This window comes from Methylobacterium sp. BTF04 (assembly GCF_010692745.1).
In the GTDB taxonomy this organism is placed as follows: Bacteria; Pseudomonadota; Alphaproteobacteria; order Rhizobiales; family Beijerinckiaceae; genus Methylobacterium.
Window position 1 is genome coordinate 171,506 of record NZ_JAAHTB010000003.1, and the last position, 43,631, is coordinate 215,136.

The following is a 43,631-nucleotide window of genomic DNA, read 5'->3' on the forward strand; positions in this document are numbered from 1 at the left end:
CTACGCCCCCGAGATGGCCTATTTCGAGTGCCTGCACGAAGTGAAGCTCATCGTCGACCTCATCTACGAGGGCGGCATCGCCAACATGAACTACTCGATCTCCAACACCGCCGAGTACGGCGAATACGTCACCGGCCCGCGCATCGTCACGAGCGAGACCAAGGCCGAGATGAAGCGCGTGCTGGACGACATCCAGTCGGGCAAGTTCACCCGCGACTGGATGCTCGAGAACAAGGTCGGCCAGACCTCGTTCAAGGCCACCCGCGCCAAGCTCGCCCGTCACCCGATCGAGGAAGTCGGCGCCAAGCTGCGCGGCATGATGCCGTGGATCTCCGAGAAGGCCCTCGTCGACAAGTCCAAGAACTGACGAGACTCCAAGAACTATGTGCCGTTTCGCGGCCGGGCTTCGCTCGGCCGCGCCGCGCCTCTGGAGCCGGCCTCGCGCGAGTGGGGCCGGCTTCGTCATGTCCGGCGTATTCCATGGGCATTTGACCCGACCTGCCGGGCTGAATGCTCAAGCCGGTTGTCGTGCGGCGCTTTTCCCGCGATCATCCGCGCCAACGGCTGCCCGCCCGAGAGCGGCCGAACCGCGGAGGACACCCATTGGCATCGCTCTATCACGACGCGCATCGCGCGCTGCAGCAAGAGTTCAACACCGTCAAACTCGCCGAGCGTCTCGATAACGGCTGGATCCACGACGAGGTCGGCCCGGACGAGGCGGCCTTCATCGGCAGCCGCGACATGTTCTTCTTGTCCACCGTCGATCCCGACGGCATGCCCACCGTGTCCTACAAGGGCGGCAGCCCCGGCTTCGTGAAGGTGCTCGATTCCCACACGCTGGTCTTCCCCGGCTTCGACGGCAACGGCATGTGGTATTCGATGGGCAACATCGAGAGTCAGGCCAAGGTCGGCCTGCTGTTCATCGATTTCGAGACCCCGCACCGGGTCCGCGTCCAGGGCCACGCCCGGATGCTGCGCGACGACCCGCTGATGGCCGAGTACACGGAGGCCAAGTACCTCGTGAAAGTCGAGGTCACGAAGGCCTGGGTCAATTGTCCGCGCTACATCCACAAGTACCAGAAGGTGGCGCAGAACAAGTACGTCCCGACCCCCGACAAGGAGACCCCCCTCGCCCTGTGGAAGCGCCTCGACATGGTCGGCGACGTGATCTCTGACGAGGACAAGGCCCGCGTCGCCAAGGAAGGCCAGATCGCGCTGCCGGACTACGAGGCCCAGGTGGCGCGCGGCGAGAGCTGAGTCGCGGATCCCGCTTCCCGCCTGCCATGCAGGCGGGAAGCGGGCCTTTTGCTCAGACCATCCGCAACCGCGGCCCACGCCGGACGAAGCCGACGATGTCCTTGACCGCGTCCAGCGTCGGGGCCGCGATGGCTTCGGCGCGCTCGGCGCCTTCGGCCAGCACCGCGTCGATCGCGGCGGGGTCGGAGGCGAAGCGTTTCATCTCGGCGCCCAGGGGCGCCAGGGTCTCGACGGCGAGTTCCACCAGCGCGCACTTGAACTGCGAGAACTGCGCGCCGCCATAGTCGCGCAGCACCTCCTCGCGGGTCACGTCCTTGAGGGCGGCGAAGATGCCCACCAGATTGTCGGCCTCGGGGCGCCCGACAAGCCCGGCCACCTCGGAGGGCAGGGCCTCCGGATCGGTCTTAGCCTTGCGCACCTTGTTGGCGATGGCATCGGCATCGTCGGTGAGGTTGATGCGCGAATTGTCGGACGCGTCCGACTTCGACATCTTCTTGGTGCCGTCGCGCAGCGACATCACCCGGGCCGCCGGGCCGCCGATCAGCGGCTCGGTGATCGGGAAGAAGCCATTGCCCGCATCGTGGCCATGCGCGGTGATGGAGCCGGCGAAGTCGTTGTTGAACTTCTGCGCGATGTCGCGGGTCAGTTCGAGGTGCTGCTTCTGGTCCTCGCCCACCGGCACGTGGGTGGCGCGGTAGGCCAGGATGTCGGCGGCCATCAGCACCGGATAGGCGTAGAGCCCGATGGAGGCGTTCTCGCGGTCCTTGCCGGCCTTGTCCTTGAACTGGGTCATCCGATTGAGCCAGCCGAGGCGGGCGACGCAGTTGAAGATCCAGGCGAGCTCGGCGTGCTGCGGCACCTGCGACTGGTTGAAGACGATGGAGCGTTTCGGGTCGATGCCGGCGGCCAGGAACGCGGCCGTGACCTCGCGGATCTGGCCCTTCAGCGCCGCCGGATCCTGCCACAGGGTGATCGCGTGCATGTCGACGACGCAGTAGAGGCATTGCGCATCGCGCGCCTGCATCTCCACGAAGCGCTTGATGGCACCGAGATAATTGCCGAGATGCAGGTTGCCCGTGGGCTGTACGCCCGAGAACACCAACTCCTTGAACGCGGTCATCGCGCGTAGTCCTTCACGTGCCGAAATGGCGTGGACGGTGTTTTGGAAATCCGACCCCACGCTCGCGCGCGGCGCCCGTCTGCGCCGCGGCGCAAGGGCCGGTTTCTGGACGTCGCATGGGGGGCGGTCAAGCGGCTCCGCTTCCGCCCATCCGCGCCTGGCCCGTGGGGCAGAGGTCGAGGAGCAAGCACGTCGCGCAAGCGGGCGCGCGAGGGTGGCAGATCGCCTGCCCGTGCAGCATCAGGATCTCGTGGTTGTCGTAGAGCGCCTGCGCGCTCCAATCGGCGGGGAGCTGGGCCCGAAGGATCGGGTGCGACGGGCCGACATCGACCTTCGGCCCGATCAACCCGGTGCGCTGGGCCACCCGGTGGTGGTGGCTGTCCACCGGCAGCGCCGGCATCCGCAGGAGGCTGAACGACAGCACCGCCGCGCTGGTCTTCGGCCCGATTCCGGGAATCGCTTCGAGCCAGGCGCGGGCCTCCTCCACCGACAAATCCTTGAGGAAGTCGAGGGAGAGCGCGCCCTGGTGCTCGGCGATGGCGCGCAGGACCGCCTGGATGCGCGGCGCCTTCAGCTCGGGCCAGGTGACGCCGGCGATGGTCGCCTCGATCTCGGCGACGGGGGCGTCGCGCATGGCCGCCCAATCGGGATAGCGAGCCCGCAGCGCCTTGAAGGCCCGGCCCGAATCGGCGTTGCGGGTCCGGTGCGAGAGCAGGGACGAGACCAGCTCGCTCAGCGGGTCGAGGCTGTGGAAATACGGAATCGGGCAGCCGTAGACCGGGCAGAGCCGCGCATGGATCTCCAGCGCTTTGTCGTGCAGTGCCGAATCGGCGGGATGGTGGGAAGGGCGGGTCCGCCGGGGGCGGGGGCCGGCGAGATCGTGTCCGGATGCGAGGGCCATGGAGCGGGAATCCGCCCCGATCCCCGGAGGTTCCCGCGCCAGGGAATCGACCCCGTCCCGGTCCCTCACGCTCATCTTATTCAATCTCGGTCTTGCACTGTGCTGAATAACGTGAGACCAATTCACTCGTCAGCAATGGCGATACGGGAGAGCCCAGATCGATTCAGGTCGATCATGGCGCCGACGGAGCAACCACCCCCGGAAACTCTCAGGCACAATCACCGTATCGTTTCGACAATCTGGAGAGAGGCGCCTAACAGCGTCCACCGAAGGAGAAATCCCATAGGCCGCGTGCCGATGGGAGAAGCTCTCAGGTAACCGCGACAGATGGGGGCAGCCGGACAACTCGCTCGAGTGTCCGGGGCCGTACCGTCGTGGGATGCTCCGATGCCGTCTGATGCGCTTCATACCCCGCTTCACGCCCTTCACCTGTGCCTCGGCGCCAGCATGTTGCCGTTCGCCGGCTATGCCATGCCGGTGCAGTACCCGGTCGGGCTGCTCAAGGAGCACCTCCACACCCGGGCCCAGGCCGGGCTGTTCGACGTGTCGCATATGGGCCAGATCCGGCTGACGGCCCGCTCCGGCGACCGCGCCGACGCCGCCCGCGCCCTGGAGACGCTGCTGCCCATCGACGTGCTCGGGCTCGCACCCGGTCGTCAGCGCTACGGGATGCTGTTGAACGCATCCGGCGGAATCCTCGACGACCTGATGGTCGCCCAGTGCGGCGACAGCCTCATCCTGGTGGTCAATGCGGCCAACAAGGCCGCCGACGCGGCATACCTGCGCGCCCATCTCACCGAAACCTGCGAGATCGCGGTGTTGCCGCGCGCCCTGCTGGCGCTCCAGGGGCCAGGTGCGGAAGCCGCCCTTGCGCGTCTCGCGCCGGAGGTGGTCGCCATGCGGTTCATGGACGTGCGGGTGCTCGACCTCCTCGGCGCATCGGCCCTCGTCACCCGCTCGGGCTATACCGGCGAAGACGGGTTCGAGATCTCGGTACCGGAGGATCGGGCCGAGGCCCTGGCCGAGGCCCTGCTCACCGACGACACGGTGTGGCCCATCGGCTTGGGCGCCCGCGATTCCCTGCGCCTCGAGGCGGGTCTCTGCCTGCATGGCGCGGATATCGACGCGACCACCGATCCGGTGGAGGCCGGGCTGACCTGGGCGATTCCCGCCATCCGCCGCCGGGGCGGGGCGCGGGCCGGAGGGTTTCCGGGCGCCGGACACATCCTCGACGCCATCGCGACGGGCCCGTCGCGCAAGCGGGTCGGCCTGCGCCCCGAAAGCGCCGCCCCCGTGCGCGGTGGGGCTACGCTGTTCGCCGACGCAACCGGCGAGCCCATCGGCCACGTCACCTCCGGTGGTTTCGGCCCGAGCCTGCAGGCGCCCATCGCCATGGGCTACCTGCCCGTCGCGCTCGCCAAAGCCGGCACCCGCGTGTTCGCGGAGGTGCGCGGCAAGCGCCTGCCGCTGGTGGTCTCGGCCCTGCCCTTCGTGCCGGCCGGGTTCAAGCGCGCCTGAGCCGCCGGCCGCGCCGACCCCACAGCCGTCCGCCTCCCCCGTCCCCCGGACCTGTCGATCAGGAGAGACCCATGCTGAAATTCACCGCCGAGCACGAATGGCTGGCCTGCGAGGGCGATGTCGCCACGGTGGGCATCACCACCCATGCGGCCGAGCAACTCGGCGACCTCGTCTTCATCGAGTTGCCGAAGGTCGGCGCCCGCCTCGTCAAGGGCGAGGCCGCCGCCGTGGTCGAATCGGTCAAGGCGGCCTCCGACGTCTACGCGCCGGTCTCCGGCGAGGTCACGGAGGTCAACGACGCCGCCGTGGCCGATCCGGCCAGCGTCGGCAGTGATCCGCAGGGGGCCGGCTGGCTCTATCGCATCCGCCTCGACGATGCGTCCGCCCTCGACGGCCTGATGGACGCGGCGGCCTACGCGGATTTCGCGAAGTAGCGCCGATCGCCCCTCTCCCGCGGAGGGGGGAGGGAGCCCCGGGGAGGGGGCAAACGTCCCGACACTGGCGCCCGCCCGCTCCCGCAAACGGGAGAGGGCAGGTGCTGCACGCGCCCATCACCCCAGACCCGTGAGGCCGAGCCCATGAATACCGATCGCTACGACCCCTACGATTTCGCCAATCGCCGGCACATCGGCCCGACCACGCAGGAGATCGAGGCGATGCTCGGCGTGGTGGGGGCGGACAGCCTGCACGCCCTCATCGACGAGACCCTGCCGCCCGACATCCGCCAGGCCGAGCGCCTCGATTTCGGGACCGCGCTCACCGAACGGCGGGTGCTGGAGCACATGCGCGGCATCGCCGACAAGAACCGGCTCCTGGTCTCGCTGATCGGCCAGGGCTATCACGGCACCACGATGCCGCCGGCGATCCAGCGCAACATCTTCGAGAACCCGGCCTGGTACACCGCCTATTCGCCCTACCAGCCCGAGATCAGCCAGGGCCGGCTCGAGGCGCTCCTCAACTTCCAGACCCTGGTCTGCGACCTCACCGGCCTCGACATCGCCAATGCGTCGCTGCTCGACGAGGCCACCGCGGCGGCCGAGGCGATGGGCATGGCCCACCGCATCGCCACGAACGGCCGCACCGCCTTCTTCGTCGATGCCGAATGCCTGCCCCAGACCATCGCGGTGTTGCGCACCCGCGCCGCGCCGCTGGGCTGGACCCTCGTCGTCGGCGATCCCGCCCGCGATCTCGATCCGGCCGCGGTGTTCGGCGCGCTCTTCCAGTATCCGGGGGTCTGCGGCGCGATCCACGACGTTTCGCCGCTGATCGCCGCCCTGCACGCGGCCGGCGCCGTCGCCGTGATGGCGGCCGATCCCCTGGCGCTGACCCTGCTGAAGGCCCCCGGCGAGATGGGCGCCGACATCGCCGTCGGCTCAATGCAGCGCTACGGCGTGCCGATGGGCTATGGCGGCCCGCACGCCGCCTACATGGCGACCCGGGAGGCGCACAAGCGCACCCTGCCGGGCCGGTTGGTGGGCGTCTCCGTCGACGCGCGCGGCAACCGCGCCTATCGCCTCGCCCTGCAGACCCGCGAGCAGCATATCCGCCGCGAGAAGGCGACCTCGAACATCTGCACCAGCCAGGTGCTGCTCGCGGTGATCGCCGGGATGTACGCGGTGTTCCACGGTCCGCGCGGATTGCGGGCCATCGCCGCCCGCGTCCATCGCGACGCGGTCCGCCTCGCGGGGGGCCTGGAGACCCTGGGCTTCGCGGTGGAATCCACCCACTTCTTCGACACGGTCACCGTCAAGGTCGGGGCGTTCCAGGGGCTGATCCTGGCCAACGCCGTCGCCAACGGCGTCAACCTGCGCAAGATCGGCTCCGACCGCATCGGCATCACGGTGGACGAGCGCACCCGGCCCGACATCGTCCAGGCGGTGTGGCGCGCCTTCGGCGGCGAGCACCTCGCCTACGACGACGCCTGGCCGGAGGCGCGCCTGCCCGCCGACCTCGTGCGCACCTCCGCCTACCTCACCCACCCGATCTTCCACATGAACCGGGCCGAGAGCGAGATGACGCGCTACATGCGCCGCCTCGCCGACCGCGACCTGGCGCTCGACCGGGCGATGATCCCCCTCGGCTCGTGCACGATGAAGCTCAACGCCACCGCCGAGATGCTGCCGATCTCCTGGCCGGAGTTTTCCGAGATCCACCCGTTCGTGCCGGCGGATCAGGCGGCCGGGTACCAGGAGCTCATCGGCGACCTGTCGCGGAAGCTGTGCGCCATCACCGGCTACGCGGCGATCTCGATGCAGCCGAATTCCGGCGCGCAGGGAGAATATGCGGGCCTGCTGGCGATCCGCGCCTACCACCTGTCGCGGGGCGACGCGCACCGGACGGTGTGCCTGATCCCGTCCTCGGCCCACGGCACCAACCCGGCCTCGGCGCAGATGTGCGGCATGAGCGTCGTGGTGGTGGGCGCCGATTCCAACGGCAATGTCGACCTCGACGACTTCCGCCGGAAAGCCGAACGGCATTCCGACACGCTCGCGGCCTGCATGATCACCTATCCGTCGACCCACGGAGTGTTCGAGGTGCGGGTGCGCGAGATCTGCGACATCGTCCACGCCCATGGCGGACAGGTCTATCTCGACGGGGCCAACCTCAACGCGCTGGTCGGCCTCGCCCGGCCCGGGGACATCGGCGCCGACGTCAGCCACCTCAACCTGCACAAGACCTTCTGCATCCCGCATGGCGGCGGCGGCCCCGGCATGGGGCCGATCGGGGTCAAGGCCCACCTCATCCCGTTCCTGCCCGGCCACCCGGAGACAGGAGGAGACGGGGCGGTCTCGGCCGCCCCCTACGGATCGGCGTCGATCCTGCCGATCTCGTGGAGCTATTGCCTGCTGATGGGCGGGCGCGGGCTGACGCAGGCCACCCGCATCGCCATCCTCAACGCCAACTACATCGCCAGCCGCCTCGCGGGGGCCTATCCGGTGCTGTATTCCGGCGCCAACGGCCGGGTGGCGCACGAATGCATCATCGACGTGCGCCCGTTCCAGAAATCGGCCGGAATCAGCGTCGACGACATCGCCAAGCGCCTGATCGATTGCGGCTTCCACCCGCCGACCATGAGCTGGCCGGTGGCCGGCACCCTGATGATCGAGCCCACGGAATCCGAGACCAAGGGCGAGATCGACCGCTTCTGCGACGCGATGCTGGCGATCCGCGCGGAAATCCGCGCCATCGAGGAAGGCCGGATGGACCGGGCCGACAACCCGCTCAAGCACGCGCCCCACACGGTGCAGGATCTGATCGGCCCCTGGGAGCGGCCCTATTCGCGCGAGGCGGCGTGCTTCCCCACGGGATCGCGCGGCATCGACAAGTACTGGCCCCCGATCAACCGCGTCGACAACGCCTACGGCGACCGCAACCTCGTCTGTTCGTGCCCACCGGTGGATTCGTACAGCGAGGCGGCGGAGTAGGGCGCGTCCGCTCCCTCCAGGTGAGTCTTTAGCTTGTGGCAAGGGAGGAGCCTCGTCGGCTCCCTCCTGCTCGCTGGCGACGGAACACCGCTGAAGCGCTGGCGCCGAAAGCGCGGCTCATAGGGTTCGGTGGCGGTTAGGCAAGAAGACATGGCTCCTCGTCCTGGAACGCCGCCGGAATGCATCAACCGCCGGGCAACTCTGCCTGCTCTGAGGCGAAAAAAGCCCTATTTCGTCAGCGCGTAGATGTTCACGTCGAGCTTCTCGTCGGCCTTGTCGTTCAGGTCGGTGACGTATTCCTCGATGAACTTGTCCTGCACCACCACGTCCTTGGCATCGAGATAGGCGGTGAGCGTCTCGTAGGTGCCGTCGATCTCGTCGTAGGAGCCCTTGTGCGGGAATCGCAGCGCCTTGCCGCTCGGCGTGGTTCCGAAGCGCAGGCCGTCGCTCTCGGGAGGCTTGGGGTCCGGCATCGCCGCGATGGGGATCATCGCCTCGTACTGGAAGCCGTCGTCGTCGGTCTTGGCGAACACCGCGATCGGGCGTCCGGTGGGCACGATGCCGGCCTTGGCGAGATCCGCCTCGATGCGCTGGAAGGCGGCCTTCAGGCTCGGCACCGCCTCTTCCCACTTGGAGCGCCCGGCGAGGATCGCGGCGGGCTTGGCCGGCAGCGAGACCGGGTCGACGTCGTTGGCGTCCCCCGGCGTCTCCACCAGGGTCTTTCGCGCCGCCATCGGCGTCACCGCCGGCGCGGTGCCGGCTTGAGCCGGAACCGGGATCGCGGGCGTCGCGCCCTTGGGATCGGGCACGGTGGTGGTCGGCAGCGGGCTCGTCACCGCCGGTGAGGTCGCCTCCTGAGCCCGGGAGAGCGACGCGACCGAGAGCAGGAGACACCCGGCGAGCAAGGTGGGACGAAGGCGGGTCAAGGCAACGCTCCGAAGGATCGCGCGACACCGCCGGACGGGGGCCGGGCCGGCGCAGATCCCCAACCTAGTGACGAAGCGGGCGGCCTGCGAGACGTCGCAGGCGCCTCCGCGCACGAACGTGAGCAGGCGCGGCGCTTCTGCAACGCACACCGCAACGCACCGCTGCAATGCACCCGCGCGCGGGGCCCCGTGCGCGGGTGCCGGCTTTCCCCTATATGCGGTCCGGCCGGCCTCCCGACCGGCCGGCGGATCAGTCGAGACAGGCACGAACGCATTCACCTCATGAACGCACTCGCTCATCGACGCTTCCTGAAGATGCACGGCGCCGGCAATGCCATCGTGGTGCTGGACCTGCGCGGCTCCGCGCTCAAGGTCGGCGCGGCCGAGGCGCGCGCCATCGCCCTGCATCCGCGCTCGACCTTCGACCAGCTCATGGTGATCCACGATGCGCGGGTCGCCGGCACCGACGCGGTCTTGCGCATCTACAACACCGACGGGTCGGAATCCGGGGCCTGTGGCAACGGCACCCGCTGCGTCGCCTACGCCATGCTCGACGACCCCGCCATGGCGCGTCCCGCCGAGAGCGGCCGCCTGACCCTGGAGACCAGGGCGGGGCTCATCGGGGTCAAGCGCATCTCGGAGCGCTCGTTCACCGTCGATATGGGGCGGCCCAAGCTCGCCTGGGACGAAATCCCCCTGGCCGAGCCATTCCAGGACACCCGCCGGATCGAGCTCCAGATCGGCCCCATCGACGATCCGGTGCTGCACTCGCCGGGCGTGGTCAGCATGGGCAACCCGCACGCGATCTTCTTCGTCGAGCGCGACCCCGACGGCTACGACCTCGCCCGCATCGGCCCGATGCTGGAGAACCATCCGATCTTCCCCGAGCGCGCCAACATCTCGCTGGCGCAGGTCACCGGCCCCGACCGGATCAAGCTGCGCGTCTGGGAACGCGGTGCCGGGCTGACGCTGGCCTGCGGCACCGCCGCCTGCGCCGCCATGGTCGCGGCCTCGCGTCTGCGGATGATCGGGCGTGGCGCCACCGTCAGCCTGCCCGGCGGCGACCTCGTCATCGAATGGCGGGCCGACGACCACGTGCTGATGACCGGCCCGGTGGCGCTCGAATGGGAGGACACCCTCGCGCCAGAGATTTTCGCGGGCCTCGACTGACATGGGGCGCGACTAGGAATGGCCGTCGAGACCCTGACCTTCGGCTGCCGGCTCAACACCGTCGAGTCGGAGACGATGCGCGGCCACGCCGCCGGGGCGCCGCACGACCTCGTCATCGTCAACACCTGCGCGGTGACGGCGGAGGCCGGGCGCCAGGCCCGCAAGGCGATTCGGAAACTCGCGCGCGAGCGGCCGAACGCGGAGATCGTGGTCACCGGCTGCGGCGCGCAGGTGGAGACCGCCGATTACGCCGCCATGCCGGAGGTCGCCCGCCTCGTCGGCAACGCGGCGAAGGGCAGGGCGGAGACCTGGGCCCCCACCGCCACCGCGCGGGACCGCGTCGGCATCGACGACATCATGGCGGTGCGCCACGCCGCGCCGAGCCGGGTCGTGGCCATTGCCGGGCACACCCGCGCCTTCGTGCCGGTTCAGAACGGCTGCGACCATCGCTGCACCTTCTGCGTCATCCCGTTCGGGCGCGGCAACTCGCGCTCGGTGGCGGTTCCGGACGTGGTCGATCAGGTCCGCCGCATCGTCGACGCGGGCGGATGCGAGGTGGTGCTCACCGGCGTGGATCTGACCGCCTATGGTCGCGATCTCGGCACGGTGTCGAGCCTCGGACGGCTGGTCCAGGCCATTCTGGCCGGCGTGCCCGCTTTACCTCGCCTGCGCCTGTCCTCCATCGATTCCATCGAGGTGGACGACGCCCTGATGAAGGTGATCGCCGGCGAGGCGCGGCTGATGCCGCATTTCCACCTGTCGCTCCAGGCCGGCGACGACCTGGTGCTCAAGCGCATGAAGCGCCGCCACGCCCGGGCCGACGCGATCCGGTTCTGCGCCGATATCCGCAGCCGACGCGCCGGCGTGGTGTTCGGTGCCGACCTGATCGCGGGGTTTCCCACCGAGACCGAGGCGCAGTTCGCCCGCTCCCTCGACCTCGTGGCCGAATGCGGTCTGACCCACCTCCACGTCTTCCCGTACTCGCCCCGCCCCGGCACGCCCGCCGCGCGGATGCCCATGGTCCCGGGCGACGTGGTGCGCGAGCGTGCCGCCCGCCTGCGCGCGGCCGGAGCGGCGGCGCTGGACGCCCATCTCGCCGGCGAGGTCGGGCAGCGCCACCGGGTCCTGACCGAGCGCGGCGGCATCGGCCGCACGGAGGCGTTCACGCCGGTGCGCCTGGAGCCCGATGCCCCGGCCGGCGTGTTTCGCGATGTGACCATTGTCGGCCATGACGGCCGGGCGCTGATCGCCGGCTAGTCGATGACCTCGGGCGCGGGCGCCCACCCGCACGCGTCCAAGCCGGCCCGCATATGCGCCGGTGCCGGCGCCTCCACCCGGATCGGCGGCTTCTTCGGGTAGAGCGGGAGCGTGAGCGCGCGGGCGTGGAGCTGCAGCCCCGGCCCGCCGGTGCGTGGGGCCGAGCCGTAGATCGGGTCGCCCACGATGGAAAATCCCATGGCGGAGCAATGGACCCGCAACTGGTGCGTCCGCCCGGTGACGGGGGTGAGCGCGAGCCAGCTCAGACCGGCACCGCGGCCGAGGACCTGCCAATGGGTCAGCGCGGGATCGCCGGCGGGGTCCGGCTTCATCCACCAGCTGCGCGGATCGGCCGAGCGGCGGCCGAGGGCGAGGTCGATGCTGCCGGCATCGGCGTCGGGGCCGCCCTCCACCAGCGCCCAGTAGGTCTTGCCGACGCTGCCGCTGGTGGCGAAAAGTTTGTTGAGGCGAGCCAGCGCCTTGGCGTGGCGCCCGAGCGCGAGGCATCCGGAGGTGTCGCGGTCGAGGCGATGCGCCGCTTCCGGACGTCGGGGCAGACCGAAGCGCAGGGCGTCGAGGTGGTCGGTGAGCGTTTCCCCGCCTTTCGGGCCGGGATGGACCGGCAGACCCGCAGGCTTGTCGATGACGAGCACCAGGGCATCGCGGTAGAGGAGGCGCGCGCCTATGTCTGTTACGAGGGCATCGGCTGAAGGCATGGCCTTGCGCTACTCATGCGCGGCCGAGGGAGCAAGCGGGAATGAGCGAAGACAAGAAGCCGGGCTGGTTGTTGCGCCGGATGTTCGGGAAGAAGGACGAGGTCCAGACCACCGAACGACCGATGGAACAGGCGCCGGAGCCGGCCCGCGAGTCCGCCGCCTCACCCGCCGAAGGCCAGCCCGATTTCACCACGGGCGCCGACGACGTCGCCCACATCCCGGTTCCGGCCAGCGAACCGTCCACCGACGATCCGAACCGGAACGCGGTGCCCGATGCCATCGAGGGGGCCGACCTCCAGCCCATCGCCGACGCGCCCCCGCCGGCCGGTCACGATGCGGAAGCGGCCGACACCTTCGCGCAGACGGTCGCACCCGAGCTCGAGCCCGAGCCCACCTCGGAAACCGATCCGGTCCTCGAGCCCGACGTCACGACGCAGATTTTCATGCCCGAGCCCGAGGCGGAGTCGGAGGGGCAGAAACGCGGCTGGTGGAGCCGGCTGACGGGGGGCATGAAGCGCACCTCGTCGGCGCTCACCGAACGGGTCACCGGCCTGTTCACCAAGCGCAAGCTCGATGCCGACACCCTGGAGGAGCTCGAGGACGCACTGATCCAGGCCGATTTCGGCATCGAGACCGCCATGCGGATCTCCGAGGCCGTCGGCAAGGGCCGCTACGAGAAGGGGATCTCCCCCGATGCGGTCCGCGAGATCCTGGCCGCGGAGGTCGAGCGCGCCCTCATCCCCGTGGCGATCCCGCTGACCATCGACACGACGAAGAAGCCGTTCGTGATCCTGATGATCGGCGTCAACGGGGCGGGCAAGACCACCACCATCGGCAAGCTCGCCCTGAAACTGAAGGGCGAGGGGCATTCGCTGATGCTGGCGGCGGGCGACACCTTCCGGGCCGCGGCCATCGAGCAGCTCAAGGTCTGGGGCACGCGCACCCAGACACCGGTGATCGCCGGCGCGCAAGGATCGGACGCGGCCGGCCTCGCCTTCGACGCCTACACGGCGGCCAAGGCGCAAGGCACCGACGTGCTCCTCATCGACACCGCCGGGCGGCTCCAGAACAAGACCGGGTTGATGGCGGAGCTGGAGAAGATATTGCGGGTGATCCGCAAGATCGATCCGGAGGCGCCCCATTCGGTCCTCCTCGTCCTCGATGCCACGGTGGGCCAGAACGCCCTCAGCCAGGTCGAGCTGTTCTCCAAGGCCGCCCAGGTCACCGGTCTCGTCATGACCAAGCTCGACGGCACCGCCCGCGGCGGCATCCTGGTGGCGCTGGCCGCCAAGTTCGGCCTGCCGGTCCACTTCATCGGCGTCGGCGAGGGCGTGGACGATCTCGAGCCGTTCGCGGCCCGCGATTTCGCCCGCGCGATCGCAGGCTTGGACGCGGAATAGCGGCGCGACCCCGACCGGGCGCGAGCCCTCACCGAAACGCCCGGCGCAGACAGCACCCGCGACGCGGCGCGGCCGGCCCTATATGACGGACACCATGCAGATCGAAGCCATCCCCCCGCGCCGCCATCTTCCGCCCCTGCTCAAGCTCGCCCTCGAGCTCGGGCCGCTGGTGATCTTCTTTTTCGGCAACGCCTATGCCGAGCGCTTCGGCGTGGCGCCCGACCAGAAGCTGTTCGTGGCCACCGGGATCTTCATCGCCGCGACGCTGATCGCCCTCACCATCCACTTCGTCATGGTGCGGCGCCTGCCGATCATGCCGCTGGTCTCGGGCGTGGTGGTGGTGGTGTTCGGCGGCCTGACCCTGGCGCTGCAGGACAAGACCTTCATCATGATGAAGCCCACCATCGTGAACACCCTGTTCGGCCTCGTCCTGCTCGGAGGCCTCGCCTTCGGCAAGTCGCTGCTGTCGGTGGTCCTCGACAGCATGTTCGCGCTGACCGAGGCCGGGTGGCGCAAGCTGACCTTCCGCTGGGGCGTGTTCTTCCTCGTGCTCGCGGTGCTGAACGAGGTGGTGTGGCGGACGCAGACGGAGGATTTCTGGGTCAGCTTCAAGGTCTTCGGCATCATGCCGCTGACCATCCTGTTCGCCCTGGCGCAGACCCCGCTGCTGATGCGCCACGAGCGCAAGGATGCGGGTCAGGCCTGAAAACGATGCGGGTCAGGCCTGAGACGGCAGTCCCAGCACGCGCTCGTACTCGGCTTCCGGCACCCCGTAGGCCTCGCCGGCGATCTCGAGCAGGATCGACCGATCGCGGATGCTGATGCCGCCGCGCCGGGTCTTGAGCGCCCCCGCATTCTCGAGAACCCGCAAGGCGGTGGTGACGCCGGCCCGGCGCACGCCGAGCATCACCGACAGGAGTTCGTGGGTGAGCGGCAGATCCTCGCGGTCGGCCCGGTCGTGGCACATCAGGAGCCAGCGGGAGAGGCGCTCCTCGATGGTGAAGCGGCTGTTGCAGAGGCTGCCCTGCGCCACCTGGATCGTGAATACCTGGGCATACCGCAACAGGTGATCGTGCAGGGAGCGGCCGCCCGAGATAGCCTGACGGAACGCATCCGCTTCGATGCAGAGCGCCCGGCACGGAATCTGGACGACGGTGAGATTGGGCGACCGGTCGACACCGTGCAGGAGCGCGAGCCCGGTCATCCCCTCCGGGCCGATGATGCCGGCCTCGGCCTGTGTCCCGACGACGGTGCGGGCCACCACCGAAAACATGCCGGATTCCGGCAGGCACACCGTCGTGATCGGCTCACCGGGCTTTTCAAGAACCTCGCCTTGCTCGAAAGAACATCGCACGAGGTTTGGTAGAATTCGTTCAAAATCGCCAGCCGACAGCACGCGGAGGAGACGATTACGGACGCTGGATTGTAGAATGAACGCGGTCACAACTCTGCCGATCTACAGGCGAGAGCGCACTCGGCTTCGTCACCCGCGGCCCATTTTTAGAGAAGGGCGATGATTATTCTTGTATCACGTCGATTAAGGTATGTGAAGATAGTACTTACAAACAGATAAGAACGGTTTCGCTCTTAGCTGTGCGGTATCGTATTTTATGATCTAACCAACTAATACCGGCACGATAATCATTAAGAATTAACAATTATTAATTCGTTATTGATGTGGAACGACTTACGTATATTCGATAATATATTTTCAGCGTATCATTTTATTATTTATGCTGTTTTATCGAATAGGCCAGATTTATTTCAAATATCCGCACTATTTCATCGTTTTCGCGTGAAGCCGGCAGGCCATCCGAGGGCTCAATAGCGCTCCGAGACAGCGCAGACGACTACAGGGAACAGGCAGGCACGAACCATCGTTCGACTTCCAAGCCACGTCCTCGGCATGCGTGCTTGGGAACGAGCCTGGGATGACCATCATGCCCCGCTATTTTTTCAACATTCGTGACCGCACCGGTCTAATCGACGACCCGGACGGCGACGAGGTAGCGAGCGTCGCCGCAGTGCAGGTGCTGGCCAAGGCGATCGTCGACGACATCCTCGGCAATCCGGGAACCTACGGGGACCCGCAAGCCTGGCAGCGTCGCAGCTTCGAGATCACGGACGAGACGGGGGATATCGTCCTCGTCGTCCCGTTCGACGATCGGGTCGCCGACGATTGAAGCGCGGCGGCGGGCCGCCTACTGGGTCGCGGCGGGTGCCTTGCCGGCAGCGCGGACCTTGTCGAGCACCTGCGCGTAATTCTCCGGCGTGACGATGCCCACGAGCTTGTCGCGGATGGTCCCGTCCGGCCCGACGATGAAGGTCTCCGGTACGCCGTAGACCCCGAAATCGATCCCGGTGCGCCCGGTGGAATCCATTCCCACCGCCTGGAACGGAACCCCGTTGCGGGTCAGGAAACGGCGGCCGTTCTCCAGCGTGTCCTTGTAGTCGACCCCCACCAGCCGCACGCCGGGCTCGCGCCCCAACCGCATCAGCTGCGGATGCTCGATCTGGCACGGGGCGCACCAAGACGCCCAGAAGTTGACCACCGTGACGTGGCCGAGGAGATCGGCATGCGACAGGCCGGGCACCGGCTTGCCCTCCGCCTGGAGGCCCGGAAGGGCATCGAGGGCGAATGTGGGGGCCGGCCGGCCGATGAGCGCGGAGGGGATCGCCGAGGGGTCCGCGCCCGAGCGCAGGCGTGCGAAGAAGATCACGGCGAGCAGCGCGAAGGTGACGACGGGCACGATCACCAGGAGCGAGCGGCGCACCGGCTCGGGGGCGGCAGGCGCGGGGCCCGTGCTCACGACCGCTCTCCCGCGCCGTCGCCGAACGCGGCGAGGGCGCGTTTCTGAGCCCGGTTGTCGCGCAGCGCACGCACGATGAGCCCGCCGATCACCAGCGCGGTGAAGGCGTAGGACCCAACGATGAAGCCCGCATGGGGGCTGAGATCGAAACCGAGGCTCATGGGATCCGCAGGGTCATAGGGTCCGGAAGTGCATGGGGTCCGGAAGTTTATGGGGTCCGGAAGTTTATGGGGTCCGGAAGTTTATGGGGTCCGGGAGTTTATGGGGTCCGGGAGTTTATGGGGTCCGAAAGTTCACGGGGTCGTCTGGAAGCCCTGGTTCGTCCGGCCGGCGGATACGGGCCGGATCGGCACGGCGCCGGTATCGAGGCGCTCGGCCTCGCGGATCGTCAGCGCGCGCACCCGGCGGCGCAGGATTTCCGTGCGCATGGCGTAGAGATGGAGCGTGATGCCGAGCAGGGTGAAGGCGAGGATCATCTCGAGGAGCGGATAGAGCATGCTCGGATCGATGGACGAGCCGCCCATCCGCATGATCGAGGCCGGCTGATGCAGGGTCGACCACCAGTTCACTGAAAACTTGATGATCGGCAGGTTCACCGCCCCGACCAGGGTCAGGATGGCGATGGCCCGCGCGGCCCGGTTCGGATCCTCGATGGTGCGCCACAGGGCGATGATGCCGCAATAGATCAGGAACAGCACCAGCATGGAGGTCAGGCGCGCATCCCAGACCCAGTAGGTGCCCCACATCGGCTTGCCCCAGAGCGAACCGGTGACGAGGCAGATCAGGGTGAAGGCGGCCCCGATCGGCGCCGCCGCGCGCTGGGCCACGTCGGCCAGCGGATGGCGCCAGACCAGGGTGCCGATCGCCGAAAGCGCCATGGCGCCGTAGAAGAACACCCCGAGCCAGGCCGCCGGCACATGGATGTACATGATCCGCACGGTCTCGCCCTGCTGGTAGTCGGGCGGCACGACGAACCAGGTCAGATACAGGCCGAACGCGACGAGCAGCCCCGACATCCCGGCGAGCCAGGGCATCAGAGGGGCGGTCCATCGCAGGAAATGGCCGGGATGGGCGAGGCGAGTCCACATGGCTGTGGCATCTAGCCCAGGGTGCGGTGCAGCAGCAATGCGGGGGTTACGCGCAGGGCCGGCCGGAGCGATCATTTCTTCGCGGGCGCTGGCCCGGCGCCGACGCCCCGTGGCGTTCCTAGACCGGGACGGCGTTTTGGATCGCGACCTGCTCGCGCATTGGCCCGTCGATCTGAGCCGGAGCTTCCTGATCGGCGACCGGGAGAGCGACCTCCAGGCCGGCAGGGGCGCCGGCCTTTCCGTCCACCTGTGCGGCGAGGGCGGGCTCGCGGACGTCCTGCCGACGATCCTCGCCGAGGCGCCGTCTCAGCACGCGTGACGGTCGGCGAACCGTCTCATTGGAGGCCGGGCAGATGGATCGATCGCGGGTCAGAGCGCTGGTTCGGCCGTGGGCGGTTCGGTCTCACGGACCGCGCTCGGCGGATTCACCGCCACGAGCTGCCCCTCGGGATCGTAGACCGCGCCGAGCACCGTCTCGTAATGGTTGCGCACCACGCCGTGGCATTCGCAGGCGCCCTCCTCGAGGGCGGCCCGGCTCAGGATGGTGATGCGACCGCGGCCGACCGCGATCAGGCCCTGGCGCTGGAGGGTCCGCAGGATGCGGGTGAGATAGGTCCGCTGCACGCCGAGCATCGCGGCCAGCAATTCGTGGGTGATCGGCAGGGTGTCGCTGCCGGTCCGATCCTGAAGGGTCAGGAGCCAGCGCAGGCAGCGCTCCTCGATCGGGTGGAGGGCGTTGCACGCCACCGATTGCAGCACCTGCGCCAGCAGGCAATCGCCGTAGCGGGTGAACAGGTTGCGCAGGGTCGCCGACTGGCGCTTGGCCTCCTGGAGCCGAAGCGCATCCATGCGCAGGACGGTGCCTCCCATCTGCACCACCGCGCTGGTGGAGGCGGGCAGGAACCCGTTGCTGACGACGCCGCCCAATGCGCCCTCGCGTCCGATCGTGGCGGTTTCGGCGCTGCGCCCGTCGCGCATCGACACGATCAGCGTCGCGACGGTCTGGTGGCAGGGGAAGGCGATGGACGAGACCAGCGTGCCGGTGGTGAACAACGTCTCGCCGCGCTGGTGGACGGACGGTTCGAGATGCGGCGCGAGCAGCGCCCGGTCCTGCGCCCCCAGCGCCTTCAGGAGGAGATTGCCTTCGAACAGCGGTTCGCCGGCCGGGGGCATCGGATACGCTGTGTTCACGATCTGTGTCTCCGACCTCTCGCGCACAGCAATCGATCCAATCTGTCCCTCAGGATACAGACGCAAACCGATTTTGTCGCTGTGAGGGGAAGCCGTCGGTTCTTGCGCGTCGCAAAGCCGGATCGGGCAAGCGCGGATATCGGTCCAGCGGCAGCGGCCAGCCCGCGATGGAGCCGTCGACCGCCTGCGGACGCGTTGAGGTGCGGCGGCGTCTACGCCTGGCCGGCCTCGTCGCCCTCGCCGATGCAGTCGAGGGCGCGCTCGACGGCGGTGACCGCGTCGAGGAGGTTCTGGACGGTGCGCTCGACCTCGCGGGCCGGGCGCCCCATGGCGGCGGCCCGCGCGCTCGTCGCCTGCAGGTGCTCCAGGAGCGCGAACAGGTCGTCGGCGACGGCCACGACGTCGGACACCGAAGCCCGAGGGGCCGGGGTGCGTCGGAGGAAGGGGACTACGTTGCTCATTGCGACGATGTTTTGCGCAACCACCGGGAAAGCGCCAGCCGCAACGCCCCCTGATTCGCCCTGGACCCCCGACTCCCGTGGGATGTGGTGAGCGTTTTCGTGGCGCAGCGACATCACTCCGGCGCGAACCGGCGACGGTTCGTTATCCTTAGACAGACGTTGCGGGTGGGCGCTTGACGGGAAAGGACGGGCGGCGGCACGACGGTACGACGCAAAAGAACAGGATCCCGAACCGCCATGCGCCTCGCCCTCATCGTCCTCTCCGCCGCCCTCGTCTCCGGTCTCGGCGCCTGCAACAGCGACAGCCCGAGCGGCCGCGGCGGCGTCTCGGACGCCTTCGACACCAGCAATTACCGCCAGTCGAACGACACCAACGGCACCCAGACCCGCCGCGACGTGAACCGCCAGTACACCCAGCCCTCGATGCCTTCGATCATCAATCGGGGCAACTGAAGACGGGGGATCTCAAGTCTCGATGAGGGTCTTTCTTTGAGACTGGGCCGCCCCGTGATTCCGGGGCGGCGGCCGACGCGTCCAGTGTGGCCGGTTCAATTCTTGCCCAAGGCGTCCGCGAACGCCGTCATCCGGTTGCGGGCATAGGTCGGCAGCCCGGCGCTGATCGAGGTGCCGGTGTTGAACGACGAATTGCCCATCAGCACCTGGGCCGGCAGCAGGTTCTTGAGCACCGGCACGCGGGCATATTCCTGCTTGCGGTCGAGGACGTCGGCCTTGATCGCCAGGGCCATGTAGGTGGTCACCACGGTCTTGCCCGGATCGCCCGGCATCGGCTGGAACACCGCCAGGAACTTGCCGAAGCGCAGGATCTGGTTGACCCAGAAGATCGTCTGCTCGAGGCCGCCGGTCACCGGTGCGTCGATCTTGGTGAGGCCCGACAGGGCGGCGGCTTCGGCGGGCGGCAAGGTGCGCAACTCGCTCTGGAACGAGACGAATTCGGCGACCTTCTTGGCGGCCCCGTCCTCGAGCTTGTTGGCGAGCTTCACCCCGAGCGGCAGCTTGCCCTCGAGGTCGTAGCGCGACTCGATGCAGGTGGTGCCGAGATCGCACCACGGCCGGTCCGGCCGCTTGGCGAAGGCGGCGGCCGGGTCCTTGGTCGGCGTCACGTCGGCGGGGCTCAACGCCTTGTGCTTGATCACCGGATCCATCTTCGCGACGAAGCCGAGCGTCGCATAGGCCGCGAGATCGATGGACTCGGCGGGCCGCGCCACGACGAACCGGCCCTGCGCCACGTAGACCTTGAGGGTCTCGTGCCGGCGCTTGGTGACGCCGTTGAGCGTCTGCAGGTAATCGGGCTCGGCATAGGCCGGGTAGGGGGCGAGAGCCGCCTGCTCGGCCGGACGGGTCTTGCCCCAATCGAGATAGGCCACGAGGCCGTTCTCGGGCTTGGCCGGATCGTCGCGATGGTCGGTGAACAGGATCGTGCCGGGCTTGAGGCTCGCGAGCCCCGCCGCCTCGATCGACGGCACGTCCTTGATCCGCTCGGCGGCAGGCGGCTGCTGCTTCATGCCCTCCTGGGCCAGGCTCTCCTGCGCCAGAACGGTCGATCCCCCCAGGACAAGGGCGAGGAGAAGGGTCGCAGGACGATGCGTCTGCACGGGGGTGCCTCGGTGTTGTGGACGGGAGGAAGCGGCGGGCCGCGTCAGTAGCGGGAATCTTCGCCGAACAGGTAGTCGGGGTCGCGGCGGCGCGGGCGCGGCGGCTCCTCGTCGCCGAAGGGCGAGCGCTGGGTGCCGGGCCACGGCTGGTAGGCCTCCCCTTGCGCGCGACGGCCGCGGGGTTCGGACCGACTGCCGAACGGATCGAGGAGATCGGCTTCGGATTGGCGCCGGCCGCTGAGGCTCCCGAACAGGTCGCCCGCCGTGTCGGCGCCGTCCTCCGATCCGAGATCGCCGTCCTCGGCATCGGGCCGCATGGCGGTGCGGGTCTCGCGCGGCAGCAGCTTGTACTGGGTGTCGGCCATGCGGCCGTCCTTGACCCGGAAATGTTCGAGGAAGCCGCCGCCCTCGACGCGTTCGCCGCTGCGCGGGTCGATGCTGACATCGGCCAGATTCTGCCGCGCCTCGGGGGAGGGCGGTGCCAGCGGGGTGCGCGGGATGCCGTTGGCCCAGGCCGATTGCAGGATCGACCCGGCGATCGGCACCGCGAGGTGGCCGCCGGTCTGGCCGTGCCCCAAGGTCTTGCGGGTGCCGTCGGCATTGTCGTAGCCGACCCAGACCACGATGGTGATCTCGTTGGTGAAGCCGGCGAACCACGCGTCGTTCTCGTTCTCGGAGGTCCCGGTCTTGCCGGCGATGGCGGACGAGAACCGGCTCAGGGCCGCTGCGGTGCCGTGGTTGGTCACCCCCTGCAGCATGGTCTTCAACTGGTAGAACGCCACCCGGTCGGCCGAGCCGATCCGCGTCGGCTCGCGGGCCGCATGGGTGTAGAGGGTCTTGCCGTCGCGCTCCACGCCTTCGAGGGCATAGGGCGCGGGCCGGGCGCCCTCGTTGGCGATGGCGGCGTAGAAAGCGGCGAGATCCACCATCCGGACCGGCTGGGCGCCGAGCACGAACGGATAGTAGCGCTCGCATTCCGCATAGATCTGCGCCTCGAGCGCCAGATCGCAGACCTTCTGCAGGCTCGCCGGCGCCTTGTCGCTGATCCCGCCCTGGAGCAGGCGCGCGGTGACGAGGTTCTTCGAGAATTCGAGGCCGCGCCGCAGGGTCGTCGCCCCCGAGCCGCCGCCCTCGTAGTTCTTCGGCGACCACGAATCGCCGACCCCGCCGATGGGCGGCAGGGTGACGGCGGCATCCATCACCAGGGTGTTGGGCTGGAGCCCGGCATTGAGGGCCGCGAGGTAGGTCAGCGGCTTCAGGGTCGAGCCGGGCTGGCGCACGGTCTGCGTCACCCGGTTGAGCTGGCTCAGCGGATACGAGAACCCGCCCGCCATGGCGAGGATGCGCCCGGTGCGATTCTCCAGCACCAGAGCCGCGCCCTGGACGCTCGGGCGCACCCGCAGATCGGCCCGCGGCGTCTTCGCGGTCGCGTCGCGCAGCTTCACCCGGACCACGTCGTAGGGCACGAGCTTGCCCCGGGCCGGACCCGGCTCCAGGCTGACCATGCGCCCATCGGCGAGGCCGGCCTTGATGGCGCCGCCGCGCCCGGTCTCGAGCACCACGGCGACGGGCCAATGCACGTCGTAGAGCACCGGCCGGGCGCTCTCCAGCGCCCGCCGCCAGGCCGGCTTCGGACCTTCGGGCTTCGCGCCGGCCACCGTCTGCGCCGCAGCAGCGGTCTTCTTCGCCTCGGCGGCGGCTTTTCGCGCCTCGGCCTTCGATCGGGCAGGTGTCGGCTTCACGGGGTCAGCCGGCTTCGGTGGCTCCGCCGGCTTGGCCTCCCCCCCGACCAGCAGCGGCACGGCCAGCGCCGAGCCCTCGGCGGCGGGCGCGGCGCCTTCGAGCTTGCGCACGGCGTCGGCCAGGTTGAATTCCGGTCCCTCGTAGCGCTGGCGCCCGGTGGAACGCTCGTAATTCGCCAAGCCATCCTGGAGCGCCGTCTCGGTGGCGGTCTGCAGGCCGGCATTGAGGGTCGACCGCACAGTGTGGGAGGCGGAGGTCAGCGAGTCGATCCCCGCGAAGGTGCGTACCTCGCGGGTGAGGTGGTCGACGAAGTAGAAGCCGGAATCGCGCCGCGCCGTCTCGATCGGGCTGAGCCCCAGCGGCGCGTTGGCGGCCTGGACGAGCTGCGCCTCGGTGATGACGCCCTCCTCCTTCATCCGGGCGAGCACATAGGCCCGGCGTTCCCGCGCCCGGTCCGGGTACTTGTCGGGATTGTAGAAGTTCGGCCCCTTGGGCATGCCGGCGAGCAGGGCCGCCTCCGGCACGGAGAGCTGGCCCACCGACTTTCCGAAATAGCTGCGCGCGGCCATCTCGATGCCGTAGGCGCCGCGGCCGAGATAGATCCCGTTGAGGTAGAGTTCGAGGATCTGCGGCTTGCCGAGGATGCGCTCCAGGCGGCTCGCGACGATCATCTCGCGCATCTTGCGCTCGTAGGTGACGTCGTCGCCCACCGAGAGGTTCTTGACCACCTGCTGCGTGATGGTGGACCCGCCCGCCGGACGGCCGGGGGAGGCGAGATTGCCGATGAAGGCGCGAATGACGCCGCGCTCGTCGATGCCGTGGTGGGTCTCGAAGCGCTTGTCCTCGGCCGCCACGAACGCCTTCTGGACCATCACCGGCACGTCGCCGATGGGCACGCTGAGGCGGCGGCCATTGGCCTCGAACGCCTCGGCGTAGCGCTTGCCCGCGCCGTCGAGGATGAGGGAGGCGCCCGGCAGCTTGCGCTCCTTCAGGGCCTCGGCGGAGGGCAGATCGGCCACCGCCTTGTTGTAGAACGCGATGACCTCGGCCGCGTCGAAGGGCGAATCCTTCGGGTCCTCGCCCTTGCAGAACTGGCGGTAGCTGGTGTTGAGCTCGGCGATGTCGAGCCCGTGCAGAATCTTAGGCGCGCTCGCTCCGGCGATGGCGCTGGGGTCTTCCATGGCGGTGGAGATCAGCTCGTCGAGGTTGATGTCCTCGATATCGAAGGACTTGCGCATGTGGGCGCAGCCATCGCGCAAAATCTGCACGACCTGGGCCTTGTCGGCCACCGGATCGAACTGCGTCTTCACCGCATCGGGCCGCGTCGTGACCTGGCTGAGCGTCAGCGCGGTCGCGAACAGCTTGATCAGAATGATGTTCATGCGGGCCGGGACACCGGGGACGAGGGACGCGACGACAGGACGTCAGGGCACGCCCGGCGGGACCGGGCCTGCGAACCCCAGGATGCGATGCACAACGCGGCTGATTTAAGGACGAGGCGCCCGCGCACCACCGAGTCCGGCCACCGGCATCGCACGCGACGGACCGCCATCAGTTCTTGGCGGCGATCGTGAACGGCTGGTCGAAGCTGAAGCTCTTGGGGCCGCCCTTGTCGCGCAGGGTGTAGGCGGCGACGTAATCGCCCGGCGGCAGGCCGTCGAGCGCGAGCGTCACGTTCACGAAGACCTCGCGGTTCTTGAAGCGGCTCGAGAACGAGAAGGTCTGGAAGGAATCCTGCTTGGCCAGCACCTCGCCCGAAGGCGATTTCACCGCGAAATCCATGGTGATCCCGAAGCGGTAACCGTCCCCGTCCGGCACCCAGGCATAGCCCATGGGCTCGATATAGGTGATGAGCTTCTCGCCGGGGGCGAAGACGGAATTGGGCCGCTCCTCGTAGCCGCCATAGAGGCTCGCCGGCTTGCCGACGAACAGCGCATGGCGCCGGGTCAGCGCCATGGTCTCCCAGGCGTCGTCCACCGCGCGCTCCAGCAGGACGATGTCCTGAACCGTCGCGGCGGGCTTCGCATAGGCCCGGGCTCCGGCCTGGATCGCGGAATCGCCCTTGCCGAAGGACCATCCCTCGGCCGAGGCGGGCACCGCCGACAGGACGATGAGAGAGGCGACGAGCCTCGAAATGGCCGACAGCTGCGACATGGCTTGCCCCGAACTCCGCCCACCGGCGGGGCGCACGCGCTCTGCCCTTACGTGTTGCGGCCGAGCAGCACCAGCCAGTCGACACCGATCACGCACACCATCGTGTCCACGGGGATGATCCCCTCGGTCGTTTCCGCAGCATGCGCTGCGATGCCCCTACGACCGCAAGGCTCTCGGACTCGACGTTTTTGAAGAGAGACGTGCCGACGTTGCGGCCGAACGATGCGCAACGCGGCTGGCTTGAGGAGAGCATGAGGCATATTTTTATCTCACTGATGGAGACCGTGCTTGGTAATATTCGACACTAAAAGCGAGTGCAGTGGGCGGCAATGAGAGTGAGAAACCGGTTTAACACTTTTCACTATTCATAAATCGCTATCAATAAAAATCTGGGCTTACGCTGCATTCTTAGCAGACGATCCGCAGGGCGCATTTATCTCAGTCCGATTGCCAATTGCGTTCGTTCATGCGGTCGGTATCGCGAGCGCTGGCGCGTCGAGGCCAGCTTCTGCCGCCTGAAAGACTTCGGACGCATCGCCACCCGCTACGACGCCTCGGCCACAGCCCTCGCCGCCGTCATCGCCGTCTGGTGCTGATCAAGTCCAGACCCCGAGGCTTCACTGAATAAACCGGCGTCTCCTTTGGCGAGGCCCATTGCCCCCCCGACCGGATCGATGAAGCACTTGCGTTATAGGAATTAATCAGTTGCCGTTTATGGAAAATCCGCCGATATTGTTCTAGAAGATAACGATTTAGCCACGCCCGCTCGTTCTTAATTCTATCGGTGACGCCATGATCAGACTGGCCTTCGAATTGAACAACGATACAGTGAGCGTGCTCAAGGCCGACAAAGAATATGTAGCGTTCTCGGGCGACGGCGAGAACCGCAACAACCCCAGCTCCGGCAGCATCGCTAACAGCGGCCCGATTCCCGTGGGCTCTTACTACATAGTCGACCGCGAAAGTGGAGGCATGATGGGAAAGCTCAAGGATAAGACGCTTCACAGAGACCAGTGGTTCGTACTGTATAGAGACGACGACAGCATTGATGACGAGACATTCGTATCTTCTGTCAAGCGTGGTCAGTTTCGGCTGCACCCTCTTGGACCTCGGCGCATGAGCACCGGCTGCATCGTCCTTCAATTTCCCGAAAGATTTCCCGACCTTCGCGGCTACCTACTCTCGCAGCCAGCCGAAAAAATCCCGAACACGGGTATCCGAACCTACGGAATGGTGGACGTCAACGGCCCGAAGATTGACATACTAGATCCCCGGTACCGGCGAGGCGGCGGATCTGGCATGGGGTAACACCGAGGTTAAACGCCGGATTTATCCAGCCCGATATTCTGTGAAAATACTAGAAATCAGTAATCATCAATCTAATAATTGCTCATCATGAATTTCAGGTTTCAAAATTGATCAACTAGAACTGCGTTTCTCCGCCTGCTCGAAGGATGACGAAAATGCCCTCATTCACTCTCGATATGTCAAGTCCAATGCCTTCCGGAAGCACCGGAACCAACGGAGGGCCTGGGGTGGGTGATCACATCAATCCTGACCAATGGTACATTCAATATGGAATGGACTTAAGTGGGGCTGTCAGCACGAGAGTTTATGCCGCGTTTGATTCTCACGTCACAATATATCACCCACACGATCCAAAAAAAGACACGGGAAAAGTCTACGGTGCGCAAATATTCGCCAGATCAGATAACGATATGGTTGGCGTATTTTATCAACATATCACTTCTGTTCCCGCGGGCATTAAAATCGGCGCTAATATTAAAAAAGGGGACCTTCTTGGGGAGGTGTTTATCGTCAAAGACAGTGGAATGCAGCCGCATTTGCATTGGGCATTGGTGGAAATTATTGGCGGGGCACCTGGCGGAAGGTATGTTGGAGTAAATTTACATATAAAACTTCTGGCAAAAGCTAATACGTCCGAGACTTTCCCCGTAACCTTTAATCAGGACGGAACTCCGCCCACTATGACTTGATCGGGGGATACAGCATGACAAGAAACGGTCTTTCAATGCGCCGTATGGTAGTCCGTCTGGACGGATTTGCTGATGATAAATCCGAGGGCAAGTAAGATGAAGGCTGAGAAGCTCGCCTCTGTCTTTTCGCAACGCAAGGCGACGCGCTTGAAGCCTTTGAGTTTTCCGAAGGTCTGCTCGATGTGGGCACTGGCTCTGTAGAGCGCCTTTGGGAAAGAAGACGGGCTTCGTCTTGGCGTTGGCCTTGTAGGGAATGAATCGTCCAATCCGCGTCCGTCATCCGTATCAGCATGGGCGAGCCTCCCCAAAACTGCCACCCTATGAATGATCGATCGGCAGCCGCGGGAAGCCCGCAGAGATCAATCCGTCCACACGACCTGGGCCGGGCGGCGCCCCTACTTGTTGCGGCCGAGCAGCACCAGCCAGCCGACTCCGATCACGCACACCATCGCGCCGACGGTGATGAAGGCCGGGGTGCCGAGATCCATGAAGCGGGGGGCGAGCTGCGTCGCGAAGGCGGCGACGATCAGGGCCACGGCGATGCGGGCGGCGGCGCGCTCGATGCCGCGGGTGAGCTTCTCGATCCCCTTGAGCTCGATCTCGACGGTGACGCGGCCCTGCTTCAGGCGCACCAGCATCAGGTGGATCAGCGTCGGCAGTTCGGAGGCCGCGCCGAACAGGCCGGCGCCCACCGCCTCGACCTTGCGGGTGAGACCCTTGATCGAGAATTGCGACTGAAGCTTGCGCTTCACGGTCGGGCCCGCCGCCGTGAACAGGTCGAAGTTCGGGTCGAGCTGGCGCATCACGCCATCGGCGGTGACCAGGCCCTTGAACAGGATGGCGAGGTCGGTGGGCATGGCGAGATCGTTCTCGCGGGCCATAGTCATGAAATCGGTGAGCAGCGCGCCGAAATCGAGCGAGGCGCCGGTGTGGCGCGCGATGAAGGCCTGCGACGAGGCCTCCAGCTTGGTCAGGTCCGGGTTGCTCGATCCGGTCCAGTCGAGCAGCACCGCCATCAGCCCGTCGGAATCCTCCTTGAGCATCGCGCCGATCAGCATCAGCAGCTGCATGCGGCGGCGCTCGGACAGGCGCCCGATGATTCCGAAATCGATGAAGCCGATCCGGTCGTCGGTCATGATCAGCATGTTGCCGGGATGCGGATCGGCGTGGAACACGCCCTCGATCAGCGCCATCTGCAGGAAGGCGTCGGTGCCCTTCTGGGCCAGAACCACCTTGTCGATGCCGGCGGCATCCAGGCGGGCGTGATCGTTGGGCGGGATGCCGTGCACAAATTCCTGCACGAGCACGCGCTCGGAGGTCCATTCCCAGTGGATCTTGGGGATCACGATGTCGGCGCGGTCGGCGAAGATCGCCGCGATGGTCTCGCAGTTGCGCGCCTCGTTGATGAGGTCGAGCTCGCCATAAAGCCCGGAGGCCAGGTGGCGCATCTGCTCCTGGGGCTGGTAGCGGCCGAATTCCGGCCACTCGTTGACGACGATGCGGGTGGCGTGGCCGAGCAGCCGCAAGTCGGCTTCGATGATCTTGCGCAGGCCCGGGCGCAGCACCTTCACCACCACGTCCTCGCCGGTATGCAGGCGGGCGCGGTAGACCTGGGCGATGGAGGCGGCGGCCAGCGGAACGATGTCGAATTCCGCGAACACCTCGTCGGGGGGCGCGCCGAGATCGGCTTCGAGCTGCGGACGGATGCGCTCCCAGGGGATCGGCGAGACCTGGCTGTGGAGCTTCTCCAGCTCCTCGGTCCATTCCGGGGTGAGCAAATCCGGCCGGCTCGCCAGGATCTGCCCGAGCTTGACGAAGGTCGGGCCCAACGCCTCGATGGCCCGCCGCACCCGCTGGGGCTGGGACAGGCGGGCGATATCCACACGGGGGGCCCGGCGCTTGGCGAAGCGCGCCACATGGGCGATGCCGAGGCGCTCGACGACCTTGGTGACCCCGTAGCCGATGAGGACGGCCGCGATCTCCCCGAGGCGTTGCCGGTCGCGGGCGGCGACGAAGGCGGTTTTCAGCATGTGCGCAAGGGACCCGGCTGGGGGGGAAGGTCGGCGGCGAACCCGGAGGACGCCTCCGGGCTTGGTTAAGGCCGGGCTAGCCCCGTGGCGAGGCCGAAGTTTGGCGGACGGGTCACGAACCCGGGTTCGGCGGATTCGCCCCAGGGGCGATCTCACGCTAGACAGGCGCCTTCCCGCGCCCTCGGGGCGCCTTTCGCGAGATGAGCGATGCCAGGCACGCCCCGCGCCGGAATCATTCCGGTGACGCCCTTCCAGCAGAATTGCACCCTGATCTGGTCCGACGAGACCAAGGTCGGCGCCGTGGTCGATCCGGGCGGCGACCTCGACCGGATCGAGGCCGCCATCGCGGCGCAGGGGATCACCATCGAGAAGATTCTGCTCACCCACGGCCATATCGACCATGCGGGCGGCGCCGACGAATTGCGCGAGCGCCTCGGCGTACCGATCGAGGGTCCGCACGAGGCCGACCGCTACCTGCTCGACAGCCTGCCGGAGACCGGCGCCAATTACGGCCTCGACGGCGCCCGCGCGGTCACGCCGGACCGCTGGCTCGTGGAGGGCGACGCGGTTTCGGTGGGCGGCCTCATCTTCGATATCCTGCACGCGCCGGGCCATTCGCCGGGCAGCGTGGTGTTCGTGAGCCGGGACGCGCGCTTCGCGCTGGTGGGCGACGTGGTGTTCAAGGGCTCGGTCGGCCGCACCGACCTACCGGGCGGCAGTCACGACCAGCTGATCCGGGCGATCAAGGAGAAGGTCCTGCCGCTCGGCGACGACGTCGCCTTCATCCCCGGCCACGGCCCCACCAGCACGCTCGGCGAGGAGCGGATGACCAACCCGTTCCTGCAGGATTGAGCTTGCGCGACTGAGTTTTCGGGATCGAGGGCACCGCGGCGGGAGCGGCGGGAGCCCGGTGCCGCGCCACCCGCGCCCCATCCGACACAAGCGTGGACGGGCCGGTGATCCGGACCCGGCGCGGTCCCGAAAACAATGCTTTTTCAAGGCGGACCGCCTATAAGCAAGGCAACGACGCATCGCAGGCGTGTCCGAGGCTCGAGCCGGGGCACGAAGGATCACGCGAAGACCCGCCTGCCCGAGGAACTTCATGTCCGACACGACCCAAAGCTCAGACGCCACCCACAACCTCGCCGCCGATGCCTACGGCGCGGAATCGATCCGGGTCCTCAAGGGCCTCGACGCCGTGCGCAAGCGGCCGGGCATGTATATCGGCGATACCGATGACGGCTCGGGTCTGCACCACATGGTCTACGAGGTGGTGGACAACGCCATCGACGAGGCGCTCGCGGGTCACGCGGACCTCGTCACCGTCATGCTCAACGCCGACGGCTCGGTGACGGTGTCGGACAACGGCCGCGGCATCCCCACCGACATCCACAAGGAGGAGGGGGTCTCGGCCGCCGAGGTCATCATGACCCAGCTCCATGCGGGCGGTAAGTTCGACCAGAATTCCTACAAGGTCTCGGGCGGCCTGCACGGCGTCGGTGTCTCGGTGGTCAACGCCCTGTCGCAATGGCTTCGCCTGCGCATCTGGCGCAATGGCAAGGAGCACGCGATGGAGTTCCGCCACGGCGACGCGGTGTCGCCGCTGGTGGTGGTCGCCGACGGCAACGGACGGCGCGGCACCGAGGTGTCGTTCCTGCCCTCCACCGACACCTTCACGATGATCGAGTTCGACTTCGCCACGCTGGAAAAGCGCCTGCGCGAACTCGCCTTCCTCAATTCCGGCGTGCGCATCGTCATCACCGACGCGCGCCATGCCGAGCACAAGCGCGAGGAGCTGTATTACGAAGGCGGCATCGAGGCCTTCGTGCGCTACCTCGACCGTTCGCGCAAACCCATCGACGGCATCGCCAAGCCGGTCTTCGTGCGGGCCGAGCGCGACAACATCCGGGTCGAGGTCGCCCTGTGGTGGAACGACTCGTTCAACGAGACCGTGCTGCCGTTCACCAACAACATCCCGCAGCGCGACGGCGGCACCCACATGGCCGGGTTCCGCGCCGCCCTGACGCGCCAGATCACCGGCTATGCCGAGTCCTCGGGCATCGCCAAGCGCGAAAAGATCTCGCTCACCGGCGAGGATTGCCGCGAGGGGCTCACCGCCGTCATCTCGGTGCAGGTGCCCGACCCCAAATTCTCGTCGCAGACCAAGGACAAGCTGGTCTCGTCGGAAGTCCGCCCGGCCGTCGAGAACGTGCTCAACGAGGGCCTGTCGAACTGGCTCGAGGAGAACCCGGCCCAGGCCCGGTCGGTGATGGGCAAGGTGATCCTGGCCGCCTCCGCCCGCGAGGCGGCGCGCAAGGCGCGCGAGACCGTGACCCGCAAGGGCGTGCTCGACATCGCCTCGCTGCCCGGCAAGCTCGCCGATTGCCAGGAGCGCGACCCGTCGAAATGCGAGATCCTGCTGGTGGAGGGTGATTCCGCCGGCGGATCGGCCAAGCAGGGCCGCGACCGCGCCTTCCAGGCGGTGCTGCCGTTGCGCGGCAAGATCCTCAACGTCGAGCGCGTGCGGGCCGACCGGATGCTGTCCTCCGTCGAGATCGGCAACCTGATCACGGCGCTCGGCGCCGGCATCGGCCGCTCGTCCACCGACCGCGAGGGCTTCAACCCGGACAAGCTGCGCTACCACCGCATCATCATCATGACCGATGCCGATGTCGACGGCTCGCACATTCGCACGCTGTTGCTGACGTTCTTCTTCCGGCAGATGCCGGAATTGATCGAGCGCGGACACGTCTACATCGCCCAGCCGCCGCTCTACAAAGCCGCCAAGGGCAAGAGCGCGATCTACCTGAAGGACGAGCGCGCGCTCGAGGATTACCTCATCGATGCCGGCGTCGACGGGGCGGTGCTGCGGCTCGCCTCCGGCACCGAGTTCGGCGGCGCGCAGCTGAAGTCCCTCGTCGACGAGGCGCGCCAGTTCCGCGGGCTGATGCAGGCGCTCCACACCCGCTACGACCGCGCGGTGGTGGAACAGGCGATGATCGCCGGCGCCTTCGCCCTCAACGTCGACGAGAACGCCGCCGAGGCCGAGATCCTGGCCGATACGGTCGCCCGCCGCATGGACCGGATCGCCGAGGATATCGAGCAGGGCTGGGAGGGCGCGGTACAGGAGGGCGGCTACAGCCTGAGCCGGACCCTGCGCGGGGTGAAGCAGGTCTCGCTGCTGGACGCGCACCTGATCGCCTCGCAGGAGGCGCGCCGGCTCTCGGACCGGGCCGAGGCCCTGCGCGAGATCTACGAGGAGCCGGTGACCTACGCCCGCAAGGGCGACGAGACCGTGTTGCACGGCCCCGTCGGCCTGTTCGAGGCGGTGATGGCCTTCGGCCGCAAGGGCTTGCAGCTCCAGCGCTACAAGGGCCTCGGCGAGATGAACCCGCAGCAGCTCTGGGAAACCACCCTCGACAGCGAAGTTCGCTCGCTGCTCCAGGTCCGGATCAAGGACACCCAGGACGCCGACGACCTGTTCGTGAAGCTGATGGGCGACGTGGTGGAGCCCCGCCGCGAGTTCATCCAGGACAACGCGCTGAGCGTCTCCAACCTCGACGTGTGATCCGGGGACCGATCTATCGAGGTATCGGAGCGATCGGACGCGGCGTGAGGCCGGCTCCGCGGCTTGACCGTGCGCGCCCGTCTCCCGAAAGGAGACGGCGATCGGCATGACGGCCGAACCAGGATTCCTGCGCTTGCTGCAAACTCCCCAGATGCCGAAGGACGACACGACGGTCGTCCGGCTGCTTCAGGCGGCATCGGGGCGGCGGTCGATGGTGCTCCATCTGATCATCGTCGTGGTGCTGCTCGCCACCGCACAGGGCTTCGACGGCGCGGTGCATTCGGCCAGCCACGGCGTCGTGCTCGGCATCTACGCCCTGTGCTCGCTCTGCCTCGGGCTCGCCGATTGGCGGAGGGCCCATCGCGCGCAAAGCCGGGGAGACCAGGGCGGCGGCACCGAGTGGCTCGCCTGGACCGCGACGCTGCTCAATGCCGGCGTCGCCCTGTTCGTCGTGGTCGAGCACATGATGGTCGGCGCGCTCGCCACCGAGGAGACCGCCAGCGCCGTGAGCCGGCTGCCGGCCTTCCTGCTCCTGCTCCAGACCGGACTGAGCATGCGGGTCTGGCACACGGCCCTGTTCGCCGGCCTGGTCTCGCTCGCCTGGGGCGGCACGATCCTGCTCGCCGCCATCGACCCCGACCACGCCCTGCTGGGCCCGCACGTGACCCTGGACGAGGAGGTTCCCGGCCTCCTCACCTTCATGGCGGCGAGCCTCGTGGTCATCGATGGGGTGCGCCGGCTGCGCTCCGCCGTCACCACCGCCCTGCGCATGGAACACGAGCGGACGGCGCTCGCCCGCTTCGTGCCCGACAGCGTCGCGGTGGAACTCGCCCGCGACGGCGGCCTCGGCGCCGTCCGGTCGCGCCATGCCTGCCTGTTCGCCCTCGACATCCGCGGCTTCTCCGCCTTCACCCGGAGCCATGCGCAGGAGGAGGTGGTGCGGGCGCTGCTGGACGTGCGCGCCCTGACCCATGTGGCGGTGACCCAGCATGGCGGCATCGTCGACAAGTATGTCGGCGACGGCATCCTCGCCCAGTTCGTGGTCGGGCGCCCCGAAACGCAGGCCGAGGCCGCCCTGGCCTGCGCCCGGACCATCGCGGCGCGCCTGGCGGACCTGAACCACGCGCGCCGGCGCGGCGATCTCCCGGCCCTGCGCATCACCGTGGCGCTGCATTCCGGCGAGGTCCTCGTCGGGGTCTTCGACGACGGCCATCGCGCGGAATTCACGGTGCTCGGACCGGCGATGAACCAGCTCGCCCGGATCGAGGCCCGCGCCAAGGCCGACGACCTGCCGCTCGCGGCCTCCGAGACCTTCCTGCAGCTCCTCGGCCCCGGATCACGCAACCACATCGATCTCGACGCCATCGCGTTGTCGGAGTGCCGCGATACCGGAAACCTCCCGCTGTATGCTGTCGGCTTGCGGGAGAGTCGGACGGTTTAGGGCGCCGCCCGCGACGCGGTTGCGGGTTCGTCGCGGACATGCCCCTCCGCATCAGCGTCTAGCGCTCGGCCAGACGCGCCGGCCCGGTCAGGGACGGCGACGGGGCCGCGGATGTGGTGTCCGCCTTGTCGATCGGCACGATAACGCGCAGCATCGTCGCGGGTTTCCGCCCCACCGTAAGTGCGCTCCACCACGTCGCGGGTGACGTAGACCTGCAGGGTCGCCGGGCCGAAATTGTAGCCGACGAAGGCCGCCCACCGCGATCTGGCCCTGGCGCTGGTAACCGGGAAAGCGGGTCGGCAGATCGCTCGATCCGAACGCCACCGCGCCGACCTCCCATTGGCCGAACTTCTTCGTCGCCGTGAGATCGAGGTTGAGGTAGTCCGGCTAGACCGTGCCCTGGGGCGAGACCGGATCGAGGAAGATTCCGTAGAGCAGGTTGGCGGTCAGGTTCCAGCCATTACCGGTGTCGCTCGCCGCGAAGCGATGGCTGAGCGAGGCGGTCTGGGTCAGGAACCGCGTCTCGACAGGCAGGTAACCGCCGAACAGGTAGCTCACGCCGACGTTGTCGCCGAGGTCCCAGGCGAGCTGGCCGGCGAGCAGGGGCTGGCCGATGCCGCTCTGATAGGGCGTGCCGCGCGGACTCGCGGCCACGGCGGGCTGGATCGCGATCAGGTTCAGGCGCGCACCGAGCAGCGTCCACGGCGTCGACCAGACGAAGGCCGGCAGGTTGATGGTCGATTCAGACTGGAGCGGGCGCGTGTCCCGCACGCCGAAGCTCGACGTGTTCACGAAATACAGGCCCACCGGGAGCTGTGCGCCGGTGGGCAGGCCCACGGTCTGCCCCGGCTGCGCCGCGGAACCGGCCACCCTACCACGACCCGCGCTCGCTCTATTCCCAGCGCAACGGCACCGGCCAAATCCTCGGCCAGCCGATGCTGTCGGAAGGCGCCGGCAACCACGCTTCGCAGCGGACCATCGGCGTGTCGCGTCGAGAGATGGGCGCGCCGCATTGGGCTGCGGGCACCACGCGCCGCCGCGCCCGCTGATCCGGTCTTCGGGGCGGCTCGGTCCGCTCCGGCTCAACCGCGTCTTCCCCGCTCACCCGACCGTCGCAAACCCGAGGACCACCGTGGACAACATCATCGAGGGCGTTTCGAACTTCCAGGGCAACGTCTTTCCCGGCCAGAAGGCGATCTACCAGCGTCTGGTCCGGGACGGGCAGAAGCCCAAGGCGCTCATCATCGCCTGCGCGGATTCCCGGGTCTCGCCGGAGCACATCACCCGGGCCGAGCCGGGCGAACTCTTCGTCTGCCGCAACGCCGGCAACATCGTCCCTCCGTATTCGCAGGCGAATGGCGGTGTCTCGTCGGCCATCGAATACGCAGTGGTCGCCCTTGGGGTGCGCGACATCGTGGTCTGCGGCCACTCGGATTGCGGGGCGATGAAGGGGCTGTGCGATCCCGCGGCCCTCGACGCCATGCCCAATGTCGCGGCCTGGCTGCGCCATAGCCATGCCGCCAGCCAGATCGTCTGCGAAGCCTATCCGCAGGACCTCTCGGCGAAGGACCGGACGCACGCGCTCGCCCTCGAGAACGTCGTGGTCCAGCTCAACCTTCTGCGAACCCATCCGAGCGTCGCGGCCAGCATCGCCAAGGGCGAATTGCGCCTGCACGGCTGGTTCTTCGCCATCGAGACCGACGCGATCCTCACCTACGACACGGTCCAGGGCGTCTTCGCCCCGATCGGCGACGAGCCGGGGGCCGGGCGACCGCCGGTGGTCCCGCCGACCCTGCGCGTCGCCGCGCCCGAGATCGCCCGGTCCCGGCCCCGGACCCGCGCAGCGGGATGAACTGCGGTCAGGTCGCCGTCTTCAGCGATCACACGGGCTTGGAATAGTAATCCCGGTACCAAGCGACGAAGGCCGGGATGCCCACCGACAGGGGCGTTTCCGGCACGCGCCCCAACAGCGCGCGCAGCAGATCGGTGCTCGCATGGGTGTGGGGGACGTCGCCCGGCGGCAGCGGCTTGAGGATGCGGGTCGCGGTCCGTCCGAGGGCGCGTTCGAGTTCGTCGATCATCGCATCGAGGCGCACCGGCCGGCCGCCGCCGAGATTGACGAGGCGATAGGGCGCCACCGGGCTCAACGTGTCGGCGTCGCAGACCGGGCCGGCGGCCCCGGGCAGGGGCGGGGGCCGGTGGATCAGGCCATCGATCGCGGCCACGAGGTCGTCGACATAGGTGAAATCGCGCACCGCCTCGCCCCCGGCGAAGACCTCGATCGGCTCACCACCCAGGATTTTCTTGGTGAACAGGAACAGGGCCATGTCGGGCCGGCCCCACGGGCCGTAGACCGTGAAGAACCGGAACGCCGTCGTGGGGATGCCGAACAGGTGACTGTAGGAATGGGTCATCGCCTCGCCGGCGAGCTTGGAGGCGGCATAGAGGGTGAGCGGCGTCACCGCCCGGTCGGTCTCGCGGAACGGCATCGCGGTGTTGCCGCCATAGGCCGAACTCGTGGAGGCGAACAGGAGGTGGCGCACGGGATGCGCCCGCACCGCCTCGATGAGGTTGGCGGTGCCGACGAGGTTGGATTCGACATAGGCGCCGGGGTTTTCCAGGCTGTGGCGCACGCCCGCCTGCGCGGCGAGGTGGACCACCACGTCGGGGCGCGCCTGCGCCATCGCCGCCAGGACCGCGCCGGGGGTCTCGAGCCGGGCCTCCACCACGGAGAAGCCCGCATGGGCGCCGAGCCGGGCGTGCCGGGCGCGCTTGAGCGCGACGTCGTAATAATCGCTGAAGCCGTCGAACCCGATGACGGTGTGGCCCGCCTCGATCAGCCTTTGGCTGAGATGGTAGCCGATGAAGCCGGCACTGCCGGTCACGAGGACGCGCATCGGGTCCCTTGAGGGTGCGAAACGGCGGATGCCGTGGTGTGCCTACACCCCGGCATCCGGCAGCTCAAGAAACCGCGTCCGTGTCGTCCCTTTAGAACACGTGCCGCAGGATGAAGAACAGTCCGCCCGCCAGCGTGATCGCCGCCGGCAGGGTCAGCACCCAGGCCAGGGCCATGTTGCGCACGGTGGAGGCCTGGAGGCCGGACCCGTTGGCCGCCATGGTGCCGGCGACGCCGCTCGACAGGATGTGCGTGGTCGAGACCGGCAGGCCGTAGAGTTCGGCGAGCCCGATGGTACCGGCGGCGACCATTTCGGCCGAGGCGCCCTGCGCGTAGGTGAGATGGGTCTTGCCGATCTTCTCGCCCACGGTGACGACGATGCGCTTCCAGCCGACCATGGTGCCGAGGCCCAGCGCCAGGGCGACGGTGACCTTCACCCAGGTCGGGATGTAGCGGGTGCCGTCGTTGAGCAGGCCCGAATAGGCCTTCAGGGTCTTGGTGTCGTCGGGCGAGAGCGTGGCGCCGGAGGACGGCAGCAGGCGGACCGCGTCGGAGGCGAGGTACATGTCGTTGCGCAGGTTCGGGGTGGCCGCCGCCGGCACCTGCCGGATCGTGCCGTGCTTCTGCACCGACGCCGCGATGTCGTTGGAGAGCGAGGCCAGGGCCGCGAAGACGACGGGTTCGTTGAGGACCTTGGTGCGCAGGGCCTCGGCGACCTGGGCGCGGGCCTTGGCCGCGTCGGGGGTCGGCGCGCCGGCGGCGCGGGCCGAGAACACCGTGCTCGCCGCCTGCGATTGCTGCACGAAGATCGGCGTGCTCTCGTCCGACATGGTGCGGTTGAGGGCGTAGGCCGTGGGCGCCGCGCCGATGAGGATGAGCATGATCAGGCCCATGCCCTTCTGCCCGTCATTGCCGCCGTGGAAGAACGAGACCAGGGTGCAGGTGAGGATCAGCAGGCTGCGGATCCACAGCGGGGGCGGGGCATCGCCCTTGGGCGCCTCGTAGAGGTCCTTGCGCTTCACCAGCGCCTTCATGGCCAGAAGCAGCACGGCCGCCAGGACGAAGCCCAGCACCGGCGAGAGCAGCAGGCCCTCGAGCACCTTGAACGCCTGGCCCCATTCGACGCCGGAGGTTCCCTCGCCGCCCGAGGCCATGAGCTGGTTGGCGAGGCCGACGCCGATCACGGAGCCGATCAGCGCGTGAGAGGACGAATTCGGCAGGCCGAGCGCCCAGGTGCCGAGGTTCCACAGGATCGCGGCGATGAGCAGCGAGAAGATCATCGCATAGCCGGCCGACGAACCGACCTGCAGGATCAGCTCCACCGGCAGCAGGGTGACGATGGCGTAGGCGACGGCCCCCGACGACAGCATCACGCCGAGGAAATTGAAGGTGCCCGACCAGATCACCGCCACCATGGGCGGCATCGAATGGGTGTAGATCACCGTCGCCACCGCGTTGGCGGTGTCGTGGAAGCCGTTCACGAATTCGAAGGCGAGGGCGATCAGGAGCGCCAGGGCCAGCAGCGCGAACGCGCCGATGGCGAGCGGGGATTCGCCCACCGCGTTCATGTCCTGGATCAGGCTGAACAGCGCATAGGCGAGCCCCGCCACCAGCACGAGCAGAAAGGCGATGACGCCGGTGGGGTGAATTCCGTGGTCGAGCTTCGGCCCCTGGCGGGCCTCCGCGACGGGCTGAGCGGGATCGATCCCGGCGATGGCGGCATCAGACATGGCAGCGGAACTCGCGCAGGAGGAACATGGTCGTGCGGCGATAGCCCTGGAACATATCAGGATGGTGACATGTCGCAGGATCGAAACGGATTAGTAATCCTTCTGCACCGTGCGGTCGCGCCGCGAGCATCACCGGGCCGGCCCGGTCCCGCCCGGACCAAATTCTGTGCGCTGCAGCACACTTAAGCAGTAGGACTTGTTTGCCGAGCGAAGAACGCCAGATATAACAGCATCATGACGTCGCTGCGTCCCGTCACGCCGAATTCGGTGAGACCGGTCTTGCCCGAGAGAGACGCCCGTACGCGGTGCGTGGACGGCAGACCACTGGGGCGCGATGCGCTGTTCCGAATCATCCCTGCCGGGCCCCGCGCCCGCGAATCACGTTTTTTCGCGAGTCAGACACTCCATGAACCAGATCGTCCGTATGTCACAGGTCGGCGAGGTCGATGCGGTTGCCGAGCCGTCCGCGTCGTTGCGCGTTCCGTTCGCGCAGTCGGGGGCCTTCGTGTGCAAGTTCATCATCGGCGAGCCGAACGACCGGGCCGTCTGCTGCGGCGCCCCGGTGCCGGACGGCAAGAGCTGGTGCGCCTTCCACCGCAAGATCGTGTTCGAGCCGGCGCGTCCCGGCCGGGTGCGCTGAACCACCGGCCTTCACCGGGCTCCGCCAGACCCACGAAAAACCCCGCCGAGCGCTCGGCGGGGTTTTTCGTGTGAGGTCCTAATCGTCCGAATCGTCGGATTGGTAGGGCCGGTAGCTCTGCAGGCGCCGGCCATCGGGCAGCACGATGGTGCGGGACCGAACCACGAGGTAGCCGGCCTCGCGGGCCTGGCGGATGCGGCGGGCGCGGTCGTCCTCGAACAGGTCGCCGAAGCCGCCCGCCGGCATCAGGCCGTTGGTGTAGCCGTAGCGCACCCGCGGCGATGCGATCGGGAAGGCGGGATCGTCCTCCGACGGCACGGGCTGGCGCGCGACCATCCGGACATCGGCGCCTCGGATCAGGACCGACGGGCGCACCACCGCGATGCCACGCGACCGGTCATGCTCCCGGCCGCCAGAATGGGCCGCGATCCGGAGATTCTTTCGCGCGAGGGTGTGCACGGCGACGGCGCGGTGCTTCGCCTTGGCCGGGAGAGCCACCGCATGGCGTACCGGCCGCGCGGCAGCAGCCTGCACCGGCTTCGGGGCCGCGTCCGGCGCCTGCGCGACGCTCGGACCCGGCGCGATCGCCTTGGGCGCCTCCTGAGTCGCGGTGGCCGCGCTGCCGCGCACCGGCGGATCGGTCCAGGTCCGGTCGGCCTTCCCCATCGGGGCGGCGTCCTGCGCCTGCACCACCAGGGTCGGCGAGAGGGCGAGAATGGCCCCGAGCAAGGCAGGGCCGAGCCAGCGGTGAGCGTCGATCGGCATGGTGCTCTCCCCTGCGGCCTTGCGGCACGCACTGCGAGACACGGCGAATCGCTTGGGACTCGCCCGCCTCGGCACGCAGAAGGTTAAGGAAGTCTTCACCGCGCGTCCAGAAAGTATAAATCGTACGGGGCGCCTCAGACGAGCCCCGGCGCCGGCGCCTCGCCGTCGAGTACGCGGCGCGCCTGGTCGCGGTCGAGATCGCCTTCCCAGGCCGCGACGACGACGGTGGCGACGCAATTGCCGATGAGGTTGCCCACCGCGCGGGCCATGCCGACGAACCAGTCCACCGACAGCACCAGCACGAGGCCGATGGCCGGGATGCTCGGCACCGCGTTGAGGGTGGCGGCCAGGATCACGATGGCCGAGCCCGGCACGCCGTGCGCGCCCTTCGAGGTGACGAGGGAGACGCCGAGCACGAGCAGGAGATCGCCGAAGCTCAGCGGCGTATTCGTCGCCTGGGCGATGAACACCACCGCCAGCGTCAGGTAGATCGAGAAGGCGTCGAGGTTGAACGAGTAGCCGGTGGGGACCACGAGCCCGACCACCGAATCCTTGACGCCGAGATGGACGAGCTTGCGCATGATCTGCGGCAGCACCGCATCGGACGACGCGGTAGCGAGCACGATGGTGAGTTCCTCGCGCAGGTAGCCGATGAACTTGATGATGTTGAGCCCGGCGAGCCGCATCACCACGCCGAGGACCACGAGGACGAAGAACGCCACCGCCACGTAGAACAGGGCGACCAGCGAGACGAGCTGCTGCAGCGAACCGACGCCGTAGCGGCCCACCGTGTAGGCGACGGCGCCGAGGACGCCGAACGGTGCGAGCCGGACGATCAGGCTCATCGCCTTGAACAGTACGGTGGAGAGGGATTCGATCAGGCCGGTGACGCGCGCGCCGGTCTCGCCGCCGACGAGCGCGAGGCTGATGCCGAAGAGGATCGCGAAGAACAGCACCTGGAGCACGTCGTTGCGGGCGAGCGCGTCGAACGACGTCGTCGGAATGATGTTGAGGAGGAAGCTGCCGATGCCGGCGCCCTGGAGTTTGTGGGCGTTCTCGGCGTAGGCGCTGAGCGCCTTCGGGTCGAGGGTGGCGGTGTCCACGTTCATGCCGTGGCCGGGACCGAACAGGTAGGCGAGGAAGAGACCCACCGCGAGGGCGACGGTGGTCATCACCTCGAAGTAGATCAGCGCCTTGACGCCGACCCGGCCGACCTTCTTGAGGTCGCCGGCCCCGGCGATGCCGTGGACGACGACGCAGAACACGATCGGCGCGACGATCATCGAGATCAGCTTGAGGAAGGCGTCGCTGAACACCTTGAGCGAGACCGCGAAGGCGGGCGACGCCATCCCGATGACGATGCCCAGGAGCAGCGCCACCACCACCTGCACGAACAGGGATTTGTAGAGCGGCGCACGCGGGACCGTCACGGGCGTTGACAGGCTGAGGGTCGACATCGGCATCCTCCTCGCGGGACCGCACCGAACCCCAGCAACAAGAAACGTGCCGCCGGCCCACAACCGTGAAGACGTTGTCCCGAAGAGGGCGTTGCGGATTGAGGGCCGCCGCCACACATGGCATCGTCGGCGGGGACCGCACGCATTGCCGAGGCGTCGTGGCCAAGGCGTCGTGCCGCGTATCCCCCGCCCGATCCGGGACCTTTTCGTTGACGCTCCACAATCGCCCCCGGCGTGGAGAGGAGAGCCATTCATGAGACGACTTCTGCCGGCCATCGCATTCGGCCTCGGTGCCGCCCTGGCGGCGAGCCCGACCCTCGCGCAGACGGCGGCGCCCGCGACCCCGGCCGCCGCCCCGCCGACCGTCGAGAGCCTGGTTCTCAACGGCAAGGGCGAGACCATCGGCAAGATCACCCTGCGGGACGGTGCCAGTGCGCTTGTGATGCGGATGGCGATCCAGCCCGGCGGATTGCCGCCCGGCTGGCACGGCATTCACTTCCACGCCGTCGGCGATTGTTCGGACACCGAGAAATTCGAGAAGTCGAAGGCCCACGTGAACCACGACCAGAGCAAGCACGGGCTGCTCAACCCGGACGGCCCGGACGAGGGCGACCTGCCCAACGTCTACGCCAATGCCGACGGCTCGGTGAATGCCGAGGTCTCGAGCGAGACACCGCTGACGGGCGAGGGCGGCCTGAAGGACGGCGACGGTTCGGCCCTGATCATCCACGCCAACGAGGACGACCACACCACCCAGCCGATCGGCGGGGCCGGCGCACGCATCGCCTGCGCGGTGATCAAGTAGAACCGGAATACGCCGCGGTTCACGCCTGCGGCGATAGCTTGTGGTCCTCTCCTCCGGGAGGGGACCTTCCTTCGGGAAACTTGGCGCGGGTGGCCGAAAGCTGAGGCTTGGTACCAGCCGCTTTCTGCCCTGAGCAGCTTCTCGCCGTTGCCACCTTTTCCCCGATGAGGTAAGGGATATTCCTTACTAAGCATCGGAGACTGTCATGGCAGCCCTTGTTCGCGAGCGGAGCAAGATCACCGCAAAGGGCCAGACGACGGTTCCCAAGGCCGTGCGTCAGGCGCTCGGCGTGAGTTACGGCGGCGAAATCGCCTATGTCGTAGACGAGGGCGGTCGTGTGAGCCTGCTCGGGCCGGAGGATGAGACGGACCCCGTGATCGATGGGTTCCTGACGTTCCTCGCGCAGGACATGGCCCGCAACCCGTCGCACATTTCGGCTTTCCCCGCCGGCCTTGCGGACCGCATGGCTGAGCTCACGGCCGGGATGAATGTCGATCTCGACGAGGATATCGACGGGGCCATGACCCTCTGAGTCATGGTCATCAACGGCTGGACGATCTTCGCCCATTCTCTGTTCCTCGATCAGATCGAGAGGGCGACGGCGGCCGTCGCGGCGATCAAGGCGGCCGATCCGAAGGGCTATCAGGGCACGGCGCAGGCGAAGCTTCTCGTAATGCTCGCCAAGTTGATCTTCGAGACGATCCCCGCCGATCCGACGCGGCAGGAGTATCGCCAAGGCGATACGCTCGGACAGGACCGGAAGCATTGGTTCAGGGCCAAGTTTGGCAATGGCCGTTTCCGGCTGTTTTTCCGCTACGACAGCAAGACGAAAGTGATCATCTTTGCCTGGGTGAACGATGAGACCACGTTGCGGACCTACGGCTCAAAGACGGACGCCTATCACGTCTTCAAGGGGATGCTCGACAAGGGCAATCCCCCCGACGACTGGAAGGCGTTGCTCGCAGCGGCCTCGGCACAGGAGGCCGTCAAGCAGCTAGCCCGTCTTATTCATCAGGCTGTTGCGGACGGTGGGTTCTGGGCTGATGGCGAGCGGGATCGCGCGTCTGTTTTGACGCGTGTGGATTGGGATTGCTCTGTGGGCGCTGGAGGGGCGGGATCGGGTTCGTCGGGGCGTCGCAGCCCCGTGGTTCAGGCCGGTGCCGGGGCGAGCACGGTCGCGAGGTGGCGTAGCAGGTCGGCCTCAGGGCAGGCGGCGGCGAAGGCGAGGCGGACGCGGGCCGTGGTTTCTCGAATGCGGGCCCCGAGCTTGAGCAGCCGGAGCCGGATCGTCGTGAACTCGGCCCTGGCGAGGCGGTGGGTGGTCGGGATGGCGTCGCGCACGGTGAGCATCAGCCAGTAGGCGGCGGTGTGCATGACGAGCCGCATCTGGTTGGCGGCGGGGTTTCGGCAGGAGGTGCGGTCGGAGGCGAGCTGGCCCTTGTGGAGCTTGATCAGGTTCTCGGCCTGCCCACGGGCGCAGTAGAGTTCGGCGTAGAGCCATTCCGGCGTGCCGGTGGCGATGTTCGTGACCACATATCGGATGTCGAGGCCC

At 67.8% G+C, this 43,631-nt stretch carries 40 protein-coding genes, 3 pseudogenes and 1 riboswitch (1 of these 44 cut by a window edge); of the genes and pseudogenes, 23 read left to right on the top strand and 20 right to left on the bottom strand.

The window, feature by feature from the left end:
* Both ilvC and G3T14_RS03445 read left to right on the top strand, forming a co-directional pair.
* A protein-coding gene (gene ilvC / locus G3T14_RS03440; protein WP_163640043.1) for a ketol-acid reductoisomerase crosses the window boundary here: on the top strand, positions 1–367 show its 3' portion. Its footprint begins 653 nt before the window's first position; only the last 367 of its 1,020 coding nucleotides appear in the window; its start codon lies off the left edge, out of view; its stop codon occupies positions 365–367.
* A 236-nt stretch (positions 368–603) separates the two neighbouring features.
* Entirely contained in the window at positions 604–1,257 is a 654-nt protein-coding gene (locus G3T14_RS03445; RefSeq protein WP_163640045.1) for a pyridoxamine 5'-phosphate oxidase family protein, read from the top strand.
* A 52-nt stretch (positions 1,258–1,309) separates the two neighbouring features.
* Here the strand turns inward: G3T14_RS03445 and trpS are convergent, their stop codons facing one another.
* Both trpS and G3T14_RS03455 read right to left on the bottom strand, forming a co-directional pair.
* Positions 1,310–2,377 carry a tryptophan--tRNA ligase gene (gene trpS / locus G3T14_RS03450; protein ID WP_163640047.1) on the bottom strand — a complete coding sequence of 356 codons (1,068 nt, stop codon included), beginning with the start codon at positions 2,375–2,377 and terminating at the stop codon, positions 1,310–1,312.
* A 127-nt stretch (positions 2,378–2,504) separates the two neighbouring features.
* Positions 2,505–3,278, bottom strand: coding sequence for a Fe-S cluster assembly protein HesB (locus tag G3T14_RS03455; RefSeq protein WP_163640049.1), 774 nt, complete (start codon positions 3,276–3,278; stop codon positions 2,505–2,507).
* Positions 3,279–3,507: 229 nt separating this feature from the next.
* Positions 3,508–3,615, top strand: a riboswitch (glycine riboswitch).
* A 50-nt stretch (positions 3,616–3,665) separates the two neighbouring features.
* Here G3T14_RS03455 and gcvT point away from each other — a divergent pair.
* The 3 genes from gcvT to gcvP all read left to right on the top strand — a co-directional run bounded on the left by gcvT (position 3,666) and on the right by gcvP (position 8,221).
* Positions 3,666–4,796, top strand: a complete 1,131-nt coding sequence (gene gcvT / locus G3T14_RS03460; RefSeq protein WP_163640051.1) for a glycine cleavage system aminomethyltransferase GcvT — start codon at positions 3,666–3,668, stop codon at positions 4,794–4,796.
* Positions 4,797–4,867: 71 nt separating this feature from the next.
* Complete coding sequence (gene gcvH, locus G3T14_RS03465) at positions 4,868–5,230, top strand: glycine cleavage system protein GcvH (RefSeq protein ID WP_163640053.1); 363 nt, start codon at positions 4,868–4,870, stop codon at positions 5,228–5,230.
* Between the two features lie 144 nt (positions 5,231–5,374).
* On the top strand, positions 5,375–8,221 hold the full coding sequence (gene gcvP, locus G3T14_RS03470; protein ID WP_163640055.1) for an aminomethyl-transferring glycine dehydrogenase: 2,847 nt from the start codon (positions 5,375–5,377) through the stop codon (positions 8,219–8,221).
* Positions 8,222–8,448: 227 nt separating this feature from the next.
* Here the strand turns inward: gcvP and G3T14_RS03475 are convergent, their stop codons facing one another.
* Positions 8,449–9,147 carry a GyrI-like domain-containing protein gene (locus G3T14_RS03475; RefSeq protein ID WP_246732885.1) on the bottom strand — a complete coding sequence of 233 codons (699 nt, stop codon included), beginning with the start codon at positions 9,145–9,147 and terminating at the stop codon, positions 8,449–8,451.
* Positions 9,148–9,429: 282 nt separating this feature from the next.
* Between G3T14_RS03475 and dapF the strand changes: the two genes are divergently transcribed.
* Both dapF and mtaB read left to right on the top strand, forming a co-directional pair.
* On the top strand, positions 9,430–10,317 hold the full coding sequence (gene dapF / locus G3T14_RS03480; protein WP_163640060.1) for a diaminopimelate epimerase: 888 nt from the start codon (positions 9,430–9,432) through the stop codon (positions 10,315–10,317).
* A gap of 18 nt (positions 10,318–10,335) precedes the next feature.
* Positions 10,336–11,574 carry a tRNA (N(6)-L-threonylcarbamoyladenosine(37)-C(2))-methylthiotransferase MtaB gene (gene mtaB / locus G3T14_RS03485; protein WP_163640062.1) on the top strand — a complete coding sequence of 413 codons (1,239 nt, stop codon included), beginning with the start codon at positions 10,336–10,338 and terminating at the stop codon, positions 11,572–11,574.
* Here mtaB and G3T14_RS03490 read toward each other — a convergent pair.
* Positions 11,571–12,290, bottom strand: coding sequence for an RluA family pseudouridine synthase (locus G3T14_RS03490; protein ID WP_163640064.1), 720 nt, complete (start codon positions 12,288–12,290; stop codon positions 11,571–11,573). The two genes, mtaB and G3T14_RS03490, sit on opposite strands and share 4 nt — an antisense overlap.
* 41 nt (positions 12,291–12,331) lie before the next feature.
* On the opposite strand from G3T14_RS03490, the gene ftsY reads away from it, so the two are divergent.
* Positions 12,332–13,690, top strand: coding sequence for a signal recognition particle-docking protein FtsY (gene ftsY, locus G3T14_RS03495; protein ID WP_163640066.1), 1,359 nt, complete (start codon positions 12,332–12,334; stop codon positions 13,688–13,690).
* A gap of 94 nt (positions 13,691–13,784) precedes the next feature.
* The gene (locus G3T14_RS03500; RefSeq protein ID WP_163640068.1) at positions 13,785–14,396 is read left to right on the top strand and encodes a septation protein A; all 612 of its coding nucleotides are present in this window, start codon (positions 13,785–13,787) and stop codon (positions 14,394–14,396) included.
* A gap of 12 nt (positions 14,397–14,408) precedes the next feature.
* Here G3T14_RS03500 and G3T14_RS03505 read toward each other — a convergent pair whose 3' ends face one another.
* Entirely contained in the window at positions 14,409–15,134 is a 726-nt protein-coding gene (locus G3T14_RS03505) for a Crp/Fnr family transcriptional regulator (RefSeq protein ID WP_348645203.1), read from the bottom strand.
* A gap of 487 nt (positions 15,135–15,621) precedes the next feature.
* Between G3T14_RS03505 and G3T14_RS03510 the strand changes: the two genes are divergently transcribed.
* The gene (locus G3T14_RS03510; protein ID WP_246732886.1) at positions 15,622–15,873 is read left to right on the top strand and encodes a hypothetical protein; all 252 of its coding nucleotides are present in this window, start codon (positions 15,622–15,624) and stop codon (positions 15,871–15,873) included.
* A gap of 18 nt (positions 15,874–15,891) precedes the next feature.
* On the opposite strand, the gene G3T14_RS03515 is transcribed toward G3T14_RS03510, so the two are convergent.
* The 3 genes from G3T14_RS03515 to G3T14_RS03525 form a co-directional block, all read right to left on the bottom strand.
* Positions 15,892–16,500: a DsbE family thiol:disulfide interchange protein gene (locus tag G3T14_RS03515; RefSeq protein WP_163640070.1), complete on the bottom strand. Its 609-nt coding sequence runs from the start codon at positions 16,498–16,500 to the stop codon at positions 15,892–15,894.
* Positions 16,497–16,661: a heme exporter protein CcmD gene (ccmD, locus tag G3T14_RS03520; RefSeq protein ID WP_163640072.1), complete on the bottom strand. Its 165-nt coding sequence runs from the start codon at positions 16,659–16,661 to the stop codon at positions 16,497–16,499. The genes G3T14_RS03515 and ccmD overlap by 4 nt, the downstream gene beginning before the upstream one ends.
* 132 nt (positions 16,662–16,793) lie before the next feature.
* Positions 16,794–17,588: a heme ABC transporter permease gene (locus G3T14_RS03525; RefSeq protein ID WP_163640074.1), complete on the bottom strand. Its 795-nt coding sequence runs from the start codon at positions 17,586–17,588 to the stop codon at positions 16,794–16,796.
* 37 nt (positions 17,589–17,625) lie between these two features.
* On the opposite strand from G3T14_RS03525, the gene G3T14_RS03530 reads away from it, so the two are divergent.
* Complete coding sequence (locus tag G3T14_RS03530) at positions 17,626–17,907, top strand: HAD hydrolase-like protein (RefSeq protein ID WP_163640076.1); 282 nt, start codon at positions 17,626–17,628, stop codon at positions 17,905–17,907.
* 50 nt (positions 17,908–17,957) lie between these two features.
* Here the strand turns inward: G3T14_RS03530 and G3T14_RS03535 are convergent, their stop codons facing one another.
* Positions 17,958–18,761, bottom strand: coding sequence for a Crp/Fnr family transcriptional regulator (locus G3T14_RS03535; protein ID WP_163640162.1), 804 nt, complete (start codon positions 18,759–18,761; stop codon positions 17,958–17,960).
* A 230-nt stretch (positions 18,762–18,991) separates the two neighbouring features.
* Positions 18,992–19,240, bottom strand: a complete 249-nt coding sequence (locus G3T14_RS03540) for a hypothetical protein (RefSeq protein WP_163640078.1) — start codon at positions 19,238–19,240, stop codon at positions 18,992–18,994.
* A gap of 237 nt (positions 19,241–19,477) precedes the next feature.
* Between G3T14_RS03540 and G3T14_RS03545 the strand changes: the two genes are divergently transcribed.
* On the top strand, positions 19,478–19,693 hold the full coding sequence (locus tag G3T14_RS03545) for a hypothetical protein (RefSeq protein WP_163640080.1): 216 nt from the start codon (positions 19,478–19,480) through the stop codon (positions 19,691–19,693).
* A gap of 95 nt (positions 19,694–19,788) precedes the next feature.
* Here G3T14_RS03545 and G3T14_RS03550 read toward each other — a convergent pair whose 3' ends face one another.
* From G3T14_RS03550 to G3T14_RS03560, 3 genes are all read right to left on the bottom strand, one after another.
* On the bottom strand, positions 19,789–20,853 hold the full coding sequence (locus tag G3T14_RS03550; RefSeq protein WP_163640082.1) for a hypothetical protein: 1,065 nt from the start codon (positions 20,851–20,853) through the stop codon (positions 19,789–19,791).
* A 44-nt stretch (positions 20,854–20,897) separates the two neighbouring features.
* Positions 20,898–23,978, bottom strand: coding sequence for a transglycosylase domain-containing protein (locus tag G3T14_RS03555; RefSeq protein WP_163640083.1), 3,081 nt, complete (start codon positions 23,976–23,978; stop codon positions 20,898–20,900).
* Between the two features lie 169 nt (positions 23,979–24,147).
* A complete protein-coding gene (locus G3T14_RS03560; RefSeq protein ID WP_163640085.1) occupies positions 24,148–24,750 on the bottom strand; it encodes a hypothetical protein in 603 nt (200 codons plus the stop codon).
* Positions 24,751–25,223: 473 nt separating this feature from the next.
* On the opposite strand from G3T14_RS03560, the pseudogene G3T14_RS03565 reads away from it, so the two are divergent.
* The 3 genes and pseudogenes from G3T14_RS03565 to G3T14_RS03575 all read left to right on the top strand — a co-directional run.
* Positions 25,224–25,346: pseudogene (locus G3T14_RS03565) on the top strand (IS5/IS1182 family transposase); the annotation flags it as partial.
* A 196-nt stretch (positions 25,347–25,542) separates the two neighbouring features.
* On the top strand, positions 25,543–26,058 hold the full coding sequence (locus tag G3T14_RS03570) for a DUF2778 domain-containing protein (protein WP_163640087.1): 516 nt from the start codon (positions 25,543–25,545) through the stop codon (positions 26,056–26,058).
* A gap of 227 nt (positions 26,059–26,285) precedes the next feature.
* The gene (locus G3T14_RS03575; RefSeq protein WP_163640089.1) at positions 26,286–26,747 is read left to right on the top strand and encodes a peptidoglycan DD-metalloendopeptidase family protein; all 462 of its coding nucleotides are present in this window, start codon (positions 26,286–26,288) and stop codon (positions 26,745–26,747) included.
* A gap of 395 nt (positions 26,748–27,142) precedes the next feature.
* On the opposite strand, the gene G3T14_RS03580 is transcribed toward G3T14_RS03575, so the two are convergent.
* Positions 27,143–28,777 (bottom strand): AarF/UbiB family protein, encoded by a 1,635-nt coding sequence (locus tag G3T14_RS03580; RefSeq protein WP_163640091.1) that lies wholly within the window; start codon positions 28,775–28,777, stop codon positions 27,143–27,145.
* 207 nt (positions 28,778–28,984) lie between these two features.
* On the opposite strand from G3T14_RS03580, the gene G3T14_RS03585 reads away from it, so the two are divergent.
* The 3 genes from G3T14_RS03585 to G3T14_RS03595 all read left to right on the top strand — a co-directional run bounded on the left by G3T14_RS03585 (position 28,985) and on the right by G3T14_RS03595 (position 33,786).
* Entirely contained in the window at positions 28,985–29,629 is a 645-nt protein-coding gene (locus G3T14_RS03585) for an MBL fold metallo-hydrolase (RefSeq protein ID WP_163640093.1), read from the top strand.
* Between the two features lie 250 nt (positions 29,630–29,879).
* Positions 29,880–32,345: a DNA topoisomerase (ATP-hydrolyzing) subunit B gene (gyrB, locus tag G3T14_RS03590; RefSeq protein ID WP_163640095.1), complete on the top strand. Its 2,466-nt coding sequence runs from the start codon at positions 29,880–29,882 to the stop codon at positions 32,343–32,345.
* 106 nt (positions 32,346–32,451) lie between these two features.
* The gene (locus G3T14_RS03595; RefSeq protein ID WP_246732887.1) at positions 32,452–33,786 is read left to right on the top strand and encodes an adenylate/guanylate cyclase domain-containing protein; all 1,335 of its coding nucleotides are present in this window, start codon (positions 32,452–32,454) and stop codon (positions 33,784–33,786) included.
* Between the two features lie 58 nt (positions 33,787–33,844).
* Here the strand turns inward: G3T14_RS03595 and G3T14_RS03600 are convergent.
* A pseudogene (locus G3T14_RS03600) lies at positions 33,845–34,656 on the bottom strand (transporter).
* Positions 34,657–34,918: 262 nt separating this feature from the next.
* Here G3T14_RS03600 and G3T14_RS03605 point away from each other — a divergent pair.
* Positions 34,919–35,638 carry a carbonic anhydrase gene (locus tag G3T14_RS03605; RefSeq protein ID WP_163640097.1) on the top strand — a complete coding sequence of 240 codons (720 nt, stop codon included), beginning with the start codon at positions 34,919–34,921 and terminating at the stop codon, positions 35,636–35,638.
* A 28-nt stretch (positions 35,639–35,666) separates the two neighbouring features.
* Here G3T14_RS03605 and G3T14_RS03610 read toward each other — a convergent pair whose 3' ends face one another.
* Together G3T14_RS03610 and G3T14_RS03615 are read right to left on the bottom strand one after the other, a co-directional pair.
* Entirely contained in the window at positions 35,667–36,683 is a 1,017-nt protein-coding gene (locus G3T14_RS03610; RefSeq protein ID WP_163640099.1) for an NAD-dependent epimerase/dehydratase family protein, read from the bottom strand.
* Positions 36,684–36,774: 91 nt separating this feature from the next.
* Positions 36,775–38,412: an inorganic phosphate transporter gene (locus tag G3T14_RS03615; RefSeq protein WP_163640101.1), complete on the bottom strand. Its 1,638-nt coding sequence runs from the start codon at positions 38,410–38,412 to the stop codon at positions 36,775–36,777.
* 406 nt (positions 38,413–38,818) lie between these two features.
* On the opposite strand from G3T14_RS03615, the gene G3T14_RS03620 reads away from it, so the two are divergent.
* Positions 38,819–39,052, top strand: a complete 234-nt coding sequence (locus tag G3T14_RS03620; RefSeq protein ID WP_163640103.1) for a hypothetical protein — start codon at positions 38,819–38,821, stop codon at positions 39,050–39,052.
* A 78-nt stretch (positions 39,053–39,130) separates the two neighbouring features.
* Here G3T14_RS03620 and G3T14_RS03625 read toward each other — a convergent pair whose 3' ends face one another.
* Both G3T14_RS03625 and dctA read right to left on the bottom strand, forming a co-directional pair.
* On the bottom strand, positions 39,131–39,817 hold the full coding sequence (locus G3T14_RS03625; protein ID WP_163640105.1) for a hypothetical protein: 687 nt from the start codon (positions 39,815–39,817) through the stop codon (positions 39,131–39,133).
* A 134-nt stretch (positions 39,818–39,951) separates the two neighbouring features.
* Positions 39,952–41,274 carry a C4-dicarboxylate transporter DctA gene (gene dctA, locus G3T14_RS03630; RefSeq protein WP_163640107.1) on the bottom strand — a complete coding sequence of 441 codons (1,323 nt, stop codon included), beginning with the start codon at positions 41,272–41,274 and terminating at the stop codon, positions 39,952–39,954.
* A 253-nt stretch (positions 41,275–41,527) separates the two neighbouring features.
* Between dctA and G3T14_RS03635 the strand changes: the two genes are divergently transcribed.
* The 3 genes and pseudogenes from G3T14_RS03635 to G3T14_RS03645 form a co-directional block, all read left to right on the top strand.
* A complete protein-coding gene (locus G3T14_RS03635; protein WP_163640109.1) occupies positions 41,528–42,079 on the top strand; it encodes a superoxide dismutase family protein in 552 nt (183 codons plus the stop codon).
* Between the two features lie 205 nt (positions 42,080–42,284).
* Positions 42,285–42,611 carry a type II toxin-antitoxin system PrlF family antitoxin gene (locus G3T14_RS03640; RefSeq protein WP_163640111.1) on the top strand — a complete coding sequence of 109 codons (327 nt, stop codon included), beginning with the start codon at positions 42,285–42,287 and terminating at the stop codon, positions 42,609–42,611.
* Positions 42,612–42,614: 3 nt separating this feature from the next.
* Positions 42,615–43,037: pseudogene (locus tag G3T14_RS03645) on the top strand (type II toxin-antitoxin system YhaV family toxin); the annotation flags it as partial.
* A 191-nt stretch (positions 43,038–43,228) separates the two neighbouring features.
* Here the strand turns inward: G3T14_RS03645 and G3T14_RS03650 are convergent.
* The coding region (locus G3T14_RS03650; protein WP_163640118.1) for a transposase at positions 43,229–43,631 on the bottom strand (403 nt) is incomplete at its 5' end.

What these genes read in the sequence shown, in the direction of transcription:
- trpS (WP_163640047.1), bottom strand. Translation starts at nt 2,377, where the DNA reads ATGACCGCGTTCAAGGAGTTGGTGTTCTCGGGCGTACAGCCCACGGGC.
- G3T14_RS03455 (WP_163640049.1), bottom strand. Translation starts at nt 3,278, where the DNA reads ATGGCCCTCGCATCCGGACACGATCTCGCCGGCCCCCGCCCCCGGCGG.
- gcvT (WP_163640051.1), top strand. Translation starts at nt 3,666, where the DNA reads ATGCCGTCTGATGCGCTTCATACCCCGCTTCACGCCCTTCACCTGTGC.
- gcvH (WP_163640053.1), top strand. Translation starts at nt 4,868, where the DNA reads ATGCTGAAATTCACCGCCGAGCACGAATGGCTGGCCTGCGAGGGCGAT.
- gcvP (WP_163640055.1), top strand. Translation starts at nt 5,375, where the DNA reads ATGAATACCGATCGCTACGACCCCTACGATTTCGCCAATCGCCGGCAC.
- dapF (WP_163640060.1), top strand. Translation starts at nt 9,430, where the DNA reads ATGAACGCACTCGCTCATCGACGCTTCCTGAAGATGCACGGCGCCGGC.
- mtaB (WP_163640062.1), top strand. Translation starts at nt 10,336, where the DNA reads ATGGCCGTCGAGACCCTGACCTTCGGCTGCCGGCTCAACACCGTCGAG.
- G3T14_RS03490 (WP_163640064.1), bottom strand. Translation starts at nt 12,290, where the DNA reads ATGCCTTCAGCCGATGCCCTCGTAACAGACATAGGCGCGCGCCTCCTC.
- ftsY (WP_163640066.1), top strand. Translation starts at nt 12,332, where the DNA reads ATGAGCGAAGACAAGAAGCCGGGCTGGTTGTTGCGCCGGATGTTCGGG.
- G3T14_RS03500 (WP_163640068.1), top strand. Translation starts at nt 13,785, where the DNA reads ATGCAGATCGAAGCCATCCCCCCGCGCCGCCATCTTCCGCCCCTGCTC.
- G3T14_RS03510 (WP_246732886.1), top strand. Translation starts at nt 15,622, where the DNA reads ATGACCATCATGCCCCGCTATTTTTTCAACATTCGTGACCGCACCGGT.
- ccmD (WP_163640072.1), bottom strand. Translation starts at nt 16,661, where the DNA reads ATGAGCCTCGGTTTCGATCTCAGCCCCCATGCGGGCTTCATCGTTGGG.
- G3T14_RS03525 (WP_163640074.1), bottom strand. Translation starts at nt 17,588, where the DNA reads ATGTGGACTCGCCTCGCCCATCCCGGCCATTTCCTGCGATGGACCGCC.
- G3T14_RS03530 (WP_163640076.1), top strand. Translation starts at nt 17,626, where the DNA reads ATGCGGGGGTTACGCGCAGGGCCGGCCGGAGCGATCATTTCTTCGCGG.
- G3T14_RS03535 (WP_163640162.1), bottom strand. Translation starts at nt 18,761, where the DNA reads ATGCCCCCGGCCGGCGAACCGCTGTTCGAAGGCAATCTCCTCCTGAAG.
- G3T14_RS03540 (WP_163640078.1), bottom strand. Translation starts at nt 19,240, where the DNA reads ATGAGCAACGTAGTCCCCTTCCTCCGACGCACCCCGGCCCCTCGGGCT.
- G3T14_RS03545 (WP_163640080.1), top strand. Translation starts at nt 19,478, where the DNA reads ATGCGCCTCGCCCTCATCGTCCTCTCCGCCGCCCTCGTCTCCGGTCTC.
- G3T14_RS03555 (WP_163640083.1), bottom strand. Translation starts at nt 23,978, where the DNA reads ATGAACATCATTCTGATCAAGCTGTTCGCGACCGCGCTGACGCTCAGC.
- G3T14_RS03560 (WP_163640085.1), bottom strand. Translation starts at nt 24,750, where the DNA reads ATGTCGCAGCTGTCGGCCATTTCGAGGCTCGTCGCCTCTCTCATCGTC.
- G3T14_RS03570 (WP_163640087.1), top strand. Translation starts at nt 25,543, where the DNA reads ATGATCAGACTGGCCTTCGAATTGAACAACGATACAGTGAGCGTGCTC.
- G3T14_RS03580 (WP_163640091.1), bottom strand. Translation starts at nt 28,777, where the DNA reads ATGCTGAAAACCGCCTTCGTCGCCGCCCGCGACCGGCAACGCCTCGGG.
- G3T14_RS03585 (WP_163640093.1), top strand. Translation starts at nt 28,985, where the DNA reads ATGCCAGGCACGCCCCGCGCCGGAATCATTCCGGTGACGCCCTTCCAG.
- gyrB (WP_163640095.1), top strand. Translation starts at nt 29,880, where the DNA reads ATGTCCGACACGACCCAAAGCTCAGACGCCACCCACAACCTCGCCGCC.
- G3T14_RS03595 (WP_246732887.1), top strand. Translation starts at nt 32,452, where the DNA reads ATGACGGCCGAACCAGGATTCCTGCGCTTGCTGCAAACTCCCCAGATG.
- G3T14_RS03610 (WP_163640099.1), bottom strand. Translation starts at nt 36,683, where the DNA reads ATGCGCGTCCTCGTGACCGGCAGTGCCGGCTTCATCGGCTACCATCTC.
- G3T14_RS03615 (WP_163640101.1), bottom strand. Translation starts at nt 38,412, where the DNA reads ATGTCTGATGCCGCCATCGCCGGGATCGATCCCGCTCAGCCCGTCGCG.
- G3T14_RS03620 (WP_163640103.1), top strand. Translation starts at nt 38,819, where the DNA reads ATGAACCAGATCGTCCGTATGTCACAGGTCGGCGAGGTCGATGCGGTT.
- G3T14_RS03625 (WP_163640105.1), bottom strand. Translation starts at nt 39,817, where the DNA reads ATGCCGATCGACGCTCACCGCTGGCTCGGCCCTGCCTTGCTCGGGGCC.
- dctA (WP_163640107.1), bottom strand. Translation starts at nt 41,274, where the DNA reads ATGTCGACCCTCAGCCTGTCAACGCCCGTGACGGTCCCGCGTGCGCCG.
- G3T14_RS03635 (WP_163640109.1), top strand. Translation starts at nt 41,528, where the DNA reads ATGAGACGACTTCTGCCGGCCATCGCATTCGGCCTCGGTGCCGCCCTG.
- G3T14_RS03640 (WP_163640111.1), top strand. Translation starts at nt 42,285, where the DNA reads ATGGCAGCCCTTGTTCGCGAGCGGAGCAAGATCACCGCAAAGGGCCAG.